General features: G+C 60.2%; 56 protein-coding genes (1 of these 56 only partly in view). 33 read left to right on the top strand and 23 right to left on the bottom strand.

Annotated elements, in window-relative coordinates; translation table 11 throughout:
- The 12 genes from fliA to PseAD21_RS08005 all read left to right on the top strand — a co-directional run.
- A protein-coding gene (gene fliA, locus PseAD21_RS08060; RefSeq protein WP_003222919.1) for an RNA polymerase sigma factor FliA crosses the window boundary here: on the top strand, window positions 1-111 show its 3' portion. 630 nt of this gene lie to the left of the window's left edge; the window shows 111 of its 741 coding nt (coding positions 631-741); the start codon falls outside the window, past its left edge; its stop codon occupies window positions 109-111.
- A gap of 168 nt (window positions 112-279) precedes the next feature.
- On the top strand, window positions 280-651 hold the full coding sequence (locus tag PseAD21_RS08055; protein WP_008006721.1) for a chemotaxis response regulator CheY: 372 nt from the start codon (window positions 280-282) through the stop codon (window positions 649-651).
- 18 nt (window positions 652-669) lie between these two features.
- Complete coding sequence (locus PseAD21_RS08050; protein WP_102355237.1) at window positions 670-1458, top strand: protein phosphatase CheZ; 789 nt, start codon at window positions 670-672, stop codon at window positions 1456-1458.
- A 54-nt stretch (window positions 1459-1512) separates the two neighbouring features.
- Entirely contained in the window at window positions 1513-3783 is a 2271-nt protein-coding gene (locus PseAD21_RS08045) for a chemotaxis protein CheA (protein ID WP_102355236.1), read from the top strand.
- Window positions 3784-3832: 49 nt separating this feature from the next.
- Window positions 3833-4987 (top strand): chemotaxis response regulator protein-glutamate methylesterase, encoded by a 1155-nt coding sequence (locus PseAD21_RS08040; RefSeq protein WP_102355235.1) that lies wholly within the window; start codon window positions 3833-3835, stop codon window positions 4985-4987.
- Window positions 4987-5727, top strand: a complete 741-nt coding sequence (locus tag PseAD21_RS08035; RefSeq protein WP_003222929.1) for a flagellar motor protein — start codon at window positions 4987-4989, stop codon at window positions 5725-5727. The genes PseAD21_RS08040 and PseAD21_RS08035 overlap by 1 nt, the downstream gene beginning before the upstream one ends.
- 15 nt (window positions 5728-5742) lie before the next feature.
- Window positions 5743-6633, top strand: a complete 891-nt coding sequence (gene motD, locus PseAD21_RS08030) for a flagellar motor protein MotD (RefSeq protein ID WP_025111922.1) — start codon at window positions 5743-5745, stop codon at window positions 6631-6633.
- Between the two features lie 43 nt (window positions 6634-6676).
- Window positions 6677-7465, top strand: a complete 789-nt coding sequence (locus PseAD21_RS08025; RefSeq protein WP_102355234.1) for a ParA family protein — start codon at window positions 6677-6679, stop codon at window positions 7463-7465.
- A 105-nt stretch (window positions 7466-7570) separates the two neighbouring features.
- Window positions 7571-8524, top strand: coding sequence for a CheW domain-containing protein (locus tag PseAD21_RS08020; RefSeq protein ID WP_102355233.1), 954 nt, complete (start codon window positions 7571-7573; stop codon window positions 8522-8524).
- Window positions 8525-8594: 70 nt separating this feature from the next.
- Window positions 8595-9080 (top strand): chemotaxis protein CheW, encoded by a 486-nt coding sequence (locus PseAD21_RS08015; RefSeq protein ID WP_102355232.1) that lies wholly within the window; start codon window positions 8595-8597, stop codon window positions 9078-9080.
- Window positions 9081-9473 carry a DUF2802 domain-containing protein gene (locus tag PseAD21_RS08010; RefSeq protein ID WP_102355231.1) on the top strand — a complete coding sequence of 131 codons (393 nt, stop codon included), beginning with the start codon at window positions 9081-9083 and terminating at the stop codon, window positions 9471-9473.
- Window positions 9474-9698: 225 nt separating this feature from the next.
- Window positions 9699-12119: an RICIN domain-containing protein gene (locus PseAD21_RS08005; protein WP_256588106.1), complete on the top strand. Its 2421-nt coding sequence runs from the start codon at window positions 9699-9701 to the stop codon at window positions 12117-12119.
- Window positions 12120-12166: 47 nt separating this feature from the next.
- Here PseAD21_RS08005 and PseAD21_RS08000 read toward each other — a convergent pair whose 3' ends face one another.
- A complete protein-coding gene (locus PseAD21_RS08000; RefSeq protein ID WP_025111916.1) occupies window positions 12167-12496 on the bottom strand; it encodes an EscU/YscU/HrcU family type III secretion system export apparatus switch protein in 330 nt (109 codons plus the stop codon).
- Window positions 12493-14070 carry a flagellar hook-length control protein FliK gene (locus tag PseAD21_RS07995; protein ID WP_102355229.1) on the bottom strand — a complete coding sequence of 526 codons (1578 nt, stop codon included), beginning with the start codon at window positions 14068-14070 and terminating at the stop codon, window positions 12493-12495. Before PseAD21_RS07995 ends, PseAD21_RS08000 begins: the two co-directional genes overlap by 4 nt.
- A gap of 197 nt (window positions 14071-14267) precedes the next feature.
- Between PseAD21_RS07995 and ccmA the strand changes: the two genes are divergently transcribed.
- The 10 genes from ccmA (at window position 14268) to PseAD21_RS07945 (ending at window position 21651) form a co-directional block, all read left to right on the top strand.
- On the top strand, window positions 14268-14903 hold the full coding sequence (gene ccmA, locus PseAD21_RS07990) for a cytochrome c biogenesis heme-transporting ATPase CcmA (protein WP_102355228.1): 636 nt from the start codon (window positions 14268-14270) through the stop codon (window positions 14901-14903).
- Window positions 14900-15568, top strand: a complete 669-nt coding sequence (gene ccmB / locus PseAD21_RS07985; protein ID WP_102355227.1) for a heme exporter protein CcmB — start codon at window positions 14900-14902, stop codon at window positions 15566-15568. The genes ccmA and ccmB overlap by 4 nt, the downstream gene beginning before the upstream one ends.
- Window positions 15569-15646: 78 nt before the next feature.
- On the top strand, window positions 15647-16402 hold the full coding sequence (locus PseAD21_RS07980) for a heme ABC transporter permease (RefSeq protein WP_102355226.1): 756 nt from the start codon (window positions 15647-15649) through the stop codon (window positions 16400-16402).
- Window positions 16399-16575, top strand: a complete 177-nt coding sequence (ccmD, locus tag PseAD21_RS07975) for a heme exporter protein CcmD (protein WP_003222944.1) — start codon at window positions 16399-16401, stop codon at window positions 16573-16575. Before PseAD21_RS07980 ends, ccmD begins: the two co-directional genes overlap by 4 nt.
- Complete coding sequence (gene ccmE, locus PseAD21_RS07970) at window positions 16572-17027, top strand: cytochrome c maturation protein CcmE (RefSeq protein ID WP_102355225.1); 456 nt, start codon at window positions 16572-16574, stop codon at window positions 17025-17027. The genes ccmD and ccmE overlap by 4 nt, the downstream gene beginning before the upstream one ends.
- Before the next feature lie 3 nt (window positions 17028-17030).
- Window positions 17031-19019 carry a heme lyase CcmF/NrfE family subunit gene (locus PseAD21_RS07965; RefSeq protein WP_102355224.1) on the top strand — a complete coding sequence of 663 codons (1989 nt, stop codon included), beginning with the start codon at window positions 17031-17033 and terminating at the stop codon, window positions 19017-19019.
- Entirely contained in the window at window positions 19016-19552 is a 537-nt protein-coding gene (locus tag PseAD21_RS07960; RefSeq protein ID WP_102355223.1) for a DsbE family thiol:disulfide interchange protein, read from the top strand. The genes PseAD21_RS07965 and PseAD21_RS07960 overlap by 4 nt, the downstream gene beginning before the upstream one ends.
- Window positions 19549-20019, top strand: a complete 471-nt coding sequence (locus PseAD21_RS07955; RefSeq protein WP_102355222.1) for a cytochrome c-type biogenesis protein — start codon at window positions 19549-19551, stop codon at window positions 20017-20019. The genes PseAD21_RS07960 and PseAD21_RS07955 overlap by 4 nt, the downstream gene beginning before the upstream one ends.
- On the top strand, window positions 20016-21218 hold the full coding sequence (ccmI, locus tag PseAD21_RS07950; protein WP_102355221.1) for a c-type cytochrome biogenesis protein CcmI: 1203 nt from the start codon (window positions 20016-20018) through the stop codon (window positions 21216-21218). Before PseAD21_RS07955 ends, ccmI begins: the two co-directional genes overlap by 4 nt.
- A 28-nt stretch (window positions 21219-21246) precedes the next feature.
- Entirely contained in the window at window positions 21247-21651 is a 405-nt protein-coding gene (locus PseAD21_RS07945) for a hypothetical protein (protein WP_102355220.1), read from the top strand.
- Between the two features lie 97 nt (window positions 21652-21748).
- Here PseAD21_RS07945 and PseAD21_RS07940 read toward each other — a convergent pair whose 3' ends face one another.
- Genes PseAD21_RS07940 through PseAD21_RS07930 form a run of 3 tightly spaced genes read right to left on the bottom strand, consistent with a single transcriptional unit; the run spans window position 21749 to window position 24094 of the window.
- The gene (locus PseAD21_RS07940) at window positions 21749-22630 is read right to left on the bottom strand and encodes a LysR family transcriptional regulator (protein ID WP_102355219.1); all 882 of its coding nucleotides are present in this window, start codon (window positions 22628-22630) and stop codon (window positions 21749-21751) included.
- A 59-nt stretch (window positions 22631-22689) separates the two neighbouring features.
- A complete protein-coding gene (locus PseAD21_RS07935) occupies window positions 22690-23409 on the bottom strand; it encodes an SDR family oxidoreductase (RefSeq protein WP_102355218.1) in 720 nt (239 codons plus the stop codon).
- A 28-nt stretch (window positions 23410-23437) separates the two neighbouring features.
- Window positions 23438-24094 carry a peroxiredoxin-like family protein gene (locus PseAD21_RS07930; protein WP_102355217.1) on the bottom strand — a complete coding sequence of 219 codons (657 nt, stop codon included), beginning with the start codon at window positions 24092-24094 and terminating at the stop codon, window positions 23438-23440.
- Between the two features lie 221 nt (window positions 24095-24315).
- On the opposite strand from PseAD21_RS07930, the gene PseAD21_RS07925 reads away from it, so the two are divergent.
- Both PseAD21_RS07925 and PseAD21_RS07920 read left to right on the top strand, forming a co-directional pair.
- Window positions 24316-24528, top strand: a complete 213-nt coding sequence (locus PseAD21_RS07925; RefSeq protein ID WP_102355216.1) for a type II toxin-antitoxin system HicA family toxin — start codon at window positions 24316-24318, stop codon at window positions 24526-24528.
- Window positions 24528-24932 carry a type II toxin-antitoxin system HicB family antitoxin gene (locus PseAD21_RS07920; RefSeq protein ID WP_102355215.1) on the top strand — a complete coding sequence of 135 codons (405 nt, stop codon included), beginning with the start codon at window positions 24528-24530 and terminating at the stop codon, window positions 24930-24932. Before PseAD21_RS07925 ends, PseAD21_RS07920 begins: the two co-directional genes overlap by 1 nt.
- Before the next feature lie 69 nt (window positions 24933-25001).
- Here the strand turns inward: PseAD21_RS07920 and PseAD21_RS07915 are convergent, their stop codons facing one another.
- Window positions 25002-26189, bottom strand: coding sequence for an MFS transporter (locus tag PseAD21_RS07915; RefSeq protein WP_102355214.1), 1188 nt, complete (start codon window positions 26187-26189; stop codon window positions 25002-25004).
- Window positions 26190-26432: 243 nt separating this feature from the next.
- Between PseAD21_RS07915 and PseAD21_RS07910 the strand changes: the two genes are divergently transcribed.
- Window positions 26433-27053 (top strand): DUF5666 domain-containing protein, encoded by a 621-nt coding sequence (locus tag PseAD21_RS07910; protein WP_102355213.1) that lies wholly within the window; start codon window positions 26433-26435, stop codon window positions 27051-27053.
- A gap of 174 nt (window positions 27054-27227) precedes the next feature.
- On the opposite strand, the gene PseAD21_RS07905 is transcribed toward PseAD21_RS07910, so the two are convergent.
- The 8 genes from PseAD21_RS07905 to gcl form a co-directional block, all read right to left on the bottom strand.
- A complete protein-coding gene (locus PseAD21_RS07905) occupies window positions 27228-28226 on the bottom strand; it encodes a sulfate ABC transporter substrate-binding protein (RefSeq protein WP_102355212.1) in 999 nt (332 codons plus the stop codon).
- 105 nt (window positions 28227-28331) lie between these two features.
- Complete coding sequence (locus tag PseAD21_RS07900) at window positions 28332-29156, bottom strand: ion transporter (protein ID WP_102355211.1); 825 nt, start codon at window positions 29154-29156, stop codon at window positions 28332-28334.
- 21 nt (window positions 29157-29177) lie between these two features.
- A complete protein-coding gene (locus tag PseAD21_RS07895) occupies window positions 29178-30092 on the bottom strand; it encodes an urea transporter (protein ID WP_102355210.1) in 915 nt (304 codons plus the stop codon).
- 139 nt (window positions 30093-30231) lie between these two features.
- Window positions 30232-31647 (bottom strand): pyruvate kinase, encoded by a 1416-nt coding sequence (gene pyk, locus PseAD21_RS07890; protein WP_102355209.1) that lies wholly within the window; start codon window positions 31645-31647, stop codon window positions 30232-30234.
- Complete coding sequence (locus PseAD21_RS07885) at window positions 31644-32918, bottom strand: glycerate kinase (protein ID WP_102355208.1); 1275 nt, start codon at window positions 32916-32918, stop codon at window positions 31644-31646. The genes pyk and PseAD21_RS07885 overlap by 4 nt, the downstream gene beginning before the upstream one ends.
- 153 nt (window positions 32919-33071) lie before the next feature.
- Window positions 33072-33965, bottom strand: coding sequence for a 2-hydroxy-3-oxopropionate reductase (locus tag PseAD21_RS07880; protein WP_102355207.1), 894 nt, complete (start codon window positions 33963-33965; stop codon window positions 33072-33074).
- Window positions 33966-34119: 154 nt separating this feature from the next.
- Window positions 34120-34902 carry a hydroxypyruvate isomerase gene (gene hyi, locus PseAD21_RS07870; protein WP_025111893.1) on the bottom strand — a complete coding sequence of 261 codons (783 nt, stop codon included), beginning with the start codon at window positions 34900-34902 and terminating at the stop codon, window positions 34120-34122.
- Between the two features lie 138 nt (window positions 34903-35040).
- Complete coding sequence (gene gcl, locus PseAD21_RS07865; protein ID WP_007919935.1) at window positions 35041-36816, bottom strand: glyoxylate carboligase; 1776 nt, start codon at window positions 36814-36816, stop codon at window positions 35041-35043.
- A 269-nt stretch (window positions 36817-37085) separates the two neighbouring features.
- Here gcl and PseAD21_RS07860 point away from each other — a divergent pair, with 269 nt between their 5' ends.
- The 3 genes from PseAD21_RS07860 to PseAD21_RS07850 all read left to right on the top strand — a co-directional run bounded on the left by PseAD21_RS07860 (window position 37086) and on the right by PseAD21_RS07850 (window position 39418).
- Window positions 37086-37526, top strand: a complete 441-nt coding sequence (locus tag PseAD21_RS07860; protein WP_102355205.1) for a heme-binding protein — start codon at window positions 37086-37088, stop codon at window positions 37524-37526.
- 99 nt (window positions 37527-37625) lie between these two features.
- Window positions 37626-38696 carry a hypothetical protein gene (locus PseAD21_RS07855; protein ID WP_102355204.1) on the top strand — a complete coding sequence of 357 codons (1071 nt, stop codon included), beginning with the start codon at window positions 37626-37628 and terminating at the stop codon, window positions 38694-38696.
- Window positions 38697-38959: 263 nt separating this feature from the next.
- Window positions 38960-39418 carry a transposase gene (locus PseAD21_RS07850; RefSeq protein ID WP_025111889.1) on the top strand — a complete coding sequence of 153 codons (459 nt, stop codon included), beginning with the start codon at window positions 38960-38962 and terminating at the stop codon, window positions 39416-39418.
- Window positions 39419-39534: 116 nt separating this feature from the next.
- Here PseAD21_RS07850 and PseAD21_RS07845 read toward each other — a convergent pair whose 3' ends face one another.
- Window positions 39535-40140 (bottom strand): TetR/AcrR family transcriptional regulator, encoded by a 606-nt coding sequence (locus tag PseAD21_RS07845; RefSeq protein WP_007969638.1) that lies wholly within the window; start codon window positions 40138-40140, stop codon window positions 39535-39537.
- Window positions 40141-40274: 134 nt separating this feature from the next.
- Here PseAD21_RS07845 and PseAD21_RS07840 point away from each other — a divergent pair, with 134 nt between their 5' ends.
- On the top strand, window positions 40275-41189 hold the full coding sequence (locus PseAD21_RS07840; RefSeq protein ID WP_102355203.1) for a DUF808 domain-containing protein: 915 nt from the start codon (window positions 40275-40277) through the stop codon (window positions 41187-41189).
- A 16-nt stretch (window positions 41190-41205) separates the two neighbouring features.
- Here the strand turns inward: PseAD21_RS07840 and PseAD21_RS07835 are convergent, their stop codons facing one another.
- The 7 genes from PseAD21_RS07835 to PseAD21_RS07805 all read right to left on the bottom strand — a co-directional run bounded on the left by PseAD21_RS07835 (window position 41206) and on the right by PseAD21_RS07805 (window position 49890).
- The gene (locus tag PseAD21_RS07835) at window positions 41206-42030 is read right to left on the bottom strand and encodes a Cof-type HAD-IIB family hydrolase (RefSeq protein ID WP_102355202.1); all 825 of its coding nucleotides are present in this window, start codon (window positions 42028-42030) and stop codon (window positions 41206-41208) included.
- A gap of 72 nt (window positions 42031-42102) precedes the next feature.
- The gene (locus PseAD21_RS07830) at window positions 42103-42777 is read right to left on the bottom strand and encodes a formyltransferase family protein (protein ID WP_102355201.1); all 675 of its coding nucleotides are present in this window, start codon (window positions 42775-42777) and stop codon (window positions 42103-42105) included.
- Entirely contained in the window at window positions 42764-44623 is a 1860-nt protein-coding gene (locus tag PseAD21_RS07825; RefSeq protein WP_102355200.1) for an aminotransferase class I/II-fold pyridoxal phosphate-dependent enzyme, read from the bottom strand. The genes PseAD21_RS07830 and PseAD21_RS07825 overlap by 14 nt, the downstream gene beginning before the upstream one ends.
- A 10-nt stretch (window positions 44624-44633) precedes the next feature.
- Window positions 44634-45836, bottom strand: a complete 1203-nt coding sequence (locus tag PseAD21_RS07820) for a hypothetical protein (protein ID WP_102355199.1) — start codon at window positions 45834-45836, stop codon at window positions 44634-44636.
- A gap of 115 nt (window positions 45837-45951) precedes the next feature.
- Complete coding sequence (locus PseAD21_RS07815) at window positions 45952-47217, bottom strand: MFS transporter (RefSeq protein ID WP_102355198.1); 1266 nt, start codon at window positions 47215-47217, stop codon at window positions 45952-45954.
- Between the two features lie 593 nt (window positions 47218-47810).
- The gene (locus tag PseAD21_RS07810; protein WP_007969640.1) at window positions 47811-48599 is read right to left on the bottom strand and encodes a VacJ family lipoprotein; all 789 of its coding nucleotides are present in this window, start codon (window positions 48597-48599) and stop codon (window positions 47811-47813) included.
- A complete protein-coding gene (locus PseAD21_RS07805) occupies window positions 48592-49890 on the bottom strand; it encodes a serine/threonine protein kinase (RefSeq protein ID WP_102355197.1) in 1299 nt (432 codons plus the stop codon). Before PseAD21_RS07805 ends, PseAD21_RS07810 begins: the two co-directional genes overlap by 8 nt.
- Window positions 49891-50114: 224 nt before the next feature.
- On the opposite strand from PseAD21_RS07805, the gene PseAD21_RS07800 reads away from it, so the two are divergent.
- On the top strand, window positions 50115-50483 hold the full coding sequence (locus PseAD21_RS07800) for a hypothetical protein (protein WP_102355196.1): 369 nt from the start codon (window positions 50115-50117) through the stop codon (window positions 50481-50483).
- Between the two features lie 98 nt (window positions 50484-50581).
- On the opposite strand, the gene PseAD21_RS07795 is transcribed toward PseAD21_RS07800, so the two are convergent.
- Window positions 50582-52135 carry a glycosyl hydrolase family 17 protein gene (locus PseAD21_RS07795; protein WP_256588105.1) on the bottom strand — a complete coding sequence of 518 codons (1554 nt, stop codon included), beginning with the start codon at window positions 52133-52135 and terminating at the stop codon, window positions 50582-50584.
- A gap of 342 nt (window positions 52136-52477) precedes the next feature.
- Here PseAD21_RS07795 and PseAD21_RS07785 point away from each other — a divergent pair, with 342 nt between their 5' ends.
- The 3 genes from PseAD21_RS07785 (at window position 52478) to PseAD21_RS07770 (ending at window position 55602) form a co-directional block, all read left to right on the top strand.
- On the top strand, window positions 52478-53329 hold the full coding sequence (locus PseAD21_RS07785; protein WP_096796228.1) for a glycine betaine ABC transporter substrate-binding protein: 852 nt from the start codon (window positions 52478-52480) through the stop codon (window positions 53327-53329).
- Between the two features lie 306 nt (window positions 53330-53635).
- Entirely contained in the window at window positions 53636-53947 is a 312-nt protein-coding gene (locus PseAD21_RS07775; RefSeq protein ID WP_102355194.1) for a DUF485 domain-containing protein, read from the top strand.
- The gene (locus PseAD21_RS07770; RefSeq protein WP_102355193.1) at window positions 53944-55602 is read left to right on the top strand and encodes a cation acetate symporter; all 1659 of its coding nucleotides are present in this window, start codon (window positions 53944-53946) and stop codon (window positions 55600-55602) included. Before PseAD21_RS07775 ends, PseAD21_RS07770 begins: the two co-directional genes overlap by 4 nt.
- The last annotated feature ends 543 nt before the right edge of the window (window positions 55603-56145 follow it).

Raw genomic sequence — 56145 nt, 5'->3', positions numbered from 1 at the left:
CTCAAGGAGATCGGTGAAGTCCTTGGCGTCAGTGAATCGCGGGTCAGCCAGTTACACAGCCAGTGCGCGGCCCGCTTGCGGGGGCGTTTGGGGGAGTGGCGAGCGCGCTGAAGGCAGTGTGGGGGACACTGCGAACGAGGCTGGTGCGGTGATCAACGGCACCGGTCTTGCTCTGTTGTGCTCCAGACAGTCATCGAGTGCTTTGCCGGATTGATTGAAATGGCGCGTCCAGGTGCTGGGCGCGTTTAAGACTGCTTGGAGGTCGAATTGGACAAGAACATGAAAATCCTCATCGTTGATGACTTCTCAACGATGCGGCGGATCATCAAGAACCTGCTGCGTGATCTGGGGTTCACCAACACCGTCGAGGCCGACGATGGCATCACTGCCATTCCGGTGCTCAACAGCGGAAGCATCGACTTTCTGGTAACGGACTGGAACATGCCGGGCATGACCGGTATCGACCTGCTGCGCCACGTGCGTGCCGATGAAAAACTCAAGCACCTGCCGGTGCTGATGGTGACTGCAGAAGCCAAGCGCGAGCAGATCATCGAGGCGGCTCAGGCCGGTGTGAACGGCTACGTGGTCAAACCTTTCACGGCTCAGGCGCTGAAAGAAAAAATCGAGAAGATTTTCGAACGCATCGGCTGATGAACGCGCGGGGGAGCTATGGAGCATAACGAATCTTCACAGGGCGATTTCGAATCGACCCTGAAAAAACACGCGGTCGAACTGGTCGAGAGCCTTGAAAAGGGCAGGTTCGGCGACGCTGTGCAACTGATCCATGAGCTCAATCAGACCCGTGACCGTGGCCTGTATCAGGAAGTGGGCAAGCTCACACGCGAACTGCACAGTGCGATCGTCAACTTCCAGATCGATCCGCACATGCCGCAGGCCGAGGAAGTGTCGCAAATCACCGACGCCACCGAACGCCTGGGCTATGTGGTCAAGCTGACCGAAGCCGCGGCCAACCGCACCATGGATCTGGTGGAAAGCGCTACCCCGGTGGTCAATGGCCTGGCTGAAGAAGCCCAGGCCCTGAGTACCGATTGGGGCCGTTTCATGCGTCGTGAAGTCGGGGCTGAAGAGTTCCGCGAACTGGCGCGCCGGGTCGACGGTTTTCTGTCGCGCAGCATCACGGACAACCGTGCGGTGTCGAGCAACCTCAACGACATCCTGCTGGCTCAGGATTACCAGGACCTCACCGGTCAGGTGATCAAGCGTGTGACCCAACTGGTCACCGAAGTCGAAAGCAATTTGCTCAAACTCGTCCTCATGGCCAGTCAGGTGGACCGCTTTGCGGGCATCGAACACGACCGCGCCGCGATGCTTGCAGAAAAAGATCCACAAAAACATCTCTCGCAGGGTGAAGGTCCGCAGATTCATGCCGATAAACGAGAAGACGTTGTGTCCGGTCAGGACGATGTGGACGATTTGTTATCCAGCCTTGGATTCTAGAGTTTTGGAATTTTAGGTTTTTTGGGTTTTTAGACCTGTAGGAGCACCCCATTAATGAGCTTCGGCGCCGATGAAGAGATCCTTCAGGATTTCCTGGTTGAGGCCGGCGAGATTCTTGAGCAACTGTCCGAACAACTGGTCGAGCTGGAAAGCCGCCCGGATGACGCAGATCTGCTCAACGCAATTTTTCGCGGTTTCCACACTGTAAAAGGGGGCGCCGGCTTCCTTCAGCTCAACGAGCTGGTGGAGTGCTGTCACATCGCCGAAAACGTGTTCGACATCCTGCGCAAGGGTGAACGTCGCGTTGATGCAGAACTGATGGACGTGGTGCTCGAAGCACTGGACGCGGTGAACAGCATGTTCAGCGAAGTCCGTGAACGCGCACCGATCACCGCTGCGACCCCGGAACTGCTGGCCGCTCTGGCGCGCCTGGCCGAACCGCAATCGGCGGACGTCGCCCCGGCATCGCCAGTGGCCGAGATGATCGAAGAGCTGGTCGTCGAAGGCGATTCGGGTGACATCACCGATAACGAATTTGAACAGCTGCTGGATTCGCTGAACGCCGCCAAGGCCGAAGCCGAAGCCCCGGCCGCTGCTGCACCTGCACCTGCGCCGGCTGCCGATGCTGCTGCCGGCGATGAAATCACCGACGCCGAATTCGAGTCGTTGCTTGATCAACTGCACGGCAAAGGCCAGTTCGCGGCGGATGCCGTGGCACCGACTGCAGCGGCTCCGGCAGCACCGGCGGCGGGCGACAGCTCGGACATCACCGACGACGAATTCGAAGCACTGCTCGATCAGTTGCACGGCAAGGGCAACTTTGCCGTGGAAGCGCTGGAGTCGGCGATCGCCTCGGCGCCTGCCGCTCCTGCCGCTCCGGCGGCTGCGGCTGCCGGTAGCGACCTGATCAGCGATCACGAGTTCGAATCGCTGCTCGACGAACTGCACGGCAAAGGCAAGTTCACCGACGTCGGCGCCGCGACTGCGGGCACCGCATCGACCGTGGCTGCGCCTGCCGCCAAGGCTCCGGCTGCTGCGCCAAAGGCTGCTCCGAAGCCTGAACCAAAGGCCGAAACGCCAAAACCGGCTGCCGCTGCTGCACCGGCTCCGGCCCGCGCCGCCGCTGCTCCGCCACCGGAAAAACCGGCCAGCGAAGCCGAGACCACTGTTCGTGTCGATACCGCGCGTCTCGACGAAATCATGAACATGGTTGGCGAACTGGTACTGGTGCGTAACCGTCTGGTGCGCCTGGGTCTCAACAGCGGCGACGAAGCCATGTCCAAGGCCGTGTCGAACCTCGACGTGGTCACGGCTGACTTGCAGACCGCGGTGATGAAGACCCGGATGCAGCCGATCAAGAAGGTCTTCGGGCGCTTCCCGCGCCTGGTTCGAGATTTGGCGCGTCAGCTCAAGAAAGAGATCAACCTGGAACTGGTGGGTGAAGAAACCGACCTCGACAAAAACCTTGTCGAGGCCCTGGCCGACCCGCTGGTCCACTTGGTGCGCAACGCCGTCGACCACGGCATCGAGTCGCCGGAAGAACGCGAAGCCTCGGGCAAGGCCCGTGGCGGCCGTGTTGTTTTGGCTGCCGAGCAAGAGGGTGACCATATCCTGCTGTCGATTTCCGATGACGGCAAAGGCATGGACCCGAACGTCCTGCGCGCCATCGCGGTAAAACGCGGCGTGATGGACAAAGATGCGGCCGATCGCCTCAGCGATACCGAGTGCTACAACCTGATTTTCGCCCCGGGTTTCTCGACCAAGACCGAGATCTCCGACGTGTCCGGCCGTGGTGTCGGCATGGACGTGGTGAAGACCAAGATTTCCCAGCTCAACGGTTCGATCAACATCTACTCGACCAAGGGGCAGGGCTCGAAGATCGTCATCAAGGTGCCGCTGACGCTCGCGATCATGCCAACCCTGATGGTGATGCTCGGCAATCAGGCGTTTGCGTTCCCGTTGGTCAACGTCAACGAAATCTTCCACCTCGACCTGTCGACCACCAACGTGGTGGACGGTCAGGAAGTGGTGATCGTGCGGGACAAGGCGCTGCCATTGTTCTACCTCAAGCGCTGGCTGGTCAGCTCCGCCGCTCACGAAGAGCAGCGCGAAGGCCATGTGGTGATCCTTTCGGTGGGCACCCAGCGGATCGGCTTCGTCGTCGATCAACTGGTCGGTCAGGAAGAAGTGGTCATCAAGCCATTGGGCAAAATGCTCCAGGGCACTCCGGGCATGTCCGGCGCCACCATCACTGGTGACGGCCGCATCGCTCTGATCCTCGATGTTCCAAGCATGCTCAAGCGTTACGCCGCACGGCGTATTTGAATCCGGGGCAGCGGGGCGACGACGTCCCGCTGCGCCTAATGGAGTGTTTATGGCAGTCAAAGTCCTGGTGGTGGACGATTCGGGTTTTTTCCGCCGCCGCGTCTCGGAAATTCTTTCAGCGGATCCGAGCATCCAGGTGGTCGGCACGGCCACCAACGGTAAAGAGGCGATCGATCAGGCCCTGGCGCTCAAGCCGGACGTGATCACCATGGACTACGAGATGCCGATGATGGACGGCATCACGGCAGTGCGGCACATCATGCAGCGTTGCCCGACCCCGGTGTTGATGTTCTCCTCGCTGACCCACGAAGGCGCCCGGGTAACCCTGGATGCGCTGGACGCTGGCGCGGTGGATTTCCTGCCGAAGAATTTCGAAGACATCTCGCGTAACCCCGAGAAGGTCAAGCAACTGCTGTGCGAGAAGGTCCATAGCATTTCGCGCAGTAACCGTCGTTTCAGTGCCTACAGTGCGCCGGCTCCGGCCACTGCACCGACGCCTGCGCCTGCGCCTGCTCCGGCGGCATCGAGCTTCAGCAGTCACAGCAGCAGCGCGCCAACGCGTCCGGCACCTGCGCCTGCGCATGCTCCAGCGGCCAGCCGCGCGCCGGCTGCCAGCGCTTCGTCGCCGGCACCGAAACGCAAAGCCTACAAACTGGTTGCCATCGGTACGTCGACTGGCGGCCCGGTTGCGCTGCAACGAGTGCTGACTCAGTTGCCGGCGAACTTCCCGGCACCGATCGTGCTGATCCAGCACATGCCGGCGGCGTTCACCAAGGCGTTTGCCGAGCGTCTCGATAAGCTGTGCCGCATCAGCGTCAAGGAAGCCGAGGATGGCGACATTCTGCGTCCGGGCCTGGCGCTGCTGGCCCCGGGTGGCAAGCAGATGATGATCGATGGCCGTGGCGCGGTGAAAATCCTCCCGGGCGACGAGCGTCTGAACTACAAGCCGTGCGTGGACATCACCTTCGGTTCGGCAGCCAAGTCCTATGGTGACAAAGTTCTGGCGGTCGTACTGACCGGCATGGGCGCCGATGGCCGTGAAGGTGCGCGTCTGCTCAAGCAGGGCGGCAGCGCGGTGTGGGCACAAGATGAGGCAAGCTGCGTGATCTACGGCATGCCGATGGCCATCGTCAAAGCTGATCTCGCCGACGCGGTGTACAGCCTGGACGACATCGGCAAGCACATCGTCGAGGCGTGTATCTGATGGATGTTCTAAGCCTTATCGGGATCATCATGGCGTTCGTCGCCATCATTGGCGGCAACTACCTTGAAGGCGGCCACCTCGGTGCGCTGGCCAACGGTCCTGCCGCGTTGATCGTGCTCGGCGGCACCATCGGTGCAGCGCTGCTGCAATCGCCGATGAGCGCCTTCAAGCGCGCCATGCAGATCCTCGCCTGGATTCTGTTCCCGCCACGGGTGGACCTGGCCGGCGGTATCGACCGGGTGGTCAACTGGAGCCTCACCGCGCGCAAGGAAGGCTTGCTTGGCCTGGAAGGCGTAGCCGATGCCGAACCGGACAACTACTCGCGCAAAGGCCTGCAACTGCTGGTCGATGGCGCTGAGCCGGAAGCGATTCGCAGCATCCTCGAAGTGGATTTTTACACCCAGGAAGCGCGCGACATCGAGGCGGCCAAAGTCTTTGAAAGCATGGGCGGCTACGCGCCGACCATCGGCATCATCGGTGCGGTGATGGGCCTGATTCACGTGATGGGCAACCTCGCTGATCCGACGCAACTGGGCAGCGGCATCGCCGTGGCTTTCGTCGCGACCATCTACGGTGTCGCCAGTGCCAACCTGGTCTTGCTGCCGGTCGCGGCCAAGCTCAAGTCAATCGCGTTGCGGCAGTCGCGTTATCGCGAAATGTTGTTGGAAGGGATCCTGTCGATCGCCGAAGGTGAAAACCCTCGCTCTATCGAGCTGAAGCTTCAGGGCTTCATGGATTGATGGGGGTAATGGACTATGGCTCGTCGCAGGCACCAGGAAGAACACGTTAATCACGAGCGCTGGCTCGTGTCCTATGCGGATTTCATTACGCTGCTGTTCGCCTTCTTCGTGGTGATGTACTCGATCTCGTCGATCAACGAAGGCAAGTACAAGGTCATTTCCGAAGCGCTGATCGGGGTTTTCACCGACTCCGACCGCTCGCTCAAGCCGATCCCGATTGGCGATGAACGACCGAAGACCGTGACCCCGGCCAAGCCGTTGGTCAAGGATAGCGAACAGGTCGACGCCGGTATCGCTGGCGCCAGTGATCCGTTGAAAAGCATTGCCGATGACATCAGTGCGGCGTTCGGCGACCTGATCGCTTCCAACCAGATGACCGTGCGCGGCAACGAGTTGTGGGTCGAGATCGAACTCAATTCCAGCCTGTTGTTCGGCAGCGGCGACGCCATGCCGAGCGACATCGCCTTCAACATCATCGACAAGGTAGCGGCGATCCTCAAACCGTTCGATAACCCGATCCACGTCGAAGGTTTTACTGATGATCAGCCGATCCGTACCGCGCAGTACCCGACCAACTGGGAGCTGTCTTCGGCGCGTTCGGCGAGCATCGTCCGGATGCTCGCGATGCAGGGTGTGAACCCTGGCCGTCTGGCATCGGTGGGTTATGGCGAGTTCCAGCCAGTGGCCAACAACGCCACTGCCGAGGGCCGCGCGAAAAACCGTCGTGTGGTGCTGGTGGTGTCGCGAAACCTCGATGTACGCCGCAGCCTGACCGGTACCGGAACCGCCAATGCACAACCGGACGCGGCGTTGAAGCGTGCTGGCACACAAACTGCACCGACCCCGGTCAAGACGCCGGGACGCGAGAGTGCCGTCAATTCTCCGTCACCCGCATTAATACGCTGAGCTATGTCTCGGTCGAGCATCTCGGCCGGGAGGAACGAACCGAATGAGAGTCTGGGCAGTCGCCAATCAAAAGGGTGGTGTCGGTAAAACCACATCTTCCATCGCTTTAGCCGGATTGCTGGCGGAGGCGGGCAAGCGCGTGGTTGTGGTCGATCTCGACCCGCACGGCTCGATGACCAGCTATTTCGGCTACGACCCCGACAGCCTGGAACACAGCAACTACGACCTGTTTCTGCACAAGGGCACGGTGCCGCAAGGCTTGCCCGGGCAGTTGCTGTTGTCGACCAGCGACGAACGCATTTCCCTGTTGCCATCGAGCACCGCACTCGCGACCCTTGAGCGCCAGTCGCCGGGGCAGAGTGGTCTGGGCCTGGTGATCGCCAAGAGTCTGGCGCAGCTGTGGCAGGACTTCGATTACGCCGTGATCGACAGCCCGCCGTTGCTTGGTGTGCTGATGGTCAACGCCCTGGCTGCGAGCCAGCAACTGGTGATCCCGGTGCAGACCGAGCACCTGGCCGTCAAAGGTCTGGAGCGCATGGTCAACACTCTGGCGATGATCAACCGCTCGCGCAAACAGGCGCTGCCGTTCAGCATCGTGCCGACCCTGTTCGACCGCCGCACCCAGGCGTCGCTGGGCACCTTGCGCGTACTGCGTGACAAATTCCCCGAGGAAATCTGGCAGGGTTACATCCCGGTCGATACCCGTCTGCGTGACGCCAGCCGGGCCGGTGTCACGCCTTCGCAATTCGACGGCAAGAGCCGTGGCGTGCTGGCTTACCGCGCGCTGCTCAAGCATCTGCTGGCGCAACAACTTGTTCCGCAGGTGGCGTGAGATGACCGTGACCCGATCGCGCATGCTCGACTTACACAAATCCTGTGGGAGCGAGCCTGCTCGCGAAACAGGCGACGCGGTTTCCCTGTCTGGCGCTGTTGACCGATGAACCGCCCAGTCAAACTCACCTCGCGTCCGCAGTTGGCGCTGCAATCCTATCTGGACGGCTTGCTGCAGGAAATTCCTGAGGAGCTGCCGCCGGCAATCGAAGTGCAGCCTGAAATTGTGGAAAGCGCCGAGACGCTGGACGAGTTCCAGGCAGCGGTACTGGAAGAACAGGCGCGTGATGCGCAAAAAACCGCCAAACCGGCCACACCGGTGGCTGCGCCTGCCGCCGCACCAGTGGCCAAGGCACCCGTCGCATTGATTGAAGAGGCGGAGCCGATCCGCGCAGCGGTTTCGACGCTCGCACCGCTGCTGCAAACCCAGTTGCTGAAAACCGCGCCGGAACCGGCGGTGGTCGAACCGGCACCGGTTGCGCCCGCACCCGTCGAGCAGACGCTGGTGCCGCCGCTGGTGGAAGTGCACCTGCCACCAAGCAACACGCCGCCACCGGTAGACACCGATGGCCGCCCGGCCTGGGCCTCGGAAGCCTTCGAATGCCTGTTGTTCGATGTCGCCGGGCTGACCCTGGCCGTACCGCTGGTGTGCCTTGGCTCGATCTATTCGCTGGCGGGCCACGAGTTGACGCCGCTATTCGGTCAGCCGGAATGGTTCCTCGGGATTCTGCCGAGCCAGGCCGGCAATCTGAAAGTGCTGGATACCGCGCGTTGGGTCATGCCGGATCGCTATCGCGATGACTTCCGTCAGGGCCTGCAGTACGTGATTTCGGTACAAGGTTATGAATGGGGCCTGGCAGTGCATCAGGTCAGTCGCTCGTTGCGTCTGGACCCGAATGAAATCAAATGGAGAAGTCACCGGGGTCAGCGGCCATGGCTCGCCGGCACGGTGATTGAACACATGTGCGCCTTGCTCGATGTCGCTGCACTGGCCGAGTTGATCGCCAGCGGCGGGGCAAAACACATGTCCGGCAGTAAGCCGAATCACAAACCGACATAACAGACACCGGCATAGCCATGCCGGCGAACGAAACATACACCGCGAGCGCGGTACTTCGAGGGGCTAGGGTATGAACGACAAGGCGACGGCGGCAAAGGGTTCTGAAGATCCGATCCTGCAATGGGTAACCTTCAAGCTGGACAACGAAACCTACGGCATCAACGTGATGCGCGTTCAGGAAGTCCTGCGCTACACCGAGATCGCTCCGGTTCCGGGTGCGCCAAGCTATGTGCTGGGCATCATCAACCTGCGCGGTAACGTGGTCACCGTGATCGATACCCGTCAGCGCTTCGGGCTGAACAATGCCGAAATCAGTGACAACACCCGTATCGTCATCATCGAAGCCGACAAACAAGTCGTCGGCATCATGGTCGACAGCGTGGCTGAAGTGGTTTACCTGCGTCAGTCGGAAATCGAGACCGCGCCAAACGTCGGTAACGAAGAGTCGGCCAAGTTCATCCAGGGCGTGTGCAACAAGAACAACGAGTTGCTGATCCTGGTCGAGCTGGACAAGATGATGAGCGAAGAAGAATGGTCGGAACTGGAGAGCATCTGATTGATCCTCGAGGTTGCGGTCATTGTCCTGTTCCTCTTCTGGGCAGGCACGCTGGCGATGTTTCTGGCGTACATCAAGGCGCAAAAAGTCATCGCTGCGCAACAGGCTCAGGGCGATGCGCTGCGTGATCAGCGCATCAAGGACCTGACCAAGCGCGTCGACGACTATCAGAACGGCAACGTGCGCATGGGCGAAGCCCTGCACGAGCTGCGCTCGGTGGTCGCTCCGTTGCCGGACAAGATTGTTGCGCTGGAGCAGCGCGATCCATCGAGCCTGTCATTCGCCCAGGCGGCGAAACTGGTGGGCATGGGCGCAAGCGTCGATGAGCTGACGCAGTCCTGTGGTTTGACCCAGGCTGAGGCGGAGTTGATGCGCAAGTTGCACAGAAGCTGATATTCGCAGAGTCATGTCATTTGAATCTGAATCGCCGGCCATGCTGGCGATTTTTTTTGCACTCGATTTCGTTTTCAGTACCGCGCATGACCGTCTGTCTGAACTGGTATTTCTGACAGTAGAGGGCTTTGGCAATTGCTCCTCACACTCCTGTATCTCGCGATAGAGCCGTTTGCCTTTCATCGCCAATCGTGGAGTAGGTATATGCAATCCAGAGTCGGGTACATGAATGAAGTGCGATCACCACGTGATTTCAGTCTATGGCTGACAATCGTGCTGCTCATGACTGCTTGTCTTGCTCAGGCAAGTGTGGCAAGCACGCTCGCTCCGAAAGCAAAGACTGTCGATCGGCAAGACTGTCACGGTGTCCACCTGGTCAATGTCGTGGCACATATGGACGACGATCTTCTGTTTATTGAACCCGGCATATCCAAAGTACTCGGTGCGGGCGGCTGTGTTACCAGCATTTTCATGAACGGTGGCAGTTCCGGTGCCGGCTTTGACTATGTACTGAGACGCGAGAGTGCGTCGAAAAAAGCCTACGAAAAAATGTTGGGTATCCCGACAGCATGGACCCCAGCCCTCATAAGTGCAGGGTCAGCGAGGTTGATGAGTGTCACTGCCGATGCTCGACCTGGATTGAAACTCATATTTTTGCGTGTACACGGAGGGTATGTCCGCGGCGGGGATGTGCCGTTGGCCGATATGCTTGATCTCGATAAAACTGTTCTGAGCTGGTCATATCTGGATTCAGAGTCAGGCCCGGTAAACCGCTACAGCCGCACATCCTTTCTGGAGCTCTTGACTGAGCTGATCGTCAAAGAGGGGGCGACGAAGGTGTATGCACTCAATCCGGACACCGTTCCGTACACAGAGCACCCTGACCACATCTATTCAGCGCGGTTGACCCGACTTGCCATGCAGAATGCCATGGCTGATATCCCGGTGGTTTATCACGAGACCTATCCCTCGGCAGCGCTTGCTCCCAACGTCGAGCCCAAAGCGGTGCAGGCAAAGAGGCATATCGTCGCCAGCTACTTTCATTTTGAAGGGGCCGAACCGGTCAGCAGTGTGTTCAGTGAGGCCACCTGGAATGGTAATTGGGTTGCTCGGCGTAATTTCAAGCTTAGCCATGCCCATGACTCTGTACCGCCGGTCAATATAGCTTTCAGGCCGCTGGTCAATTTCCAGACTCAGCAGTGTCTGGTTTCCAATGGGTTGGGGCAGCGAGTGACACTCGGGGGGTGTGAACCCCGCGATAACCAGCGTTGGGCATTTGTGCCTTCGTCCAGTCCGGTTGGGGCGTGGGGGATCGCGCTACTGAAAACAGCGTCTGGCCATTGCATAGCGCGCCAGGAGGATCAATTGATCGAACGCACCTGTGAGAGCAATGCTCTGTCACAGCACTGGACGCCTTGGGATTTCGGGAAGATTTTTGTTCCAGGATCTCGGGGGCAGTGTCTGGATGGAGTACAACCGACCTTGATCGACAATTGCAACGGATTTGCGGGGTCTACGCTGTGGGTGCGCAGCCTCGACAACATTGATAACAATGATTCAATGGAGGTGGCGCTGACAGGAGATGTCATCGGTGACGGAATGAACCGGACGGTACAAGTGCAGCGTCGGTCGGATGGCCCTGGTGTTGATGTTTGGGTTACGTCGACGGATACAAATGGCGTTGCATCTGAAAAATGGTATGAGGAAAGACTTCCATTTGATCCAGCCTCTTTTGATTCAGGGTGTCGCACTGCCATTTGTTACGACTCGACGCGTTATCTGCTGGCTGATTTCACGGGTGATGGCAAGGCAGATCTGATGGCGATATCACCTGGCAAAGGTGACGAAACCATTTTCAGGCTATTGAAGAATGAGGGCGGGCATTTTGCTGACCCGGTCATCTGGCGCAGCGTTCAGCAAGGACATGCCTACAGGCAAGCCCAGCAATACCTCGCTGGCGACTTCAAAGGCGTCTACAAGCAAGATGTGTTGATTGTGCAGACGTTCGATAACACGGTGTCCGATTTCTGGCTGATGGAGAATAAAGGGTCGAGCCTGGGCCTTCCTGTTCATTGGGGGGATGCTCGAAAAATCGGCTTGCCGTCCCACTTCTTCAGCGCAAGGCTGGACCTCGATGGCAAGGATGATGTGCTTGCTGTTGATTCGAGTGGGGAGTTCTTGAAACTGCTCACTTACAGGAACAGTGGCCGTTCTCTGGGCTTCGAAAACGCCTTCGAATTTGCGGGTTTCTATTCTGCGCGTTCAAAAATCGCCGTGACGGATTCGCCGCTCACAAAACTGACGGATGTCTGGGTTCTGCACGCCCGATCAGACGGGAGTGATATCAATTTCTGGAAAGTCAGAAATCTTGGCGGCGGTGAGTTCGAAGAGTCTTCCTCTCCGGTTTTCGTGACCAATTTACTCAATTGGTCTGATGTGCGGCCCTATGGTCTGGGGGCGGGCAAGCAAATCCTGTTGCCCTATCGCGTCAATGATCCGGTGCAGGAGTACTACTGGCGAATCGGACGTATCGGGTTCAAGGCACTTGATCTGTCCGAGGAGGGGGCGCCTGTCGAGATAAAGGATTTTGGCCACTCACAACTGTTTCAATGGGCGAATCTGCAGTGGCGAGCGCGACTGAATTGAATGTCGAGCAGACGGGTTCTTCCATTTGTGGGCGTATCGAACGAGGCCTAATAATCATCCCCGCGTTCTGTGACGTCCTTCTCGACCATCGGTGCCTGCGGATCATGTCCCTCGGGGAATTTCCCCTTCAGATTCCATGCAAACGCGATGATCTCGGCAATCGTGCGGTACAGCTCTTCGGGGATGCTGTCGCCCAATTCCATCCGCGCCAACAGCCGCACCAGTTCGGCGTTCTCATAGATCGGTACTTCACAGTCGCGGGCAATGCGCAGGATTTCCTCGGCCAGTTCCTCGTCGCCCTTGGCAGTGAGGGTCGGGGCGTGGTTGCCGTCGTACTTGAGGGCGATGGCCTGGCGTGGAGCAGTGGAATCGTTCATGCGGTTTCGTCGACCCAGCGGTGTTCGAGGCGGGTTTGGTTGCCTTGCGGCGGGGTGCCGAGGTGGCAGTCGATATCGCCGACGTTGAGCCCGCGATCGAGCAGGCGCTGGCGCAGGGCGAACAGATTGTTTCCGATCAGGTCGGCGGTGTATGGGCGTTCGGCCCAGAGCTGACTCGACAGGCTGCCGACAATCAACTGGGCCTGAATCTGCATCGGCCCGAGCGGTTCCATGTCGAACGCCAGATCGACGCGCCACAGTTGTTGCTTGGGCTCGCGCTCATCGCGGCGTTCGTTCGGTTGCGGTTCGCGCTCCGGCGCTTCTTCACGCTGGAACTTGACCTGCAACGGCACGATGTCTTGCAGGTTGCGCATGGGGATTTCCAGCTGCCAGGTGCTCAGCAGACGACCGTCATCGGTGACTCCGGTCTGTTCCAGGCTCGACAGCTGATGGCTTTGCAGGCGCGACACGGCCGCCGCAGCGAGGCGCAGCAGATGCTCCAGATCACCTTCGCCGTCCTGGCTTTGCAGCAGGCGGTCGGGCAGCGGGAAGCTGCTGGGCAGCGGTTTGGCGCTGACCTGGCCGAGGGTGCCGAGGGCGTTACGGACGAAGCTCGGCAGCGCTTGCGCCAGGGTGTTGGCGGCAATGATCGCGTTGAAGCTGGTGCTGCTCGGCAGGCCAGGGGTCAGTTGCGCGATCAGCTTGAGCAGATCGGCTTTCAGGTCCGGGGCCAGTGCCGGACTTTGCCCGGTCAACAGCTTGGCTTCGAGGAAGGCGCCGCTGTTGGCCAGGGCCAGGGCCACGCCTTTGGCGGTGCTCATCTGCTGCACGTCGGGCAGGTTGGCGAGCAAGCGTACGACGGCTGCGCGCAGATCCTGCGAGGTCTGGTCGTCGCTCGGCAGGTTCTGCAAAGCGTTGAGCAAACCGTCCAGCGAGCCTTGGCGACTCTGCTGGCCAAGCAGTTGCTGGCTTACGGCCAACTGGTCCTGACGGCTGCTCAGCGGCACGAATTTCAGCGTCTGCGAATCCTCGACCAAGGCCGAGAGCAGGGTGCCGATGCGCAGCGGCGTCGGGCTGTCGATGTCCAGTGTGGCGCCGCTCTGCGCGGTGTTGAGCAGGCTCACCAGTGAACGGAACACCGTCGGCTGCCCAGGCACTGGCGGCAATGTCTGCGAGGTCAGCACCTTGCCTTGCAGCAGGGTACCGACCGGCAACTGCGCCGTATCGATGCGGGTGAGGGCAGCGACGCTGCTGGCGATGGCCTGCTGCACGGTGATCGCCAGGTTACCCGCCGACGGTTGAGTCACGGCCAGGTTGGTACCGGTCGGCAGCGGCAGGTTGCTGCTGGCTTGCACGGTGGTCTGGCGACCGCCGTCGACGGTCACCTTGAGCAGCAGTTGAAAGGTCTGGTCTGCCTGCTTGAGCGATAACACCTCGGCCTGGGCGCTTTGCCCGGCGCCGATCAAGCCTTCGACCGGCGTCAGCAGCTTGAGCAACTCACCACTCATCACCAGCGGACGCGCGTTCGCAGGGGTGATGGGCGGGAGCGGGAGGATGTTCATTTCGCCTGTCATACGCGGACACAACCTGAGGAAATTGCACGCTTGGGAGTAAGGCACGGCATGTATAATGCCGCGCGTCTTGCGCTTCGTTCAAAAAACATAGCAATTGTTTGATCCAGCTCTCTGGTTCGCACCGTCATTGCATTTATCCTGCATCTCTTTAACGGCCGCGCCAGAGCCGACTTGAACCGTATAAGGCCCGTGATCCCTTGACCAGTCCTGTCCTGCAAACCGTTGCCCTTGCCTGTGAGCGAGACCTGCGGCTGCTCTTCGAAAATCTCGAATTGAGACTGGCCAGTGGCGATATGGTGCAGATCAGCGGCCCCAACGGCAGCGGCAAGACCAGTCTGCTGCGCCTGTTGTCCGGGTTGATGCAGCCGACCGCCGGGCAAGTCCTGCTCAATGGCCAGCCGCTGACCGAACAACGCAGCGAACTCGCCCGCAACCTGCTGTGGATCGGCCACGCCGCCGGGATCAAGGACCTGCTCACACCGGAAGAGAACCTGTCGTGGCTCTGCGCTTTGCATCATCCCGCCGAACGCGAGGCCATCTGGCAAGCGCTGGCAGCAGTAGGATTGCGCGGTTTCGAAGATGTTCCCTGCCACAGCCTGTCCGCCGGTCAGCAACGTCGCGTGGCGCTGGCGCGGTTGTATCTCGACAGCCCGCCGCTGTGGATTCTCGACGAGCCGTTCACCGCGCTCGACAAACAGGGCGTGGCGCAACTCGAAGAGCACTTGGCCAGACACTGCGAAAGCGGCGGTCTGGTGGTGCTGACCACGCACCACACGCTGAGCCGGATGCCGGCCGGTTATCGCGATATCGATCTGGGGAACTGGGCAGTATGAGTGTGTTCGGCCTGCTGGTTGCCCGTGAGTCCCGCCTGCTGTTTCGTCGCCCGGCCGAACTGGCCAATCCGCTGATTTTCTTCGCCATTGTCATCGCTTTGTTCCCGCTGGCCGTCGGCCCGGAAACTCAAGTCTTGCAAAACCTGTCCCCCGGGTTAGTCTGGGTGGCGGCGCTTTTGTCCGTCCTGCTCTCGCTGGACGGGCTGTTCCGCAGTGATTTCGAAGACGGGTCCCTGGAACAGTGGGTCCTTTCGTCGCACCCGCTGCCACTTCTGGTCTTGGCCAAGGTGCTGGCACACTGGCTTTTCTCCGGGCTGGCACTGGTTCTGCTCTCACCGCTGCTGGCGTTGATGCTCGGTTTGCCTGCCGCCTGCCTGCCGGTTTTGCTGTTTTCGTTGCTGCTGGGAACACCGGTGCTGAGCTTGCTCGGCGCGGTGGGCGCGGCACTGACGGTCGGTTTGAAACGCGGCGGCCTGTTGCTGGCGCTGCTGATTCTGCCGTTGTACATCCCGGTGTTGATCCTTGGCAGTGGCGCCTTGCAGGCCGCCGTGCAAGGCATGCCGGCGACCGGGTATCTGCTATGGCTGGGTAGCCTGACCGCCCTGGCGATCACCCTGACACCTTTTGCAATAGCTGCTGGCCTGAAGATCAGCGTCGGCGAATAATGAGGTCTGGTTAAAATTTAACCAGCAAAGACCCTGAGACTGCTCACACCGATGAGCGGCACCCGTGATGGAAACAGTATGAACTGGACCTGGTTTCACAAGCTCGGCTCGCCCAAGTGGTTCTACGGCATCAGCAGCAAGTTCTTGCCGTGGCTGAGCATCGCAGCGTTGTTGCTGATCACCGTTGGCGTCGTCTGGGGCCTGGCCTTCGCGCCGCCGGATTATCAGCAAGGCAACAGCTTTCGCATCATCTACATCCACGTACCTGCCGCGATGCTTGCGCAGTCGATCTACGTGATGCTGGCGGTGTGCGGCGTGGTCGGCCTGGTCTGGAAAATGAAGCTGGCCGACGTCGCCCTGCAATGCGCGGCCCCGATCGGCGCGTGGATGACCGCCGTGGCGCTGGTCACCGGGGCGATCTGGGGCAAACCGACCTGGGGTTCGTGGTGGGTCTGGGACGCGCGCCTGACCTCGATGCTGATTCTGCTGTTCCTGTATTTCGGCGTGATCACGCTGGGCAATGCCATCAGCAACCGCGACAGCGCCGCCAAGGCCTGCGCGGTACTGGCGATCGTCGGTGTGATCAACATCCCGATCATCAAGTACTCGGTGGAGTGGTGGAACACCCTGCACCAGGGTGCGACCTTCACCCTCACCGAAAAACCGGCGATGCCGGCCGAAATGTGGCTGCCGCTGTTGCTGACCGTGCTGGGTTTCTACTGCTTCTTCGGCGCCGTGCTGTTGCTGCGCATGCGCCTTGAAGTGCTCAAGCGCGAAGCCCGCGCCAGTTGGGTGAAAGAAGAAGTGCAGAACAGTCTGGAGGCCGCTCGATGAGTTTTGCTTCATTCGGCGACTTCCTCGCCATGGGCCATCATGGCCTGTATGTCTGGTCGGCCTACGGCATCTGTCTGGCGGTGCTGATCCTCAACGTGGTGGCGCCGATCGCGGCCCGCAAGCGTTATCTGCAACAAGAGGCGCGTCGTCTGCGCCGGGAGAACGGCAAGTGAATCCGCTGCGCAAAAAACGTCTGATCATCATTCTGGCCATTCTGGTCGGGGTCGGCGCTGCCGTCGGCCTGGCCTTGAGCGCCCTGCAGCAGAACATCAATCTGTTCTACACCCCGACCCAGATCGCCAACGGCGAAGCACCGCAAGACACGCGTATCCGTGCCGGCGGCATGGTCGAGAAGGGTTCGCTGCAACGCTCGCCGGACTCGCTGGACGTCAAATTCGTCGTTACCGACTTCAACAAAGCCGTGACCATCACCTACCGCGGCATCCTTCCGGACCTGTTCCGCGAAGGGCAGGGCATTGTTGCCCTGGGCAAACTCAACGCCGACGGCGTGGTCGTCGCCGATGAAGTGCTGGCCAAGCACGACGAGAAGTACATGCCGCCGGAAGTGACCAAGGCCTTGAAAGACAGTGGTCAATCCGCGCCGACCCAAGCGAAGGAGGGTTGATCGATGACGTCCGCACTGTTTATTCCCGAGCTCGGCCATCTGGCGATGATTCTGGCGCTGTGTTTTGCCCTGGTGCAGGCCGTGGTGCCGTTGTTCGGCGCGTGGCGCGGCGATCGTATGTGGATGGGCCTGGCCCAGCCGGCAGCGTGGGGCCAGTTTGCGTTCCTGCTGTTTGCCTTCGGTTGCCTGACCTACGCCTTCATGACCGATGATTTCTCGGTCGGCTACGTGGCGATGAACTCCAACAGCGCACTGCCGTGGTACTACAAGTTCAGCGCGGTGTGGGGCGCTCACGAAGGCTCGCTGCTGCTATGGGCGCTGATTCTCGGTGGCTGGACTTTCGCCGTGTCGGTGTTCTCCCGGCAGTTGCCGCAAGTCATGCTCGCCCGCGTGCTGGCGGTGATGGGCATGATCAGTACCGGTTTCCTGCTGTTCCTGATCCTCACCTCCAACCCGTTCTCGCGCATCCTGCCGCAGATTCCGGCGGATGGTCGTGACCTCAATCCATTGCTGCAAGACATCGGCCTGATCGTGCATCCGCCGATGCTGTACATGGGCTACGTCGGTTTCTCCGTGGCGTTCGCGTTCGCCATCGCCGCTTTGCTCGGTGGTCGTCTCGACGCCGCATGGGCACGCTGGTCGCGGCCATGGACGATTGTGGCCTGGGCCTTCCTCGGCATCGGCATCACCCTCGGTTCGTGGTGGGCTTACTACGAACTCGGCTGGGGCGGATGGTGGTTCTGGGACCCGGTGGAAAACGCCTCGTTCATGCCATGGCTGGTTGGCACTGCGTTGATCCACTCGCTGGCGGTCACGGAAAAACGCGGCGTGTTCAAGAGCTGGACGGTGTTGCTGGCGATTGCCGCGTTCTCCCTCAGTCTGCTTGGTACATTTCTCGTGCGTTCCGGCGTGCTGACGTCGGTGCACGCGTTTGCCTCGGACCCTGAGCGCGGCGTGTTCATCCTGATCTTCCTGCTGTTCGTGGTTGGTGGCTCGCTGACGTTGTTCGCCTTGCGCGCCCCGGTGGTCAAGAGCCAGGTCGGCTTCAACCTGTGGTCGCGGGAAACCCTGCTGCTGGGCAACAACCTGGTGCTGGTCGTCGCCGCGTCGATGATCCTGCTCGGCACGCTGTACCCGCTGATTCTCGATGCGTTGAGCGGCGCGAAGATGTCGGTCGGCCCGCCGTACTTCAATGCACTGTTCATCCCGCTGATGGCGTTGCTGATGGTGGTGATGGCGGTCGGCGTGATCGTCCGTTGGAAAGACACTCCGGTGAAATGGCTGGCGAACATGCTGACGCCCGTGCTGCTCGGCAGCGTCGCACTGGCCGTGGTGGCCGGTGTCGCTTACGGCGATTTCAACTGGGCGGTGATCGCCACCTTCCTGCTCGCCGCGTGGGTGCTGCTGGCCGGTGTGCGCGACATCTTCGACAAGACCCGCCACAAAGGCCTGATCAAGGGCCTGCCAACCCTGACCCGCAGCTACTGGGGCATGCAGATCGCTCACCTGGGCATCGCCGTGTGCGCCCTCGGTGTGGTGCTGTCGAGCCAGAACAGTGCCGAGCGCGACCTGCGCCTGGCGCCGGGCGAGTCGATGGATCTGGCCGGTTATCACTTCATCTTCGAAGGCGCCAAACACTTCGAAGGGCCGAACTTCACTTCCGACAAGGGCACCATTCGGGTGATTCGCGACGGCAAGGAAGTCAGCGTGTTGCACCCGGAAAAACGCCTGTACACCGTGCAGAGTTCGATGATGACCGAAGCCGGGATCGACGCCGGGTTCACCCGCGATCTCTACGTCGCACTGGGCGAGCCGCTGGAAAACGGCGCCTGGGCGGTGCGCGTCCACGTCAAACCGTTCGTGCGCTGGATCTGGTTCGGTGGCCTGCTCACCGGTCTGGGTGGTTTGCTGGCGGCGCTGGATCGGCGTTATCGAGTCAAGGTCAAAGCCCGGGTGCGTGAAGCCCTCGGCCTGCAAGGAGCCGCTGCATGAGACGTTGGTTGATGCTGGTGCCACTGGCGATGTTCCTGCTGGTGGCGGTATTTCTTTATCGCGGTCTGTACCTCGATCCGGCGGAGCTGCCGTCGGCGATGATCAACAAGCCATTCCCGGAGTTCACTCTGCCGAATGTGCAGGGTGACAAGACCCTGACCAAGGCTGACATTCTCGGCAAACCGGCGCTGGTCAACGTCTGGGGCACCTGGTGCATCTCTTGCCGGGTCGAGCACCCGGTGCTGAACAAACTCGCCGAGCGCGGCGTGGTGATCTACGGCATCAACTACAAGGACACCAACACCGATGCCTTGAAGTGGCTGGCCGAGTTCCACAATCCGTATGTGCTGGATATCCGCGACGACGAAGGCTCGCTGGGGCTGAACCTCGGCGTCTACGGCGCACCGGAAACCTTCTTCATCGACGCCAAGGGCATCATTCGCGACAAGTACGTGGGGGTGATCGACGAGCAGGTCTGGCGCGAGAAGCTCGCGGCGAAGTATCAGGCGCTGGTCGATGAGGCGAAGCCATGAAGCGTTTTCTCGCCGCCGTGGTATTGGGCCTGAGTCTGGCCGGTGTGGCGCATGCCGCGATCGACACTTACGAGTTCGCCAAAGAAGGTGATCGCGAGCGTTTCCGCGAGTTGACCAAGGAACTGCGCTGCCCCAAGTGCCAGAACCAGGACATCGCCGACTCCAACGCGCCGATTGCTGCCGACCTGCGCAAAGAGATTTTCCGCATGCTCGGAGAGGGCAAGGACAATCAGCAGATCATCGACTTCATGGTCGACCGCTATGGCGATTTCGTCCGCTACAAACCGGCGCTCAACGCCAAGACCGCACTGCTGTGGTTCGGCCCGGCCGGGCTGTTGCTGGGCGGTTTGGCGGTGATCGTGGTGATCGTTCGCCGTCGTCGCGGCCAGCGCGCCGAGCCCCCGCAATCGCTGTCCATCGAAGAACGTCAGCGCCTCGACCAACTGTTGGATAAAAACCAAGAATGATTGATTTCTGGCTTGCCGCAGGGCTGTTGCTTCTGGTCGCCCTGAGTTTTCTGCTGATCCCGGTATTGCGTGGCCGTCGCGCCCAGCGTGAAGAGGATCGGACTGCCCTGAACGTCGCGCTGTATCAGGAGCGCGTGGCGGAGTTGCAATCGCAACAGGCCGAAGGCGTACTCGATGCCGCGCAAATGGACAGCGGCCGCGCGGAAGCTGCGCGTGAACTGCTCGCGGACACCGAAGGCGTTGCCGCGCCGCGCGTCTCGAAGCTGGGCAAACCGTTGCCGCTGCTGGCAGCGGTGCTGGTGCCGGTGTTGGGTCTGGGGCTGTATCTGCATTTCGGCGCTGCCGACAAGGTCGAGCTGACCCGCGAATTCGCCCAGGCGCCACAGTCGATGGAGCAGATGACCCAGCGCCTGGAGCGTGCCGTTGCTGCGCAACCGGACTCGGCGGAAGGCCTGTACTTCCTTGGTCGCACCTACATGGCTCAGGATCGTCCGGCGGACGCAGCGACGATGTTCGAACGCGCGGCCAACCTGGCGGGTCGTCAGCCGGAATTGCTCGGCCAGTGGGCGCAGGCGCAGTACTTTGCCGATGGCAAGAAGTGGTCGGACAAGATCCAGGCCCTGACCGACGAAGCGCTGAAAGCCGATCCGAAAGAAGTCACCAGCCTCGGGCTGCTCGGCATCGCCGCGTTCGAAGGCGAGCGTTACCAGCAAGCCATTGATTACTGGAACCGCCTGCTGGCGCAACTGCCGGCCGACGATAACTCCCGCGCCGCGCTGCAAGGCGGGATCGAGCGCGCCACCGAGCGCCTGCAGGCCAGCGGCGGCAAGCTCGCCGTAGCGCCGGCCGCCAAGGTCGCTGCACTGCTCAGGGTCGACGTTGACCTGGCCAGTGAACTCAGGAGCAAGGTGCAGCCGGGTGACAGCGTGTTCATCTTCGCTCGCGCCACGTCCGGCCCACCGGCACCGCTGGCGGCCAAGCGTCTGACCGTGGCCGATCTGCCAGTGACCGTCGAGCTGGGCGATGCCGACGCCATGATGCCGCAGTTGAAACTGTCGAACTTTCCTGAAGTCCAACTGGTTGCACGCATCTCCCGCGCCGGTCAGCCGACCGCCGGGGAATGGGTAGGGCGCAGCGGCCCACTGGCCAGCAGCACCACCGCACTACAAAAACTGATCATCGACAGCCCGGACAAATAGCCGCCGGGACCCACAGGAAAGCACCGCCATGCACAGCCTCGCCCGCATCACCGTCATCACATTGGCCCTGGGCATGAGCGCATGTGCGGTGCACCGACCGGAACCGACCACCCACCTGCCGCCGATCTCGCCGTCACAACCGAGCCCGACCCCGTCGACCTCACCGACCCCGGGCAAAAGCATTCCGGCCAAACCGTCCAAACCGGTGCCACGCACCTCTGCCAGCTTCGCCCCGCCACCGGGAGGCAACAGTCACTGGGATCAGAAGCTCGGCGTCTACGTCCTCGACGACCAACCCAACACCTTCTACCGCCAGCGCACCTACTTCCGCTGGAACAACGGCTGGAGCCGCTCGATCAGCCCCAGCGGCCCCTGGGAAGACACCGACATCCACGGCGTGCCGCCGGGGTTGGGCAAGCAGTTCGGGCAGTAATGAAAACGGCGATCTTCGGATCGCCGTTTTGTTTTGAAGCGTTGCAATCGCCACCCTGCAGGCGTTGGCGAAGCCTGCGATCTTTTGATCTGGCTGTTCAGCTGGCCAACAACCCCTGCACATACTCGACAAACGCCCGCGCCTTGGCACTGGCCATTCTTCCCGTTGGAAATACCGCCCATAAATCCAGATCGGGCAGCGTCCAGTCGTGCATAACGATTTTCACCGCGCCGTTGGCCAGTTCCGGGGCGAACATCCATTCGGAGGCGAGGGTCAGGCCTTGATCGGCCAGTACCGCTTCGCGTACTCCTTCGGCCGCACTGACGCGCAGACGCCCGCTGATGATGACCGATTGTTGTTCTGCGCCTTTGGTGAACTCCCAGGTGGTGCCCCCACCGAGGTTGTAGACGACCGCCTGGTGTTTGCTCAATTCGGCGGGGCAGCTCGGCTCGCCGTGCCTGGCAAAGTAGGCCGGCGTGCCGAGTACCACGCGGCGGCAGTCGGCGATTTTGCGGGCGGTCAGGCCCGAATCGGTCAGTGCGCCCATGCGCAGGGCGACGTCGATGCCTTCTTCGACCAAATTGATGTTGCGGTCGTCGAGCATCAGGTCGATGTTCAGTTGTGGATGCTGATCCAGGAACGACCCCAGTTGCGGCACGATGTGCAGGCGGCCGAAGGTCACGGCGGCGCTGATGCGCAAGTTGCCGCTTAAACCGCTGGCGCTGCCCCGGGCAGCATTGTCGGCCTCGTTGGCTTCATCGATGGCGCGTTTGGCCCGTTCGAAATAGGCTTGGCCGGCTTCGGTCGGGGTCAGGCCGCGGGTCGAGCGCAACAACAGGCTGACCGCCAGGCGCTTTTCCAGCTGAGCGATGGTCTTCGACACGGCAGGCTGACCGATATTCAGCCGTCGGGCGGCGGCGGAAAACGAGCCGGTTTCGACGACGCAGACGAAGGTTTCCATGGCGGCTAGGCGGTCCATCTCATGTCCTTGCACAATCTTGAGGTTGTTGAGTCACCCCTGTGGGAATGGGGTGTTGGTCAGAATGCGGCTTTGCCGACTGAGGCGCCGCCATCGACAAACAGTGTCTGCCCGGTGATAAACCCGCTCTGCTCGGACAACAGAAACGCAATCGCCGAGGCAATCTCCTCCGGCTGCCCCAGACGCCCCATCGGCACCCCGGACAGATACCGCGCTTCACCTTCGCTACCAGGCGGATTGTTGGCGCGAAACAATTCAGTCTCGGTCGGTCCTGGCGCCACGGCATTCACGGTGATCCCGGTCTGCGCCAGCTCCAGTGCCCACGAACGGGTGAAGCTGACCAGCGCCGCTTTCGCCGCCGCATAGGCCGTGCGTTGGGTGATGCCCAGCACGGTCAGGCTGGAGATGTTCACCACCCGACCCCAACCCCGCGTGCGCATCCCCGGCAGCACTGCCTGCGTGGCCTGCAACGCTGAATGCAGATTCAGACGCATGACGTCGTCGAACGCGTCCAGATCGATTTCCCCCAGTGCCTGCGGTCGGACCAGCCCGACGTTGTTCACCAGCCCATCGAACTCATACGTGCGCGCCAGTTCCGCCAGCACTTCGCCGGTCAACTTGCGATCACTCAGATCCAGCGGAAACAGGATGCCCGGAAAACTCAGGTCAGGCTGCCGGGCAATCCCTACTACTCGATGCCCGGCGCGGTCGAGATGTTCGGCCAGCGCCCGGCCAATGCCTTTGCTGGCGCCGGTGATGAGGAAGGTACGTCGGGTCATGGCGGCTCCTGGGCACATGGGGATCGGATCAGCCGCGCAATGCATCCAGCATTGCTTCAGGCTCGGGACGCTGAGTGTAATCCGGGTTGACCTCGGCGTAACGAATCAGGCCATTCTGACCGATCACATAACGCGCCGGCATCGGCAATGTCCACGATGGATCATCGTTGAAGGTTGGCAGGTCGTTACGCAGGTTCTTGTACAGCTCGATCAGGTAATCCGGTAATTCGAAGCGCAGGCCGAACGCCGCCGCCACGTCATTGCGCGGGTCGCTGAGGATCGGAAACTGCAGTTCGTTGATGCGTTGCGACTTGCGGCTGTTGGCAGCGATCTGCGGCGAAATGGCCAGCAGACTGGCCCCGGCGTGCTGAATCGAAGGGAGAAAGGCCTGCAACGCTTGCAGCTCCATGTTGCAGTACGGGCACCAGACACCGCGATAGAACGTCAGCACCAACGGCCCTTGCGCCAACAGATCAGCCGACGATACGGGATGGCCTTCGGGGTCTTTCAGGGTGAACAGCGGCGCCATGTCGCCGAGCTTCAAGGCACGGCTTGCCGCGCCGGAGGCGATCAGTTCGGCTGTGGCGCGCTCCATCACCGGGTGAATGTCGGCGGGTGCGTTGTAAGGAGGGTTGCCGGCTTTGAAGTCGGCTTTGAACGCGTCGAGTCTTGCTTGCAGGGTCATGTTCGAAATTCCTCTGGGAGCGCCGGTAGTGGCTGGGTTCAAGGATGACCGTCAGGCGCGGGCAGCGGAACGCAGGTGCCGGGCATAGCATTCATGCTTCGCGGGAATGGCAGGGTTGATCACATCCTGTAAAACAACCGAACGTCGCTCTGCAGATTTCTGTGCTTGAGTAAAGATAACTCTGGAGTTACTTTTGTTGGGCCGAAGCAAGGAGGCGGTAGGTGCAAAGCAGGCTATTGATCAAGGAGCTGGAGGAGGCGGGCTGGACGCTGGATCGAGTGACCGGCAGCCACCATATCTTCACGCACCGACACAACCCGTACACGATTCCCGTTCCCCACCCGAAAAAGGATTTGCCGCTGGGGACGGTCAAAAGCATCAGGAGGCGTGCCGGGCTGTACAACCCGCCACCCAGCTACAAGGGAGATCCATAATGCAATATCCGATCTGTATCGAATGGGGTGACGAAGACACCGCCATCGGCATTCAGATACCCGACATTCCCGGCGCCGTCACGGCCGGGGATAGCTTCGAGGACGCCTACAACGCAGCCGTTGAAATCGCCCACATCATGCTGCAGGAGATGGCGGCGGACGGGGAATCGATTCCCATGCCGACGTCGGCAGCGGCTCATCGCAATAATCCGGAGTTTGCCGACATGGGCTGGGGCATGCTTGAGCTGGATATCTCGCCGTATATGGGCAAGACCGAGAAGGTCAACGTGACGTTGCCAGGCTATGTGATCCAGCGTATCGATCGATATGTGCGTGAGCACAATGTCAAAAGCCGCTCCTCCTTTCTGGCGGATGCGGCGATGGAAAAACTGGTCCGGTATTGAATGGCACCGCTCCCACAGGTTCAGTGGAGGACCTGTGGGAGCGAGCTTGCTCGCGAAGCTTTTGACGCCTTACGCCGTTGCCAATGAACCACGCTGGGAAGCACTCAAAAACCGCAACAACGCCAGCAGCGGGAACGCACTCCCCACAATCACGATCCACAACCAGCCGCCCTGCTCATACACCGCACTGGCGACCGACGAACCGAAGGCGCCGCCGATGAAGATGCTGGTCATGTACAGCGCATTCAGGCGACCACGGCTTTTGGCATCCAGCGAATAGACCGCGCGCTGACCGAGGACCATGTTCATCTGTACGCAGAAGTCGAGTACCACGCCGGTCACGGCCAGGCCGATCACGCTGTAGGCCGGGTGGATGAACGCTGGCAGGAAGCTCAGGCTGGCGAACAGCATGGCCAGCAGCGAAGCGATGCGGGTGTGGCCGGCGTCAGCCAGGCGTCCACTGATCGGAGCGGCGATGGCACCGATGGCGCCGACCAGGGCGAAGATCGCGATCTCGCTCTGCGACAGGCCATGGTTGCGCGCCAGTTCCAGCGGCACCGCCGTCCAGAACAGGCTGAACGTGGCGAACATGCAGCCTTGATAAAACGCCCGCTGACGCAGCACCGGTTGCTGGCGCAGCAGCGTCCACAACGAGCCGATCAGTTGGCCATACGTGGCGCTGTGATCCGGTTGACGCTTGGGCACGGTCAGCGCCAGCACCACGCTGATCGCTGCCATCAACGCCGCGGCAATCATGAACATCGCGCGCCAGCCGAAATGGTCAGCGACGACGCTCGACACCGGCCGCGCCAGCAGAATGCCCAGCAGCAGACCGCCCATGATCCCGCCGACCACCCGGCCACGGGATTCCTCCGGCGCCAGATGCGCGGCGAGGGGAATCAGGATCTGCACCGACACCGAACTGAAACCCACCAGCAATGAGATCAGCAGGAACACGTTGGGCTGACTGGTGAACGCCGCACCGAGCAGGCTGGCAATCGCCACCACGGTGGTAATGATCATCAACCGACGGTTTTCCAGCAGGTCGCCCAGCGGCACCAGAAAGAACAGGCCCAGCGCATAACCGATCTGCGTCAGCGAGACGATGAAGCTGGCCATGGTGTCGGAAAGACCAATGTCCGGGGCGATCAGGCCGATGATCGGCTGCGCGTAGTAGATGTTGGCGACGATGGCGCCGCAGCAGAAGGCGAACAGCAGCACCATGCCGCGGGTCATTGCGTGAGTTGTGGCGTTCATAAGGTTTCTCGATCCAGCGAAAGGGAATGCGGTGAGGCTAAGGGACGCACCGAGGCGGCGGTAGAAGCCTTGTATCGATAGCAGTTATTCCGTTGCGGAATGATTGGCTTCAGGCGTGGTGGCATCGATCGGCGAACCTTGCGTCCGGCCGGGGAGCGGTGATGATACATTCACTTACATCTTCTTCGATAGCGTGCTTATGTTTACTGCTGCGCTGTTTCTGTTCATCACCGGAGGATTGCCATGTTGCGTCAACTGCTGCGTCACACCACCACGATTGCCCTGATCGGCGTGCTCGGCGCCAGCGCGGTGCAGGCGGCCGATGCCCCCGGCACGCGGCTCGGCGTGCGCGGCGAGATCACCGGGGTCAGCGCCGACTCGTTGAAAGTGCACGTCAACAGTGGCGAGAACGTGGTCATCCAGTTGACCGCGGATACCAAGGTCCGCGCCGTCACGCTGGCCAATATCGAGGACATCAAACCCGGCAGCTACATCGGCTCGGCCGCCATGCCGCAGGAGGATGGCACGCTCAAGGCAATGGAAGTGCACGTATTCCCGCCGGAACTGGCCGGCAGCGGCGATGGCCATCGGCCGTTCGATCTGGCCAAGGGCAGCAGCATGACCAATGGCAGCGTCGGCGATCTGGTGGTCAGCAACGGCCGGGTGTTGACCGTCAACTACAAGGGCGGGCAGCAGAAGATTCTGGTGCCGGAGGACGTGCCGATCGTCAATCTGACGCCGGGGGATCGCAGCTTGCTCAAGGTCGGGGTGAAGATCGTTACCTTTGTGACGCAGGGGGCGGACGGCACGTTGACGGCGCAGTCCATCTCCGCCGGCAAGGATGGCGTCACCCCACCGATGTAACTGCCAAACACAACCCCCTGTAGGAGTGAGCCTGCTCGCGATAGCGTCTTATCATTCAGCACATGTGTGGCTGACAGACCCCTATCGCGAGCAGGCTCACTCCTACAAGGGATTTGCGCAGATCAATGAAAAAGGCGACCGCTGAGGGTCGCCTTTTTCATGGCTGCTTAAGCCTTACTGGCCGGTATAAATCTGATCAAAGATCCCGCCATCATTGAAGTGGGTCTTCTGCACCGAGCGCCAGTCACCGAAGGTCTTCTCGACCGACAGGAAATCGACTTTCGGGAAGCGGTCGGTGTATTTCGCCAGCACCGCCGGGTCCCGTGGGCGCAGGTAGTTGGCGGCGGCAATTTCCTGGCCTTCCGGCGACCACAGGTACTTCAGGTATTCATCGGCCGCAGCGCGGGTGCCTTTCTTGTCGACCACTTTGTCGACCACCGACACCGGTGGCTCTGCCTCGGCGGAGACGCTTGGGTAGATCACTTCGAACTGATCACGACCAAACTCGCGAGCGATCATTTCCGCTTCGTTCTCGAAGGTCACCAGCACGTCACCGATCTGGTTGGTCATGAACGTGGTGGTCGCGGCGCGGCCACCGGTATCGAGCACCGGCGCCTGTTTGAACAGTTTGCCGACGAACTCTTTGGCCTTGCTCTCGTCACCGCCGTTCTTCAGCACGTAGCCCCAGGCCGACAGGTAGGTGTAGCGACCGTTACCGGAGGTTTTCGGGTTCGGCACGATCACCTGCACGCCGTCCTTGAGCAGATCCGGCCAGTCTTTCAGGGCTTTCGGGTTGCCCTTGCGCACGATGAACACGGTGGCCGAAGTGAACGGCGCGCTGTTGTTCGGCAGGCGGGTGACCCAGTTTTCCGGGACCAGTTTTCCGTTGTCGGCGAGGGCGTTGATGTCGGTCGCCATGTTCATGGTGATGACGTCAGCCGGCAGGCCGTCGATCACCGAACGCGCCTGCTTGCTCGATCCACCGAAGGACATCTGCACCGTGATGTTTTCGTTGTGCTCGGCTTGCCAGTGCTTCTGGAACGCAGTGTTGTAGTCCTTGTAAAAATCGCGCATCACGTCGTAGGAGACGTTGAGCAGGGTCGGTGCGGCTTGAGCCACGCTGCCAAAGGCAAGACCGGCGGCGAGAAGTGAGGCGCCAAAGAGTTTTTTCACTGCGCATTCCTTGTTGTGTCGGTGATAGCGGTAGGGGGTGATACCGTTTTGCCAGCGACTATAGCCGGGCGCGCATAGTCGCTTAAAGATTAAAAAGCTCTGTGCTTATTCCATTTTCCTGAACAGGGCGTTGCCGCAACGGGAGCAGAACGACGCTTCGTGTTCATGGCTGTTTTTCGAACACACCGGGCAATCATGTTGCAACTGACCGCCACGCATGGCGGTGGCCAGTTCGGCGGTGAAGATCCCGGTCGGTACGGCGATGATCGAGTAACCGGTGACCATCACCAGCGACGAAATGATCTGGCCCAGAACAGTCTTGGGCACGATGTCGCCATAGCCCACCGTGGTCAGCGTAACGATAGCCCAATAGATGCCCTTGGGAATGCTGGTGAAGCCATGTTCCGGCCCTTCGACCACGTACATCAAGGTGCCGAACACCGTCACCAGCGTGCAGACGCTGAGCAGGAACACGAGGATCTTCTGCTTGCTGCCGCGCAGGGCGTCCAGCAGGTAATGCGCCTGTTTCAGGTACGGCCCGAGCTTGAGTACCCGGAAGATCCGCAGCATGCGGATGATCCGGATGATCAGCAGGTACTGGGCGTCGCTGTAGTACAGCGCGAGGATGCCGGGCACGATCGCCAGCAGGTCCACCAGCCCGTAGAAACTGAAGGCGTAGCGCAACGGTTTCGGCGAGCAATACAGGCGCAGGATGTACTCGCCGAGAAAGATCACCGTGAAGCCCCATTCGATGTACGCCAGCACGTTGGCGTAGTTCTGATGGACTTCATCGATGCTGTCGAGGATCACCACCACCAGGCTTGCGAGGATGATCAGCAGCAGGGTGCTGTCGAAACGGCGGCCGGCCACCGTGTCGGTCTGGAAAATGATCACGTACAGGCGATTGCGCCACGTGTCGTTGCTGTTCATTCAAATCGCCCCGGCCATAAATCAGCGCAGCCTAGGTTGATTCTCCCCCTGAGCGCAAGGCGTGCCGTCGACGGCGGTTTTGCCGAGCATCTGGATGCCGGCGCGGATCAACCAGCAGGCGAGGATGAACGGCGCAGTCAGTGTCGCCAGACCGATGGCGGCGAACAGCGGCGTGACCAGCAGCGCGAGGACGATGCCCGGCAGCGGCAGCCACGGTTGCTGGCGTTGGCTGCTGAAGGCAAGGGCGGCGAGCACCGCGTTGTAGCTGCCCAGTCCTGAAAGCGCAGCGCTGGTTTCGTGGTGCAGCAGGCTGGAACCCAGGCCGATGGCCGAGGCCAGCAACGCCCAGCAAAAGGCGCGGCGATCAGCGATCAGCAAACCGATGGCGATCAACGCACCGGCCAGCGGATGACCGAGGAACATCACTTGGCCAAACCCTTTGAGTTCAGCGGCGAGCAGGTTCAGCGTGTTCATCTCGATGTGCGCCATCGGCGCCGACGGTTCGGCGAACAGCAGCAGGAGCCAGCTGATGACCACGAATGGCGAGGTGTAGGCCGGTATCGATCGGCTGCGGTACACATGTTTGAGCCACTGCTGGGTGACCATCGCGCTCAGGCCTCCGGCGGCCAGAATCAGCGGCGGCAACATCGGCGACCAGGGGAAATACAGGCTCAGCAACAAACCGAGCAGCACGCCGTTGTAGCTGAATAATCCGGCCTGGCGATCAGCCTTGGCGTAGTTGCGTCGTTGTGCGGTGAGCAATCCGGCGACGGCCCCGAGCAGCGCGCCGGCAAACAGCACCGGCGCGGTGAGCAGGATCGCCAGCAGGCACAGCAGGCCGCACAGCGGGTGGCGCTGGAGGAATATCTGACTGAAACCGTTGAGCAAAGCCTCGGCCCAGTCGGGGCAGTGGGTGTTGAAATGATTGGCAGGCATGTTGAGAAAATCTGGGCAGTTGATCGTTCCCACGCTCTGCGTGGGAATGCCTCAAAGGACGCTCTGCGTCTGCTCTTGGGACGCAGAGCGTCCCGGGCCGCATTCCTTTGCTGCGCGTGGGAACGATCATGGTGGGCGGTTAAATCAATGTTTCGATACGCAGCGAGTTGGTCGATCCCGGCTGGCCGAACGGCACACCGGCGGTGATCAGCAGCGTGTCGCCACGCTCGGCCATGCCTTGCGCCTGGGCGATTTCCAGCGCCGTCGAGCACACCTCATCGACCTGACGCAGGCGATCATTGACCACCGAGTGAATGCCCCACGCCACGCTCAAACGGCGCGCGGTCTGCAGGTTCGGCGTCAGGTTGAGGATCGGCGCTTTCGGCCGCTCCCGCGCTGCACGCAGGCTCGACGTTCCCGACTCGCTGTAGTTGACCAGCACCGCCACCGGCAGCACGTTGCTGATACGGCGGATCGCGCAGCTGATCGCATCGGACACGGTCGCTTCGGCTTTCGGTCGGCTGACGTCGAGCTGGGTCTGGTAGTCCGGGCCGTTTTCCACCTGACGAATGATCTTGCTCATCATCTGCACGGCTTCGAGCGGGTACTCACCGGAGGCGGTTTCCGCCGACAACATCACTGCATCGGCGCCTTCGGCCACGGCGTTGGCAACGTCGGTCACTTCGGCGCGGGTTGGCGCAGGGGAGAAGCGCATCGATTCGAGCATCTGCGTCGCGACCACCACCGGTTTACCGAGTTCACGGCAGGTGGTGATGATGTTTTTCTGAATCTGCGGCACGCTTTCGGCCGGGACTTCCACGCCAAGGTCGCCGCGAGCCACCATGATCGCGTCGCTCAGTTCGGCGATTTCGCGCAGTTGTTCAACCGCCGACGGCTTCTCGATTTTCGCCATCAGGAAGGCTTTGTCGCCGATCAGTTCGCGGGCTTCGAGGATGTCTTGCGGACGTTGCACGAACGACAGCGCCACCCAGTCCACCCCCAGTTCCAGGCCGAAGCTCAGGTCGCGGCGATCCTTGGCCGTCAGCGGGCTCAGGTCGAGCACCGCTTGCGGCACGTTGACGCCTTTGCGGTCGGACAGTTCGCCGCCGGCGAGCACGGTGGTGTCGATCGCATCGGCGTACTTGGTGACCACACGCAGACGCAGTTTGCCGTCATCCAGCAGCAGATCCATACCCGCTTCCAGCGCAGCAATGATCTCTGGATGCGGCAGATTCACCCGGCGCTCATCGCCCGGCGTGGCGTCCAGATCGAGACGGAAGGCCTGACCGCGATGCAGCTGCACCTTGCCGTCGGCGAACTTGCCGACGCGTAGTTTCGGCCCCTGCAAGTCCATCAGAATGCCCAGCGGATAGTTGAGCTGGCGCTCGACTTCGCGGATCCACTGATAGCGCTTGGCGTGGTCGGCATGATCGCCGTGGCTGAAGTTCAGGCGGAAGATGTTCACCCCGGCCTCGACCAGTTCACGGATGTCTTCGATGCCATCGACAGCGGGCCCGAGGGTGGCGAGGATTTTGACCTTTTTATCAGGCGTCATGATTTGGAGCTCTCAAGGATCAGAATGGCGCGGAAGTCGTTGACGTTGGTGCGGGTCGGCTCGGTGACGATCAGCGCATCGAGCGCCGCGAAATAGCCGTAGCCATTGTTGTTATCCAGCTCGTCGCTGGCGCTCAAACCGAGGGCGGCGGCGCGGGCGTAGCTGTCCGGGGTCATGATCGCGCCGGCGTTGTCTTCCGAGCCGTCGATGCCGTCGGTGTCACCGGCCAGGGCGTAGACGCCGGGCTGGCCTTTGAGGCTGTCGGTGAGGCTGAGCAGGAATTCGGCGTTGCGTCCGCCACGGCCATTGCCGCGCACGGTCACGGTGGTTTCGCCGCCGGAGAGAATCACGCACGGCGCCGCCAGTGGCTGACCGTGATTGATGATCTGGCGAGCGATACCGGCGTGGACTTTCGCCACTTCGCGCGACTCACCTTCGAGATCGCCGAGGATCAGCGTGCTGAAACCGGCCTGACGGCATTTCACCGCAGCGGCATCCAGCGACTGCTGAGGGCGGGCGATCAACTGGAAGTGGCTGCGCGCCAGGCTCGGATCACCGGGTTTGACGGTTTCCGACTCAGGGCTTTGCAGCCAGTTGCGCACCGAGGCCGGGACTTCGATGCCGTAGCGTTTGAGGATCGCCAACGCTTCGGCCGAAGTGCTCGGGTCGGCGACGGTCGGGCCGGAGGCGATGACCGTGGCGAGGTCGCCCGGTACATCGGAAATGGCGTAGGTGTAGACAGTGGCGGGCCAGCAGGCCTTGCCGAGGCGGCCGCCCTTGATCGCCGAGAGGTGCTTGCGCACGCAGTTCATCTCGCCGATGGTCGCGCCGGATTTGAGCAGGGCTTTGTTGATCGATTGCTTGTCGGCGAGGGTGATGCCTTCGGCCGGCAACGCCAGCAGGGCAGAGCCGCCACCGGAGAGCAGGAAAATCACGCGGTCGTCTTCGGTCAGGTTGCTGACCAGTTCCAGCACGCGTTTGGCCACGGCCAGGCCGGCAGCGTCCGGTACCGGGTGCGCGGCTTCGACCACTTCGATTTTTTCGCACGGGGCGCCGTGACCGTAACGGGTCACCACCAGGCCAGACACTTCACCTTGCCAGCTGCGCTCGACCACTTGCGCCATGGCCGCAGCGGCTTTGCCGGCGCCGATGACGATCACGCGACCGCTGCGATCGGCCGGCAGATGGGCTTCGAGGACTTGGTTCGGATGGGCCGCGTCGATGGCTGTGGCAAACAGCTCGCGCAGCAGTTGTTGCGGATCGACCGACATGGCGGGCTCCCGGAATTCTTGTTATTCGAAAGGGCAACTCAGATCCCTTGTGGGAGCGAGCCTGCTCGCGAAGGCGGTGTGTCAGCCAACATGGATGTTGAATGTGCAACCGCTTTCGCGAGCAGGCTCGCTCCCACAGGGTTTGCGCAGGCTTTATTTGTTGTCGCGAATCGAGAAGTTGGCCATGTGTTCCAGGCCCTTGATCAGCGCCGAATGGTCCCAGTTGCTGCCACCGATCGCTGCGCAGGTGCTGAACACTTGCTGGGCGTTGGCGGTGTTCGGCAGGTTGATGTTCAGCTCCTTGGCGCCTTGCAGGGCCAGGTTCAGGTCCTTCTGGTGCAGGCTGATGCGGAAGCCTGGGTCGAAGGTGCCCTTGATCATGCGCTCGCCGTGCACTTCGAGGATCTTCGAGGAAGCGAAACCGCCCATCAGTGCTTCACGCACCTTGGCCGGATCAGCACCGTTTTTCGAAGCGAACAGCAGGGCTTCAGCGACGGCCTGAATGTTCAGGGCGACGATGATCTGATTCGCGACTTTGGCGGTTTGACCGTCGCCATTGCCACCGACCAGGGTGATGTTCTTGCCCATCGCCTGGAACAGCGGCAGTGCGCGTTCGAAGGCATCGGCGTCGCCACCGACCATGATGCTCAGGGTCGCGGCCTTGGCACCGACTTCACCGCCGGACACGGGCGCGTCGAGGTACTGCGCGCCTTTTTCGTTGATCTTCCTGGCGAAGGCCTTGGTGGCGGTTGGCGAGATCGAGCTCATGTCGATTACCACTTTGCCTTTGCCGATACCGGCGGCAACGCCATCAGCGCGGAACAGCACGTCGTCGACCTGCGGAGTATCCGGGACCATGACGATGATGAATTCAGCTTCCTGCGCGACTTCGCGCGGGTTGGCCAGCGCGACGGCGCCAGCGGCGATCAGGTCGGCCGGAGCGGCGTCGTGATGCGCCGACAGGAACAGGCTGTGACCGGCTTTCTGCAGGTTCGAAGCCATTGGGTGGCCCATGATGCCGGTGCCGATAAATCCGATTTTAGCCATGAGAAAATCCTCTTGTTTTTGTCTTGCTCAAGCGAAATAGGGGTGTTGTTCTGTGTAGGAGTGAGCCTGCTCGCGATAGCGGTGTGCCAGACAACATTGATGTTGAATGTGCAGGCCTCATCGCGAGCAGGCTCACTCCTACAGGGGATTTGTGTCAGATTGCGTTGTGGGTCTTCAGCCAGCCGAGGCCTGCTTCAGTGGTAGTCAGCGGCTTGTATTCGCAACCCACCCAGCCCTGATAACCGATGCGGTCGAGGTGCTCGAACAGGAAGCGGTAGTTGATTTCACCGGTGCCTGGTTCGTTGCGCCCCGGGTTGTCCGCGAGCTGCACGTGGTTGATCTCGCCCAGGTGCGATTGCAGGGTGCGGGCCAGATCGCCTTCCATGATTTGCATGTGATAGATGTCGTATTGCAGGAACAGGTTGGCGCTGCCGACCTGTTCGCGAATCGACAGGGCTTGCGCCGTGTTGTTCAGGTAGAAGCCCGGGATGTCACGGGTGTTGATCGCTTCCATCACCAGTTTGATGCCCGCCGCCTGCAGCTTGTCGGCGGCGTATTTGAGGTTGGCGACGAAGGTCTTTTCCACGGTGGCATCGTCCACGCCTTGCGGACGGATACCGGCCAGGCAGTTGACCTGGGTGTTGCCCAGCACTTGCGCGTAGGCAATCGCCAGATCGACCCCGGCGCGGAACTCTTCAACGCGGTCCGGCAGGCACGCGATACCGCGCTCGCCCTTGGCCCAGTCACCGGCCGGCAGGTTGAACAGCACTTGGGTCAGACCGTTGGCGTCGAGCTTGGCCTTGATTTCAGCGGAGCTGAAGTCGTACGGGAACAGGTATTCGACACCGCTGAAACCAGCCTTGGCGGCGGCGTCGAAACGGGCAAGGAAATCCTGTTCGGTGAACAGCATGGACAGGTTGGCTGCGAAACGCGGCATGGTGGTCTCCCGTTCTAGATTCTCGTTCCCACGCTCTGCGTGGGAATGCGTCAATGGACGCTCTGCGTCCGCTTTGGGACGCAGAGCGTCCCGGGCTGCATTCCCACGCAGAGCGTGGGAACGATCAGCGGTCAGCAGTTAGTCGAGCAGCGAAATCGCCGTTGGCGCGTCGTTGCCGACCAGCGCCAGGTCTTCGAATTCGTTGACGGCGTTGATCTCGGTGCCCATGGAGATGTTGGTCACACGCTCCAGAATGATCTCGACGATCACCGGCACTTTGAATTCTTCGATCATCTGTTCGGCCTTGCGCAGGGCAGGGGCGATTTCCGAGGGTTCGAACACACGCAGTGCTTTACAGCCGAGGCCTTCGGCGACTGCGACGTGGTCAACACCGTAACCGTTGAGTTCCGGTGCGTTCAGGTTATCGAAGGACAGCTGCACGCAGTAGTCCATTTCGAACCCGCGCTGGGCCTGACGGATCAAGCCCAGGTACGAGTTGTTCACCACGACGTGGATGTACGGCAGTTTGAACTGAGCGCCGACCGCCAGTTCCTCGATCATGAACTGGAAGTCATAGTCCCCCGACAGGGCCACGACTTTCCGGCTCGGATCGGCCTTGACCACGCCCAGCGCCGCCGGAATGGTCCAGCCCAACGGGCCGGCCTGACCGCAGTTGATCCAGTGACGCGGCTTGTAAACGTGCAGGAACTGCGCGCCGGCAATCTGCGACAGACCGATGGTGCTGACGTAGCAGGTGTCTTTGCCGAACACCTGGTTCATTTCTTCGTAAACGCGCTGCGGCTTGACCGGCACGTTGTCGAAGTGGGTCTTGCGATGCAGGCTGGCTTTGCGCTGCTGGCAATCCTGCAGCCAGGCACTGCGGTTTTTCAGCTTGCCGGCGGCTTGCCATTCACGAGCCACTTCGATGAATACGGTCAGCGCGGCAGCGGCGTCGGAAACGATGCCCAGATCCGGCGTGAACACGCGGCCGATCTGCGTGCCTTCGATGTCGACGTGAATGAACTTGCGACCTTCGGTGTAGACGTCGACCGAACCGGTGTGACGGTTGGCCCAACGGTTACCGATACCCAATACCACGTCGGATTTCAGCATCGTGGCGTTGCCGTAACGGTGCGACGTCTGCAGACCGACCATGCCAACCATCAGCGGGTGATCGTCCGGGATGGTGCCCCAGCCCATCAGGGTCGGGATAACCGGAATACCGGTCAGCTCGGCGAACTCCACCAGCAGATCGCTGGCATCGGCGTTGATGATGCCGCCACCGGCTACCAGCAATGGACGCTCAGCCTGATCCAGCAAAGCCAGAGCCTTCTCGACCTGCACGCGGGTCGCGGTCGGCTTGGCCAATGGCAGCGGCTGATAAGCGTCGATGTCGAATTCGATTTCGGCCATCTGCACATCGAACGGCAGGTCGATCAGCACTGGGCCTGGACGGCCGGAGCGCATTTCAAAGAACGCTTTCTGGAACGCATAAGGCACCTGGCCCGGCTCCAGAACAGTGGTCGCCCACTTGGTAACTGGCTTGACGATGCTGGTGATGTCGACCGCCTGGAAGTCTTCCTTGTGCATACGGGCGCGGGGTGCCTGGCCGGTAATGCAGAGGATTGGAATCGAGTCGGCCGAGGCGCTGTAGAGCCCGGTGACCATGTCGGTACCGGCCGGGCCGGACGTACCGATGCACACGCCGATGTTGCCGGCCTTGGTACGGGTGTAACCCTCGGCCATGTGCGAGGCGCCTTCGACGTGGCGAGCGAGGACGTGATCGATGCCACCGACTTTCTGCAAGGCGGAGTACAGCGGGTTGATCGCGGCGCCCGGGATGCCAAAAGCGGTATCAACCCCTTCACGGCGCATCACCAGAACGGCGGCTTCGATTGCTCTCATTTTGCTCATGGTTTTGTGCCTCTTTACGTTTTGTAATTGTATACAAGTGGCTTTGCGCAGAGTGTATTCACGGCGGATGGCGCAGGTCAATCCATTTTCTCAAGCGCCTGTTTCATTCGTCGGAAGCCAGGTTCTGCTGTGGCTTTTCGTCGCATAGGGCGCTTTTCGAGAATTATTGTATACAAAAAAATAGTTAATTGTGTTCTATTTGTGGCATCGAGCTGCGGCACAAACGCGCAGCTCCACGACTTTCCCAATAACAAAATGAGGACGGCACCATGAGCGCTTTAACCTTGAAAGTCGCAGTCAACCTGGTCAACGAAGCCATCAGTGCGGGGCGCGGCATCAACGCCGCGCCGCTGACCATCGCGGTACTCGATACCGGCGGCCACCTGATCACCCTGCAACGCGAAGACGGCGCCAGCCTGCTGCGCCCGAGCATCGCCATCGGCAAGGCCTGGGGCGCTATCGCCCTGGGCAAGGGCTCACGCCTGCTGGCGCTGGACGCGCAACAACGCCCGGCCTTCATCGCCGCGCTCAACAGCATGGGCCAGGGCAGCGTCGTCCCGGCCCCGGGCGGGGTGTTGATCCGCGATCAGGCGGGCAACGTGCTGGGGGCTATCGGCATCAGCGGCGATCTGTCGGATATTGATGAGCAGGTGGCGATCAAAGCGGTGGAGGCGCTGGAGCTGCGCGCGGATGCGGGGGTGGCGGCCTGACAGAAAACAGGCCAGTACGACTGATGGCTTGATGATGACGAAGAGGGGCGGGGTCTATAGACTGCCGCCCCTCTCGTTTATGTATCAAGGAAGATCTGCGTGAAGACGCTATTCGCCATCACCCTGGCCTCGGCCATGACCCTCTGCACCCCCCTCCTGCATGCGACGGAAACACCCGACGCCGAAGAAATCGCGTTCCAGGCCTTGAGCCCGGTGGTCTCAGCCTTAATCAACGCGGACGATGTACAGGAACTGATGGATCGCGGCGAGAAGCTCGAATCGAGCGATACGTTGCAGGCCATTGCGGTGTATCTGGCCGCCACTCGAGAAGACCCGACACAATTGCAGGCGCCTTATCAGGTGGCGGCGCTGTTCGCTCGCCGTGGCGATGACAAACTGGCCGAGCGCTTTCTGCGCGAGGCCGATGATCGCGGTTTGTGGTTCGGCCCATTGCTCGCGGGCGACGAAGATTTTGCTGATCTGCACGATTCCGGCACTTTCAAAACCGTGTTGGCCAATGCTCAGGAACGCTACAAGAAGATTGCCCCGGGCAAGGTCGGCGCGATTTCGGTGCTCAACCCATCGGCGAACATTCCGGCACCCAAAGCCTGTCGTCCGGTGGTGGTCTGGCTGCACGGTTATGGCATCAACGGCGAGCTGGATGAGAGCTACCAGCCGCTGGCCGACACCGGGGCAATCATCCTGGGGATCAACGGCACCGAAATGCTCAACTCGGTCCACAGTTTCCGCTGGATCGGCCCCGGCTTCGAAGGCACTCATCAAACGGTGCAGAAGGGCCTCAAAGCCTTGGAAGCCCGGCAATGCATCGATCGCAAGCGTGTGTTCCTGATGGGCTTCTCGCAAGGTTCGCAACATGCCGGCGCCTTGTTGGCGCAACACCCGGACGATTACGCCGGTGCGTTGCTGCTGTCACCCGGTGGCATGCAACCGACGCCCACCGAAAGCAAGGCGCGCGGCAAGCGAGTGTTTGTCATCAATGGCGAGAAAGAAGGAGTGGGCAATCAGCAGATGAGCGCCGACTTCCGCAAATTGTTCAGCGACGGCAACGAGGTCAAATCGCGTACTCACGAGGGCGGGCACTTTTTCCCTGATGACTGGAGTACTTCGTTGCCGCAGGCATTGCGCTGGTTGATGGGGGATGGGGTTTGAATACGACTATGCCTGTGTCCCTTCAGCGCCTGGGATGTGGAGGGGCGGTTTGACAGTGGTGTCTGAGTAGCATCTTTCGCGAGCAGGCTCGCTCCCACAGGTTTGGCAGGCAGACACAAAATGTTTGCATGTCTCAGACCCTTGTGGGAGCGAGCCTGCTCGCGAATACGGTCTTGAATACACATTTGGCTAAAAGTTTGCCTCACCTCATGCCATTCGCATGACTAGCCTTTCCATGAACTGAACATGAGAAAGGCAAAGGAATGCCGGATTTATCAGCTTCACATCGCCTGCGTATCGGTCGCAACTCCGAACCTGACCGCATCTATCTGCTGACCACCAATACTGTGCGGAGGGAGCCGGTGTTCAGCGACTTCATCCTTGGTCGGTTGGTCGTCAGCCAATTTCGAGCTGCTGAAGAAGAGGGGTTTGCCAATTCACTGGCGTGGGTTGTCATGCCTGATCATTTTCACTGGTTGGTCGAGCTCAAAAGGGGATCGCTGGGTGAGCTGATGCAACGAACCAAATCACTCAGCACCAAGGCTGTGAGCCGTGTCACCGGCCGTAAGGCTGTGCTCTGGCAGCAAGGCTTTCATGACCGGGCACTTCGCAAGGAAGAGGATCTGGTGAAATTGGCGAGGTACGTCGTCGCCAACCCCTTGCGGGCTGGTCTTGTTGAAAAACTGGGCGATTATCCGCTGTGGGATGCGATTTGGCTTTGAGCCAGAACCGTATCGCCGCCATTCGCGAGCAGGCTCGCTCCCACAGGTGATTTGTGAACGCCACACGTCCAGTGTAGGGGTGATGAGCCTGCTCGCGATGGCGTCACACCGGTCTATCAGTCCGGCTCACACCCTTTGAGCACCAACCGGATGATCGTCTGCGCCGCCGCCTCGTAATCCGCCTCGTCGAGCTTGTCCTTGCCGGTCACCGCAGAAATCTGCCAGTCGAAGTCGGCGTAGGTCTGGGTCGCGGCCCAGATGCTGAACATCAGGTGGTTGGGGTCGATCGGGGCGATCTGGCCGCGGTCGATCCAGCTCTGGATGCAGTCGATGTTGTGCTTGGCCTGGCTGTTGAGCTGCTCCACCAGGTCGGCACTCAGGTGCGGGGCGCCGTGCATGATTTCGCTGGCGAACACCTTGGAGGCGAAGGGCAGGTCGCGGGAGATGCGGATCTTCGAGCGGATGTAGCCGCTGAGCACTTCGCTCGGCACGCCGTCCGGGTTGAACGGGGTCGAGGCCTGCAGGATCGGCACGATGATACTTTCCAGGACCTCGCGGTAGAGGTTTTCCTTGGACTTGAAGTAGTAGTAGACGTTGGGCTTGGGCAATCCTGCCTTGGCGGCGATGTCGCTGGTTTTGGTCGCAGCGAAGCCCTTGTCGGCAAACTCCTCACTGGCGGCACGCAGGATCAGTTCTTTGTTGCGCTCGCGGATTGTGCTCATAAACCCGGTGGTTCCTTGCCTGTTCTGGCGGTTGCGCATGGTAGCACCGGCCTCGCGCATGGCTCAAGAATGCCCCGTGTGGCCCGCAGTCGCGGTATGCTGCGCGGCATTATTTACATAAGGAAACAAGATTCATGGCAGGAAGCAGTTTGCTGGTGCTGATCGACGATATCGCCACCGTTCTGGATGATGTGGCGTTGATGAGCAAAATGGCCGCGAAGAAGACCGCCGGCGTGCTCGGCGATGATCTGGCGCTCAATGCCCAGCAAGTCTCCGGCGTGCGCGCCGAGCGTGAAATCCCCGTGGTCTGGGCGGTGGCCAAGGGCTCGTTTCTCAACAAGCTGATTCTGGTGCCGTCGGCGCTGGCGATCAGCGCGTTCGTGCCGTGGCTGGTGACGCCGCTGCTGATGGTTGGCGGCGCCTATCTGTGTTTTGAAGGTTTCGAGAAGCTCGCGCACAAGTTCCTGCACAGCAAGACCGAAGATGACGCCGACCACGCGCAGTTGAGCGCGGCGGTGGCCGAGCCGACCACCGATCTGGTGGCCTACGAGAAGGACAAGATCAAAGGCGCAATCCGCACCGACTTCATCCTCTCGGCGGAAATCATCGCCATCACCCTCGGCACCGTGGCCGGCGCTTCGCTGACCCAGCAAGTGATCGTGATGTCCGGTATCGCGATTGTCATGACCGTCGGCGTTTATGGCCTGGTGGCCGGCATCGTCAAACTCGACGATCTGGGCCTGTGGCTGACGCAGAAATCCGCTTCGGCGGCGAAAAGCATCGGCAACGCGATCCTGCGCGCCGCGCCGTACATGATGAAAGGTCTGTCGGTGATCGGCACGGCGGCGATGTTCCTGGTCGGCGGCGGCATCCTCACCCACGGCATTCCTGTGCTGCATCACTGGATTGAAAGCGTGGGTGCGGCCGCTGGCAGCGCCGGGTTTGTGGTGCCGGTGCTGCTCAATGGAGTGGCCGGGATTATTGCCGGGGCCGTGGTGTTGCTCGCGGTGAGCCTGGTTGGCAAATTGTGCAAGGCCGTGCGGGCGTAAGGCCGCCCGCAGGTGTTCATGCCGGGAGATCAGCGCTCTTGAGCAGGTGCTTCGACAGGTAGTGCGCGACGGCTTCATCGGTGTATCGGCCGATGATCTCCGCCTCGGGCAGTGCCTGTCTCAACTCGGCATGTGCGTTGCCCATGAGCACGCCTTTGCCGACACCGGCCAACATGTCGACGTCATTCATTGCGTCACCAAAAGCGATGCAGGCCTGAATGGGCACGTTGAGGAATTCGGCCAGCTGCTTCAGGGCATTGCCCTTGGAAACGTCTCTGGCCATGACCTCCAGGCACCATGGAAACGTGAACACAGTGCCGATCTGATCGCCCAGCCGTTGTTCCAGCCGCGCCTGCAGCCTGAGCAGGGCGTCATGATCCTTGCTGCGCTGAAAGAAAAACACTTTCTGCACAGCATGCAGCGGCAGATTCTCGGCCGCGCAGAGTGTTGGCTGGAAGTCCGGGTTCTGGCTGAAGTCCTTCAGGTTTTCGTCTTCTCGACTCATCAGCCAGCCGGATCGGCAGTAAAGGTTGATCGTCAGATCGGTGTCTGCTCGGGTTTCCTCAAGCAATGTCTGGACAACGGCAGTCGATAATTCTGCGCTCAGAGCAAGCCCGCCACAGGCGCTGGAAATGCGCGCCCCATTGGCGGTGATCAGGTGAACCGGCGGGGACTGGCTGTCGAGCAGCGACTCGACGTCAGCCTGATGGCGACCCGTCGCCAGCACGATGTGATGACCTGCGCGGTTAAGGCGGTGAATCACGCTTTTGGTAAAGGCACCGAAAGTATCGCCTGGCAGCAGCAGCGTGCCATCCAGGTCAGAGGCAATAAGCAAGTACATCATGACTCCTTGGAAGGGATCGCCTGCCCACCCGATTGCCGCCTGTGCGGGCAATCGAGTGGCGTCGCAAGGCTACAGGCGTTCGAGCAATTTCAGAGATTGAGCTTTGGTGAAGGTCATTCGCTCTTCCAGCCGGTGATTGTCCTTTTCGTAGTAGATGCTCATGTCGGCATGCTCCTGCGGGACCGGAACGATGCGGTCGATCATCGGCAAGGTATCCATCAGCAACTGACGGGCGTATCCCATCGCGCGGGTATAGGTGTCGATCACTTCTTCGAACTCAGGGTAGATGCAGAAGGCCACCTGATTGAGGATCGGCCCCTCGTCTATGCCTTCGCTGATCTCGTGCAGCGTTGCGCCATGCATCCGCTCGCCATTCTTCAAAGCCCAGTTGACCGGGCGTACGCCGCGGTATTTGGGCAGGTAGGAAAGGTGCAGGTTGATAATTTTCGCGCAGCAGTCGATGAAGCGCTTGGGCAATATCCGCTTGTGGAAAATGACCAGGCAGAGGTCGCAGGCGAAGGTGCCGTCTGCATAACCTGGCAGGTCTTCGATCCGACCGCTTTCGATCACCTCGATGCCGTGCTCCCGGCAATACTCGATGAGCGTTCGCTCAGTGCTGACCGGCTCGAAAGGATCGGCCACCACGTACGACACCGTGTGATCGGGGGACGCGTTGAAGTATTCGCAGGCGAAGATGGCCAGTTCGCCCTTGCCGCAAATCACTACTTGCTCAGGCGAGTTCAACGGCGTTCTCCTTCGCTGGGCTGCTGATGTTTTTCTGCGCTGCCAGGTCCTGCATCACGTCGCTCAGGGCCTGGATCAACCGGGCGTTTTCGTCAGGCGTGCGGCAGGACACGCGGAAGTACTTGTCGGAGTCGGTATTGCGTTTGCCCGAGCACTCCTTGATGTACATATGGTGCTTGTCCAGCAACAACCTGGAAATGGTCTGGGCGTCAGAGTAATGAGCCTTGCAGTAAATGAAGTTTGCTTCGGTCTTGAAGCCGCTGATGCCCTCGATGGCGTCAAGCGCCTGTTGAAAGGCGCGAGTGTGACTGATGACTTGTTGGCAGCTGGCCAGGTATTCCTGCTGGTATTGCGGCAGATGCAACAGGAACTCCTCGGCAAAACCGTTGATGTTCCAGATCGGCAGCAGCGAGTTGATCAGCGCCAGCAAGGTCTGGTTGGCACTGGCCAGGTAGCCGATGCGAATACCGCCGATACCGAAGGTTTTGCTCATGCTGCGAATCACCACCAGGTTGGGGTGTTCGTCGAGCACGTTGAGCAAGGTGCTGTCGGCGTGGTTGGAGAAATCGAGGAACGATTCGTCGACGATCAGTGAGATATCCAGTTCCAGCAACTGCTCGGCAAGCGCCGACAGGGCCGAGGCGGGTGTCAGGGCGCCGGTCGGGTTGTTCGGTGATTCGATGATCACCACCTCAGGGCGCTGTTGCCGGCAGGTAGCGAGCAGCGCATCGATATCGATAGCGAAGTCGTCCTCCTCCCGCGTGTAGTGGCAGAGCGTGCGTTGTTCACCGAAGACGTTGGCGTATTCGTTGAAGGACGGCACGGTCACGAGCGCGCTGCCGGGATACACGGACGGTAGCAGCTTGATGATTTCAGCCGCGCCATTGGCTATGCACAGGTGTCTCGGGGAGACGCCGAGGAATTCGCAGAGTGACTCCTCGATGAGTCGTCTGGCGCCGGGGTAGTTGAGGAAGATGTGATCGAAGTTGTCCTTGATCTTGTCTTTCATCTGCTGTGGCGGGAAATGGAAGTTGTAGATCAAGGCGAAATCCAGCATCGGGTAGCGCCAGTAACCGCCGTGGCGGTTCTGGACGAAACCGAGGCGGTCACGACTGGAAACGTAGTTGCAGATCGTCAGGTCGTAATAGTTGTCGACCTCATACCATTCGGTTGCAGGGACAATGACCGTCTGAATATCCCACTTGCCCTCAAGCGAAGCTTTTTTGAAGACGTCTTCGTAGTAGGCGTTGAGGTTGTTTTTTCTGACGTTGCTGGCGAGTTGTTTTTTGATGTGCTCGGCGAACGTGGCTGACCCGACCTGGTACAGGTTGACGGTCTTGTATTGTCCGTCACGGGGCTCATGGCCGATGTCCTTGGTCGAGCCGAAGCCTTGCAGCTGAGTCTCTTCGAGGATGGCGTAGGTGCCTTCCATGTTCTTGCCCAGCGGCGACACCAGGGCGACCAGATCCCCCGGTTGCTGCAGCAACTGTTGCAGGCTGGAGGCCGAGAAGTAAATGTCACCCTCGATGATCAGGGTGTTCTGCGTAATGTGTTCGCGGGCCAGGTACAGCGAGTAGATGTTGTTGGTCGTGGCCCAGTCCGGGTTGCTCACGAATTCGAAGGTGATGGCGGTGTCCATCGCCCGAAGATGAGCGGTAATGGTCTCCGACTGATAGCCGATCACGACGACCACGTGTTTGATACCCAGCGTTTCGAGGTTGTTCAGGGCGTTGTCGATGAACGCGATATTGTTGGTCTTGACCAAGGGCTTGGGCGTGTGGCGCGTGCGCTTGCCCAGGCGGCTTCCGCGCCCGGCGCAAAGAATGATGGCTGTCTGATTATTCATTGTAATTTCCTTATTTAACGAAAATGAGTCCGGGCACCACGTGCTGGTACATCCACACGCCGTCGATCCTGCCGTGAAAGCTCTCCTCGCCGCCGCTGTCTCCACCGGTCTTGATCCCGGCCCCGAGGCCGAATGCATGGAAGTTTTCCAGCACTCGACCTTCGCGGGTGACCGGGTTGAGTTGCTGGTTGGTGAGCAATCCGAAATCGTCCTGTTGCAGTTCCAGCGCCGTGCCATCGACATCCAGTATCGGCACCAACCCGGCCTTGTATCCGGTGCTGTGGATCAGCAGGTCCGATTGCGCGATCAGGTTCAGGACCTGATCGGCAGAGGCCTGAGCGATGTCGACGATGTTCAGGTTGCGGATCAGGCCTTGTTTGATCTTGCGAGCGAATTCGAACGAGTCATATCGCAGGCCCGAATAACGATTGACCCTTTGGCTGGCCTGGCAAATATCGGCATCGACAAACGGATAGTGCTGTTCGCGCGCGGATGCAGGAGAGTCGAAGAACAGCTTGAAATCGCGCTTGGTCAGCAAGGTGATGGTGCCAGGGAAGTCCAGTTGCTCCACCAGGCGGATCAGGCAGGAAACGGCGCTGTGCGAAGAGCCGACAATGGCCAGGTTGTTGTATTGGCCACTTTGCAGCGCCTGGTCGTGTTCGCCCTTGAGCAGCGCGTCCGAATTGATGTTGTGTTGGGGGTGCTGCACGGTGGCTTGATTCAGCCGGCCACCGATGTTGAAGATGATTTTCTTGCACAACGCCTGTACGCGCTGGCCGTCGAGCAGATAGCTGACGCAGTAGTGACCCTGCGCGGTCAGATGGATGTCGCAGACGGTCGATTGCGTGGATATTTCGAAGCGTTTGTAGAGCGCCTTGTGCCGGGCCACATAGGTACCGATGTGTTCGAGGAAGCGCCCGACGTAGCGCAGCTCTACCGCCTCGCTCCGCCGCTCGGTGAAATACGCCCATTCTGGCGTCCCCTGCAGGAACCGACTCAGGTCGTCCGTGCGGTCCTGGAATTTTTCCAGAAAGACCCCGCCAAGCGAGTTGGCAGTAATCCGGTATTGACCGATCTCGCCGCTGCCCAATGTGCTGGATTTCTCAAGTATCAGGCAGCGCTGTATCTGTTCATTCTGAATAAGATCAGGCAACAGCGAGATGTTGGCGGGGCCGGCGCCACATAGGATGAGGTCATAAATCGGCGTATTCATGATGTTTTCCTGAAAGTTGAGAAGTTCGAGAAAATGGTTTTATTCAGGCAAAGAAACTCCGCGCCAACTTGATTGGCGTGCAGCGATGGAGCTTTGCAAGTTCTACGTCGAGTGATTAGCCCGTGGTGGGCGAAGTCTCGATGTTTGCTACTGGGCGAGCTGTTTCGTCCGTGGACTTCCTCAATCGGAAAATCCCCATGAAGATGAGCGTCATCAGCAGGCTGGACACTGTCAGGAATATATAAAGTGCGGTTCCGCTGAGGTTCTGTATGAACAGCCCGCCGACAATCGGCGAGAGAGAAAAGCCGATGCTGTATAACGATGCGGCACCAAAGTAGGCGCCTCGCAGATTAGGTGGCGCCAAGCTGTCGACAAACATGTTGATACACGGAAAGAGCAGGGTCTGGCTGATACTCATGAGCAATACAGCGCCATACCACAAGGGTTTGATGTCGACGTTGTGCGCAGCCAATGCAAAGCCGGCCTCGCCGAGGATCAACAGGGCCGAGCCAAGATAGATCTTGGTGTTCAGCGATACCGACGACAGCGCACTGGCAAGCGGCAACTGCAGTATCACGATCGTCGAGGCATGCAAGACAATCAACGAGGCGATAAAGGGCAGGTAGCCTTCGAAGGCCAGTGCGGCCATCAGCTGCGGCAAGCTGGAGTCAAAACTGCCAAAGATGAACATCATGATGATGTTGTTGATCACCAGCGCCAGGAACAGATGGTCTTTGGCGAGCACGCCCATGGTGCTTTTGAAACTGGTGGTATTGACCGCCTTGAGGGTTACGCCTTTACCGAAGATCACCACGCCGACCAGCAGCAGTACATAGGACAGGGTCACCAGGACGAAGGACAGTGAGTCGGCGGAGATTCCCAGCTTGAGCCCGAAGTAGGGGCCTGTCGCCGCACCGGCGTTGAGGAAAAAGTAGCGCAGATGCATGGCGCGCTCGACCAGAGGCCGAGATTCGATGACATCGCCGATGATGGTTTTGATCGGGTTGTTGACCAGTGCCCACGACAGGTTTGCCAGTAGAGTCCCGGCAATGTAGCCATAAGCGCTGCTGCTGATGCCCAGTAGCAGATAAGAACTCGCAGCCACGACGCAGCCCAGCACGATGATTTTCAAGCGGCCGATTTTGTCCGACAGGTAACCGCTGTAAAAACTCGCTACCGACGACAGGGCGATGGACAGGGTCAGGATCAGGCCGATAAACGTCGCACTGAAACCAAACCGGGCGTACAGCACGATCGAGATAAACGGCCAGACCATCATTGAAGTTGCACGGGTGACAAAGGTGCCGATAAACAATATCCAGATGAACAGTGGCATCTCGGAGATATATTGGGTGATACCGCTTTTTAATGAAGTATGCATGTGGATGACGGCCGTTTTTCAAACCCGCGACAAGTGCAGATTGAAGTGGTTGGATCAATGCATTGCCGACGCTGATCGCTGTAGTAATTCATCCGCAGCTAATTGAAAGTGCACGACACACACTGCCATCCGGGCGGCATAATGAAATGTATCGATGGATGTATTACTGATAAGCCGAGCGACAGGCTATGCGCAAGTTCCGCTGAGTCTTGAATAATAAAGTCCGCTGCGACCTACGGGTTGCAGATGTCGGGTAGACCAGCGTCGAAAGGGAGGATAAGGGAGAGCCGATATCATTCCTTGAATATCGTTGAACACGTCATTGCATCCTTTGCAGTGTTGAACCGAGTCTACATAAGCTGTCACAGAATGTTAATAAAAAATTCACATTTAAATTTTTATGTTCGATTTCGAATCTGCTTGTGGCTTTGACTCACGAGTTCGTTAAGCGCGCGGGGCCTGTCTGAAAGACGAAATGACGGCGTCAGTCTTTAGCCGGGCGGGCGCAGAAGGGCGGGCATGAGAAAAATGTCGGACGTGAAGACGCGCTGGCAAGCTCGACGGGTCGACGCTTGCCAGCGGTTGGAAGGGTTTTACTCGGCAATCTGCAATTTGCGCGATTCGGTGTACACGTAACGCACTTTCTCGTACTCGAACGGGGAGTTCATCTGGCCGTAGCGGAAGTTGGTCTGGTAGCGCTTGTCGACGGCGCGCAGGGCCCAGATCTCAGGATGGTTGGAGCTGACTTCCGATACGTTCAGGTAGTTGATCGCCGATTCGGCGGTGTAGTCCACAGCCAGGCCGGCGGTATCACGAATGTTCGACGGGCCGAGGATCGGCAGCACGAAGTAGGCACCGCCCGGTACGCCGTAGAAGCCCAGGGTCTGGCCGAAGTCTTCGCTCTGACGTGGCAGGCCCATGGCGGTTGCAGGGTCCCACAGACCGGCGATGCCGATGGTGGTGTTGAGCAACAGGCGCGCGGTGGTTTCCATCGAACGCTTGCCCTTGAACTGCAGCAGGCTGTTGACCAGGTTCGGCACGTCGCCGAGGTTGTTGAAGAAGTTGCTTACCCCGGTGCGCAGGAAGCTTGGCGTCACGTAGCGATAACCGTCGACCACCGGCAGGAACACCCATTGGTCGAAGCGGTAGTTGAAGTGGTAGACGCGGCGGTTCCACGACTCCAGCGGGTCATAGACGTTGAGTGCGTTGAGTGTCGAGCGCTCGAACTCACGCTGATCCAGCCCCGGGTTGAACTTGAGTTTGGACAGCGGCTCCTTGAAGCCGTCGCTGTCGACCACTACCGGCGCGTTGGCTTTGCTGTTGTCGGCCTGGGCCACGCCTGCACTGAGGAGCGCTGCAATCAGCAGGAGATATTTAGCCACGGAAGAACTCCAGCATGGCGTCGCTGTTGACGCGGTAGTTAAGGTTGCCGCAATGGCCGCCGTACGGATAAACGGTCAGGCGATCGCCGAAGGTCTTGCGCAGGAAGCCCAGGTCGCCGGGGCCGAGGATCACGTCGTCGGCGTTGTGCATGACGGCGATTTTCGGGCTGTCATGCAGGTAGTCCTTGAGGGCGTAAAGGCTGACTTGGTCGATCAGCTGCAGCAGGCTGCCGCCATCGGTACGGGCGCGCCACATCGGGATCACTTGATCGGTCAGGTAGCAGTCGAAATCGCATTGCAGCGCACGCTTGAGAAACGGCGTGAGGCTGGTGCCTTCGGTGATCGGAAATTTCGGCGGGGTGATCAGGCCGCGACGGTTGATCAGGTCCGAAGTAAAGGCAATGTCGGCCGCCGAGAAGCGGAACGAGGTGCCGATCAGCATCGCCATCTGCTCGTTGGTCAGGTGCTGCTTGGACTGCTGGAAGTCATAGAGCAGGGCGTCGTTGAGGTCAATGTAGCCCTTCTGCTGGAAGTAGCGGGTCAGCTTGCCCAGTACCAACTCATAGAACGTGGTGCTGTTGTTGATGCCTTTCACCTCGGTTTGTACCAGCTTGTCGAGGTTGGTGACCGAGGTGTAGAGGTTGACCGGCGGGTTGAGCAGCAGGACTTTCTTGAAGTTGAAGCTGCGCCGGGTTTCGTCCAGGTGTGCGACGAACGCGGCATCCAGGGCGCCGAGGCTGTAGCCGCTGAGGTAGTACTCGGTGACCGGCAGTTTCGGATGCTGCGCGCGCACGGCCTGCATCACCCGGTACATGTCTTCGGCGTCTTCCTTGGTGATACCGGGTGTGGCGAAGCGTGAGGCGGCGCTGATGAAGTCGAAACTGGTCGGCGACGACAGTTGCACGACGTGGTAGCCGGCCTTGTAGTAGAGCTTCTTCAGGTATTCGTTGAGCGTGCTGTCAAAGCGGGCGCCGGTGCCGGCGATCAGGAAGATCAGCGGGGCCGGCTTGTCCTGCTCGGCGATGCGGTAGGTAAGTTTCTTCACTGCCCAGAAATTGTCCGGGAGGATGAAGGCCCGCTCCGGGCGCAGGGTGATGCTGTGGTCGGACTGGTTGATGTCGTCGTTGGACGGCAGTTCCGGGCGCAGATCAGGCGGCGTCGTGGCGATGGTCGCCTCGAACGGGTTGGTCAGGGGATAGCCATAGCTGGCGGCATCGATATCCACCGCCAGTGCGGACGCACTTAGAATAAGGCCGCTGAACAGCGCGGCGAAGCGCAAGGAACGGAGCATGACTAGATCCCTTAGAGGAAAGTGCCGAATGAGGTTCGCAGGCTATGACCACCGGGTTTGCGCCAAAGTGCCATGCGGCGGCACCAAACAGGCAGAATTCGGAGTAATAGTAGCTGGACGATACACTTTGCACGTCGCGGATGACCAGTTAACAGTTGTTAGTGCTTGCCAACGGTGCAAGTCCGATTAAGCTGGCCGCCGATTTCCGTAGATTGGAGTGATTCATGTCCCGCCGCTTGCCCGTGATCCTGTTGCTCGTTCTGCTGCCGTTATGGCTGGCGGCCAGTTATGGCGCGCGTTATGGCTTCATGGAGGACGGACAGTGGGTCGGCATCTGCGTCGATGAAGCGAGCCGTTGGGAATGCTCGGTGCGCTCGAACCTGGGGCTGATGATTCACTTCAAGGTGTTGGGCTGGACCGCACTGGGTGCGGCGCTGCTCGGTTTTGTCCTGCCTGGGCGGGCAGGGTGGTGGTTGGCGGTATTGGCCCTGGTGTTCGGCCTGCCGGCGCTGGCGTTGTACAACACCACGTTGGCGGTGTTTGCGCTGGTGATTGGCGGGTTGCGACTGGTCCGCGAGTCCCGTAGCGCCTGATCCTCAGCTATCGCGAGCAGGCTCACTCCTACAGGGGAACGCATTCCAGACTGTAGGAGTGAGCCTGCTCGCGATGAGGCCCATACGGCCAATGAAGATCAGTTGTTGCGAACCCGCAGGCAGCGCCACAACGCCGCCACCATCAACCCACTGACCAGCGCCCAGCCCCACGCCTGCTGATTCAACAATCCTTCTTCATGCAGCTGCGGCGCGATGCCGGCGCCGATGATGAAGGTCAGCAGGGCGATTTCCCGGCGCGGCACGCTAACCGGGCGGCACACGTACACCAGCGCCGGCAGGATGAACGCCATGCTGGCGAAGCTGCGATAACGGGCGTCGAACACCATCTCCAGCATCATCACCGCTGCGGCAAAACCGGCCACGGCGACCAGCCATCCGGCGCGGCGCTCCAGCAGGTTGAACGCGCGTTCACGCCAACCCTGGCGGGCGCTCAAGGTCAGCGCAGCATGCGCCAGCACCAGCAGGTTCAACACGGTCAGCAAGCCAACCCACAGCCATTCGCTGGCAAACCGCGTGGTCACTCGCGCCAGATCGCCCCAGGCGCCGATCGAGCAGGCAGCCACTGCACCGAGCAGCGGCAGGATCAATGCCGATTGTGTACTGCGCACCCGACCGCCGAGCAGCAGCGTACCGAGGAAAATCAGCCCACCGACGCCCAGCCATTCCTTCCAGTACGGCACGTTGGTCACCGGTCCGGCGAGTACGCCCTTGTCCTGGCGATCGGCATCGAACAGGCCCCAGTAACCACCGACCGCGCCTTCGCTGCCGCGCTTCCATGGCTGGTCGAACGCCTCGATCAGGTTGTAGTGCCAGCCTTCCTTTTCGGCCATCGCGACAAAACCACGAATGAACTTGGCTTCATTGACCCGGCTCGGCAGGGCAGTCTCGCGCTGGCGGCCTTCGCTAGGCCAGCCGGTCTCGCCGATCATCACGTCCTTGGGCGCGAACTTGTTGCCGAACACCTGACGTACATCCGCCACGTGTTGCAGGGCGGCGTCGATGTTCGACGGATCGTCTTCCCAGTACGGCAGCAGGTGAATGGTCAGGAAATCCACCGCCGGGGCAACTTCCGGATGCTTGAGCCAGAACTCCCAGACATCGGCATACGTGACCGGTTGCCTGACCTGGCTTTTGACCTTGTTGATCAGCCTGGCCAGTTGCGCGCCGGTGACTTCCTTGCGCAGCAAGGCTTCGTTGCCGACGATCACTGCGCTGACCACGTCCGGATTGGCGTTGGCCGAGGCGATCAGCAGGTCGACTTCCTTTTCAGTGTCCACCGGGTTGCTGTTGACCCAGGCACCGATCATCAATTTCAAACCGTGCTTGCGCGCCAGCTCAGGCAGGGCGTCGAGGCCGGTCATCGAGTAGGTGCGGATGCATTCGAAGCGCGTCGCCAGCAGGGCGAGGTCGGCGTCCATGCGCTCCGGACGCAGCTTGAACGGCACGTCGAACGGCGACTGATCCTTGTCGAACGGCGTGTAGGAGGCACATTGCAACTTGTGCGTCGGGGTCGCGGCGTCCGGCAGGATCACCGGTTTGCCGAGGCCGTACCAGAAACCGCCAAGGGCAAACAGGCCGAGCAGGCAAGCGAAGAGATAGGGAACAAACGGGAAGCGGGAAGTCGCGGACATGGTCAGGCCGAGTGGCTACAAAGCGACGCATGTTACCTGCATTTATCCACGGGTTGGTGGCCTGCATCATTTGCCCATGCAAAGTTCGGGCGGATTATCTGGCGTCATTTATTCAGCTGCGATTAATGGCTTTCTGATGTCGTTTCTCGTTGTCTTGAGGTCGTTGCCAGAGCAGGTCGCGTTTGGCGTCAGGCCGATGATCGAAAGCGTCAGTACCCTTATAGAAACGACGGCTGATGTTCTAACGAGTTTGCGGTCAGGCGTGATGGGGGCGCTGTGCACCATAACAATACGTTGACGATGTCCGGCATCCGTCGGGCGCAGCATTTCGGGGAAGTAACGATGAAGATGCGACGACTTTTAGGCGCAGGTGCCGCTCTGGTGCTTGCGATGAGTTCCACTTTCGCCAGCGCTGAAAAACAGACCCTGAACATCGGTTACGTTGACGGCTGGTCCGACAGCGTCGCGACCACCCACGTGGCGGCCGAAGTGATCAAGCAGAAACTCGGCTACGACGTGAAACTGCAAGCCGTCGCCACCGGGATCATGTGGCAGGGCGTGGCCACCGGCAAACTCGATGCGATGCTTTCGGCGTGGCTGCCGGTCACCCACGGCGAATACTGGACGAAGAACAAGGATCTGGTCGTCGATTACGGCCCGAACTTCAAGGATGCGAAAATCGGCCTGATCGTGCCCGAGTACGTCAAAGCGAAATCGATCGAAGACCTGAAAACCGACGACAGCTTCAAAAACCGTATTGTCGGCATCGACGCCGGGTCAGGCGTGATGCTCAAGACCGATCAGGCAATCAAGGATTACGGCCTCGATAAGTACACCCTCAAGGCCAGTTCCGGCGCCGGCATGATTGCCGAGCTGACCCGTGCCGAGAAGAAGAACGAATCGATTGCCGTCACCGGCTGGGTGCCGCACTGGATGTTCGCCAAATGGAAACTGCGCTTCCTCGATGACCCGAAAGGCGTGTACGGCGCGGCTGAAACCGTGAACAGCATCGGCAGCAAGGAACTCGCCACCAAGGCCCCGGAAGTGGCCAAGTTCCTGAAAAACTTCCAGTGGGCGTCGAAAGACGAGATCGGCGAAGTCATGCTGGCGATTCAGGACGGCGCCAAACCTGAAGCCGCGGCCAAGGATTGGGTCGCCAAACACCCGGATCGCGTAGCCGACTGGACCAAATAACCCCAACACCGCAATACCCCCTGTAGGAGTGAGCCTGCTCGCGATAGCGTCCTGTCAGTTGATACAAACGTCGACTGATACAACGCCATCGCGAGCAGGCTCACTCCTACATTTGTTTCTGGCCAACCCTCACCTGCAGGGTTTGCGGCTGTTTCAGCGCCGCTTTCCAATTATTTCGTCTATTTACAGTCCAAAAATTGGCGAAAGTGTCATGTCGTTCTAATACTAAGGTCGTCTGTTACCTCTCCCACAGCCGCATACATTAGCTATGTTCCAACAATAATTTGTGCTGCGAGGATAAAAACAATGAACGACAGCATTTACCTCTCGATTCAAAACAGCCCGCGCTTCAAGGAGCTGGTGAAGAAAAGGGAACGATTCGCCTGGATACTTTCGGCGATCATGCTAGGGCTTTACTCCGCCTTCATCCTGCTGATCGCTTACGGGCCGCAAGTGCTCGGTGCCAAGATCAGTCCTGAATCATCCATCACCTGGGGCATTCCGATCGGCGTCGGCCTGATTGTCTCGGCCTTCGTCCTGACCGCTATCTACGTACGACGCGCCAATGGCGAGTTTGACGACCTGAACAATGCGATTCTCAAGGAGGCTCAGCAATGATCCGGCGTCTACTGGCTCTTTTGAGCATCGCAGCGTTCGCTCCGGCAGTCTGGGCCGCTGACGCCTTGACCGGCGAAGTCCACAAACAACCACTCAACGTCGCCGCGATCGCCATGTTCGTGGTGTTCGTCGGGGCGACCCTGTGCATCACCTACTGGGCGTCCAAGCGCAACAAATCGGCCGCCGACTACTATGCGGCGGGCGGCAAGATCACCGGGTTCCAGAACGGTCTGGCGATCGCCGGTGACTACATGTCGGCGGCGTCCTTCCTGGGGATTTCCGCGCTGGTGTTCACCTCCGGCTACGATGGCCTGATCTACTCGATCGGCTTCCTGGTGGGCTGGCCGATCATTCTGTTCCTGATCGCCGAGCGCCTGCGTAACCTGGGTAAATACACCTTTGCCGACGTGGCGTCCTATCGCCTCGGGCAAACCCAGATCCGCACCCTGTCTGCCTGCGGTTCGCTGGTGGTGGTGGCGTTCTACCTGATCGCGCAAATGGTCGGTGCCGGCAAGCTGATCCAGCTGCTGTTCGGTCTCGACTACTACGTCGCGGTGATTCTGGTCGGCATCCTGATGTGCATGTACGTGCTGTTCGGCGGCATGCTGGCGACCACCTGGGTGCAGATCATCAAGGCGGTGCTGTTGCTGTCCGGTGCCTCGTTCATGGCGCTGATGGTGATGAAGCACGTCAACTTCGACTTCAACATGCTGTTCTCCGAGGCGATCAAGGTTCACCCTAAAGGTGAGGCGATCATGAGCCCGGGCGGCCTGGTGAAAGATCCGGTTTCGGCGTTCTCCCTCGGTCTGGCGCTGATGTTCGGCACCGCTGGCCTGCCGCACATCCTGATGCGCTTCTTCACTGTGAGTGACGCAAAAGAAGCGCGCAAGAGCGTGCTGTACGCTACCGGCTTCATTGGCTACTTCTACATCCTGACCTTCATCATCGGCTTCGGCGCGATCCTGCTGGTCAGCACCAACCCTGCCTTCAAGGATGTAGCGGGCGCTCTGCTCGGCGGCAACAACATGGCGGCGGTGCATCTGGCTGACGCGGTGGGCGGCAGTATTTTCCTTGGCTTCATCTCGGCGGTGGCGTTCGCGACCATTCTGGCGGTTGTGGCAGGACTGACCCTGGCCGGTGCTTCGGCGGTGTCGCACGATCTGTATGCCAGTGTGATCAAGAAGGGCAAAGCCAACGACAAGGATGAGATTCGCGTTTCGAAGATCACCACCATCGCACTGGGCGTGCTGGCTATCGGCCTGGGCATCCTGTTCGAAAGCCAGAACATTGCGTTCATGGTTGGCCTGGCGTTCTCGATTGCGGCGAGCTGTAACTTCCCTGTGCTGCTGCTTTCGATGTACTGGAAGAAGCTGACCACCCGCGGTGCGATGGTGGGTGGCTGGCTGGGTCTGGTGAGTGCGGTGGGTCTGATGATCCTCGGCCCGACCATCTGGGTGCAGATCCTGCATCACGAGAAGGCGATCTTTCCGTACGAGTATCCGGCGTTGTTCTCGATGGTTATCGCATTCATCGGCATCTGGTTCTTCTCGATCACCGACAAGTCGGCGGCGGCCGAGAACGAGCGGGCGCTGTTCTTCCCGCAGTTTGTGCGTTCGCAGACGGGGTTGGGGGCGAGTGGGGCTGTGTCTCACTGATTGCTTAATGCTTGTGTGAACGTTGTACTGAATGCCCCGGTTGAGAGATCGGGGCATTTTTTGTGGGCGGTTATCGGGCGGGGGCTTCGTGTTTGGTGCTTATTGAGTACATATCCATTGCTGCGGTAACGGCTTCTCAGGGGTCCGCCCTTACGGCGGGTCACCTTTTCCAAACGCCGAAAAGGTAACCCAAAAGGCTTGCTCCTACGTACGGCCCGCTCGCTAAGGCTCGGGGTTCCTTCGCTGCGGGATCGATCCGGGCGCAGCGCCTACGGTTTGCTTCGCTGCACCTCCTCTCGCTGTGTTTGGCTTCGCCAAACGGTCGCTGCGCTCCCACGCCCGGATCAATCCCTCCACTCAGCCTTCCGACGTCGCTCGTGGATCAAGATCAAGAGCCGCAGCCGAGCTAACGCTCATCCTGTTGAGTGGTGAGGAGCACAGCGTGCTCGGCTTTGGATTGGTGGTGGATTCGCCCCTCACCCCAGCCCTCTCCCTGTATGTACCGGACACATGGTGGACAGGTGTTCGGAGACATGGTGGACA

It is taken from the genome of Pseudomonas sp. AD21 (genome assembly GCF_002878485.1).
In the GTDB taxonomy this organism is placed as follows: domain Bacteria; phylum Pseudomonadota; class Gammaproteobacteria; order Pseudomonadales; family Pseudomonadaceae; genus Aquipseudomonas.
The sequence above is the reverse complement of the archived record's forward strand: the minus strand, read 5'-3'. Positions and strand labels throughout refer to the sequence as shown.

Excerpts from the sequence above, each read along its gene's own strand:
- PseAD21_RS08055 (WP_008006721.1), top strand. The coding sequence starts at position 280 with ATGAAAATCCTCATCGTTGATGACTTCTCAACGATGCGGCGGATCATC.
- PseAD21_RS08050 (WP_102355237.1), top strand. The coding sequence starts at position 670 with ATGGAGCATAACGAATCTTCACAGGGCGATTTCGAATCGACCCTGAAA.
- PseAD21_RS08045 (WP_102355236.1), top strand. The coding sequence starts at position 1,513 with ATGAGCTTCGGCGCCGATGAAGAGATCCTTCAGGATTTCCTGGTTGAG.
- PseAD21_RS08040 (WP_102355235.1), top strand. The coding sequence starts at position 3,833 with ATGGCAGTCAAAGTCCTGGTGGTGGACGATTCGGGTTTTTTCCGCCGC.
- PseAD21_RS08035 (WP_003222929.1), top strand. The coding sequence starts at position 4,987 with ATGGATGTTCTAAGCCTTATCGGGATCATCATGGCGTTCGTCGCCATC.
- motD (WP_025111922.1), top strand. The coding sequence starts at position 5,743 with ATGGCTCGTCGCAGGCACCAGGAAGAACACGTTAATCACGAGCGCTGG.
- PseAD21_RS08025 (WP_102355234.1), top strand. The coding sequence starts at position 6,677 with ATGAGAGTCTGGGCAGTCGCCAATCAAAAGGGTGGTGTCGGTAAAACC.
- PseAD21_RS08020 (WP_102355233.1), top strand. The coding sequence starts at position 7,571 with ATGAACCGCCCAGTCAAACTCACCTCGCGTCCGCAGTTGGCGCTGCAA.
- PseAD21_RS08015 (WP_102355232.1), top strand. The coding sequence starts at position 8,595 with ATGAACGACAAGGCGACGGCGGCAAAGGGTTCTGAAGATCCGATCCTG.
- PseAD21_RS08005 (WP_256588106.1), top strand. The coding sequence starts at position 9,699 with ATGAATGAAGTGCGATCACCACGTGATTTCAGTCTATGGCTGACAATC.
- PseAD21_RS08000 (WP_025111916.1), bottom strand. The coding sequence starts at position 12,496 with ATGAACGATTCCACTGCTCCACGCCAGGCCATCGCCCTCAAGTACGAC.
- PseAD21_RS07995 (WP_102355229.1), bottom strand. The coding sequence starts at position 14,070 with ATGACAGGCGAAATGAACATCCTCCCGCTCCCGCCCATCACCCCTGCG.
- ccmB (WP_102355227.1), top strand. The coding sequence starts at position 14,900 with ATGAGTGTGTTCGGCCTGCTGGTTGCCCGTGAGTCCCGCCTGCTGTTT.
- PseAD21_RS07980 (WP_102355226.1), top strand. The coding sequence starts at position 15,647 with ATGAACTGGACCTGGTTTCACAAGCTCGGCTCGCCCAAGTGGTTCTAC.
- ccmD (WP_003222944.1), top strand. The coding sequence starts at position 16,399 with ATGAGTTTTGCTTCATTCGGCGACTTCCTCGCCATGGGCCATCATGGC.
- PseAD21_RS07965 (WP_102355224.1), top strand. The coding sequence starts at position 17,031 with ATGACGTCCGCACTGTTTATTCCCGAGCTCGGCCATCTGGCGATGATT.
- PseAD21_RS07960 (WP_102355223.1), top strand. The coding sequence starts at position 19,016 with ATGAGACGTTGGTTGATGCTGGTGCCACTGGCGATGTTCCTGCTGGTG.
- PseAD21_RS07955 (WP_102355222.1), top strand. The coding sequence starts at position 19,549 with ATGAAGCGTTTTCTCGCCGCCGTGGTATTGGGCCTGAGTCTGGCCGGT.
- ccmI (WP_102355221.1), top strand. The coding sequence starts at position 20,016 with ATGATTGATTTCTGGCTTGCCGCAGGGCTGTTGCTTCTGGTCGCCCTG.
- PseAD21_RS07945 (WP_102355220.1), top strand. The coding sequence starts at position 21,247 with ATGCACAGCCTCGCCCGCATCACCGTCATCACATTGGCCCTGGGCATG.
- PseAD21_RS07940 (WP_102355219.1), bottom strand. The coding sequence starts at position 22,630 with ATGGACCGCCTAGCCGCCATGGAAACCTTCGTCTGCGTCGTCGAAACC.
- PseAD21_RS07935 (WP_102355218.1), bottom strand. The coding sequence starts at position 23,409 with ATGACCCGACGTACCTTCCTCATCACCGGCGCCAGCAAAGGCATTGGC.
- PseAD21_RS07930 (WP_102355217.1), bottom strand. The coding sequence starts at position 24,094 with ATGACCCTGCAAGCAAGACTCGACGCGTTCAAAGCCGACTTCAAAGCC.
- PseAD21_RS07920 (WP_102355215.1), top strand. The coding sequence starts at position 24,528 with ATGCAATATCCGATCTGTATCGAATGGGGTGACGAAGACACCGCCATC.
- PseAD21_RS07915 (WP_102355214.1), bottom strand. The coding sequence starts at position 26,189 with ATGAACGCCACAACTCACGCAATGACCCGCGGCATGGTGCTGCTGTTC.
- PseAD21_RS07910 (WP_102355213.1), top strand. The coding sequence starts at position 26,433 with ATGTTGCGTCAACTGCTGCGTCACACCACCACGATTGCCCTGATCGGC.
- PseAD21_RS07900 (WP_102355211.1), bottom strand. The coding sequence starts at position 29,156 with ATGAACAGCAACGACACGTGGCGCAATCGCCTGTACGTGATCATTTTC.
- PseAD21_RS07895 (WP_102355210.1), bottom strand. The coding sequence starts at position 30,092 with ATGCCTGCCAATCATTTCAACACCCACTGCCCCGACTGGGCCGAGGCT.
- pyk (WP_102355209.1), bottom strand. The coding sequence starts at position 31,647 with ATGACGCCTGATAAAAAGGTCAAAATCCTCGCCACCCTCGGGCCCGCT.
- PseAD21_RS07885 (WP_102355208.1), bottom strand. The coding sequence starts at position 32,918 with ATGTCGGTCGATCCGCAACAACTGCTGCGCGAGCTGTTTGCCACAGCC.
- PseAD21_RS07880 (WP_102355207.1), bottom strand. The coding sequence starts at position 33,965 with ATGGCTAAAATCGGATTTATCGGCACCGGCATCATGGGCCACCCAATG.
- hyi (WP_025111893.1), bottom strand. The coding sequence starts at position 34,902 with ATGCCGCGTTTCGCAGCCAACCTGTCCATGCTGTTCACCGAACAGGAT.
- gcl (WP_007919935.1), bottom strand. The coding sequence starts at position 36,816 with ATGAGCAAAATGAGAGCAATCGAAGCCGCCGTTCTGGTGATGCGCCGT.
- PseAD21_RS07860 (WP_102355205.1), top strand. The coding sequence starts at position 37,086 with ATGAGCGCTTTAACCTTGAAAGTCGCAGTCAACCTGGTCAACGAAGCC.
- PseAD21_RS07850 (WP_025111889.1), top strand. The coding sequence starts at position 38,960 with ATGCCGGATTTATCAGCTTCACATCGCCTGCGTATCGGTCGCAACTCC.
- PseAD21_RS07845 (WP_007969638.1), bottom strand. The coding sequence starts at position 40,140 with ATGAGCACAATCCGCGAGCGCAACAAAGAACTGATCCTGCGTGCCGCC.
- PseAD21_RS07840 (WP_102355203.1), top strand. The coding sequence starts at position 40,275 with ATGGCAGGAAGCAGTTTGCTGGTGCTGATCGACGATATCGCCACCGTT.
- PseAD21_RS07835 (WP_102355202.1), bottom strand. The coding sequence starts at position 42,030 with ATGTACTTGCTTATTGCCTCTGACCTGGATGGCACGCTGCTGCTGCCA.
- PseAD21_RS07825 (WP_102355200.1), bottom strand. The coding sequence starts at position 44,623 with ATGAATAATCAGACAGCCATCATTCTTTGCGCCGGGCGCGGAAGCCGC.
- PseAD21_RS07820 (WP_102355199.1), bottom strand. The coding sequence starts at position 45,836 with ATGAATACGCCGATTTATGACCTCATCCTATGTGGCGCCGGCCCCGCC.
- PseAD21_RS07815 (WP_102355198.1), bottom strand. The coding sequence starts at position 47,217 with ATGCATACTTCATTAAAAAGCGGTATCACCCAATATATCTCCGAGATG.
- PseAD21_RS07805 (WP_102355197.1), bottom strand. The coding sequence starts at position 49,890 with ATGCTCCGTTCCTTGCGCTTCGCCGCGCTGTTCAGCGGCCTTATTCTA.
- PseAD21_RS07800 (WP_102355196.1), top strand. The coding sequence starts at position 50,115 with ATGTCCCGCCGCTTGCCCGTGATCCTGTTGCTCGTTCTGCTGCCGTTA.
- PseAD21_RS07795 (WP_256588105.1), bottom strand. The coding sequence starts at position 52,135 with ATGTCCGCGACTTCCCGCTTCCCGTTTGTTCCCTATCTCTTCGCTTGC.
- PseAD21_RS07785 (WP_096796228.1), top strand. The coding sequence starts at position 52,478 with ATGAAGATGCGACGACTTTTAGGCGCAGGTGCCGCTCTGGTGCTTGCG.
- PseAD21_RS07775 (WP_102355194.1), top strand. The coding sequence starts at position 53,636 with ATGAACGACAGCATTTACCTCTCGATTCAAAACAGCCCGCGCTTCAAG.
- PseAD21_RS07770 (WP_102355193.1), top strand. The coding sequence starts at position 53,944 with ATGATCCGGCGTCTACTGGCTCTTTTGAGCATCGCAGCGTTCGCTCCG.